Below are 55,853 nucleotides of genomic sequence, written 5' to 3'. Positions count from 1 at the left end.
CACGCCCGACTGTGGCTCGCTCAGGCCGCCGACGGCTCGCGGTACGCGGTCAAGCTGAGCGGTGGCGGCACCCCGGCCGGCCTGGTGGTGACGGCGTACCTGGCCGAGCAGGGGGTGCCGGGCATCGTCGCGCCGCTGCGGGCGGACGACGGGCGGCTGTCGATCGACCACGACGGCCGCCGCCTGTCGGTGGTGCCGTGGGTGTCCGACCAGCGGGCGCTCGACGGTCCGATGACCGGCGCGCACTGGCGCGCGTACGGCGAGGTGCTGGCCGCCGTGCACGAGGTGCCGGTGACCGACGAGCTGAGCCGGCTGCTACCGGCGGGCGGTGCCGCGTACCCCTCGATCGTGACCGCGACCCGCGCGATGGCCGCGCGGCTGCGCGACCCGGACCCGCTCGACCTCGCGGACCCGCTGGTCGTGGAGCTGGCAGGGGTGTGGTCCGCGGTGGACGACCGGCTGGGGGTGCTGACCCGCGAGGTCGAGCGCCGCGCCGTCGACCAGCGCGACCGGCCTGGCGTGAACGTCGTCTGCCACGGCGACCCGCACCTGGGCAATCTGCTGCTCGGCGCGGACGGGCGGGTCTGGTTGATCGACTGGGACGACGCGGTGCTCGCCCCGCCCGAGTGTGACCTCATGTTCGTCCTCGGTGGGGTGCTCGCCTTCGCGCCGATCACTGCCGAGCAGCAGCAGGCCGTGCTCGCCGGCTACGGCAGGACCGACGTCGACAGGGTGCGCCTGGCCTGGTTCCTCGCGGTCCGCGCGCTCGACGACCTCAGCGACTGGACCCGTCAGGCGTTGGACCTCGACGCCGAGGCGGCCGACCGCGGCCGGGCGGCGCGGATCGTGCGAGGGCTGGTGTCACCGGTGGGTCTGGTCACTCTCGCCCACGCGGCGTTGCGCGCCAGTGACCGGCGGCTCTGAGCGGCGACCACGTCGTCTACGCCTGACCAAAAAGTAAGGCAAAGAGCGGATCCGCTCTCTGCCACCTCCAACATATATCGCACCGGGGGCCTTGCGGCAAGACCCGGGTGGTACCGCAGAATCTCCAGCCGACGCCCAAACCTGGGAAAATCGGGGGATTCCATGATCGATGTCATCATTGCTGGCGGCGGACCGACCGGCTTGATGGTGGCCAGTGAGTTGCGGCTGCACGGGCTGCACGCGCTCGTGCTCGAGAAGGAAACCGAGCCGACCAGCTACGTCCGCGCACTCGGCCTGCACGCCCGCAGCATCGAGGTGATGGACCAGCGAGGTCTGCTGGAGCGGTTCCTCGCCCTCGGACAGCAGCACCCGGTCGGGGGCTTCTTCGCCGCGATTCCCAAGCCGTCGCCGGGCGGGCTGGACACCGCACACGCGTACGTCCTCGGCATTCCGCAGACCACCACCGACCGTCTGCTGAGCGAGCACGCCAACGAGGTTGGCGTCGAGATCCGGCGCGGCAGCGAACTCGTCGGGCTGAGCCAGGACGACCACGGGGTGACCGTGCGGTTGGCCGATGGCACGCAGTTGCGTACGCGCTACCTGGTCGGCTGCGACGGCGGTCGCAGCACCGTACGTGGGCTGCTCGGTGTCGGCTTCCCCGGCGAGCCCAGCAGCGTCGAGACGTTGCTGGGCGAGATGGAGGTCGGCGTGCCGCCGGAGACGGTGGCCGACGTGGTGGCCGAGGTCCGCAGGACCCATCTCCGATTCGGTCTCGGGCCCCTCGGAGACGGGGTGTACCGCGTCCTCGTCCCGGCCGAGGGGGTGGTCGAGGACCGCACGGTCCCACCGACCATCGACGACTTCAAACACCAACTGCGGGTGTACGCGGGCACCGACTTCGGTGTCCACTCACCGCGCTGGCTCTCCCGCTTCGGTGACGCCACCCGGCTGGCCGAGCGTTACCGGGTCGGCCGGGTGCTGCTGGCCGGCGACGCGGCGCACATCCACCCGCCGACCGGCGGGCAGGGGCTCAACCTCGGCATCCAGGACGCGTTCAACCTCGGCTGGAAACTGGCCGCCGAGCTCAACGGCTGGGCGCCGGAGGGGCTGCTGGACAGCTACCACAGCGAACGGCATCCGGTGGCCGCGGACGTGCTGAACAACACCCGGGCGCAGATGCTGCTGCTCTCACCCGAGCCGGGGCCGCGGTCTGTGCGCCAACTGTTGTCGGAGCTGTTGGACTTCGAGGACGTCAACCGGTACCTGATCGAGAAGATCACCGCGATCGGGGTCCGCTACGACTTCGGCGCGGGCCACGACATGCTCGGGCGCCACATGCGTGACGTACGGCTGAAGCGGGGGCGCCTCTACGAGCTGATGCACGGCGGCCGCGGCCTGCTGCTCGACCAGACCGGCCGGCTCTCGGTCGCCGGCTGGGCGGAGCGGGTCGACCACGTCGTCGACGTCAGCGAGGAGTTGGACGTGCCCGCCGTGCTGCTACGACCCGACGGTCACGTGGCGTGGGTCGGCGACGATCAGACCGACCTGATCAGCCAACTGCCCAGGTGGTTCGGCGCGCCCGTCACCTGAACGGTCAGCGCTCGCCAAGGAACGCGCTGTCGACCAGTTGGCGGGGCGACCGGGCGCCACCGAGGCTCTTCGCCTGGTACATGGCCGCGTCGGCGCGGCTGAGCGCGTCGGTGAGCTGGGCCGGGCCGGTCACCGGGGCGAGCCCGACGGACGCGGTGACCCGGACGCTGCACCCGCTCAGCCGGATCGGCGCGGCGACCGTTTCGCTGAGCCGGCGGGTCGAGTGCTCGATCCAGCGCCGGTCGACGGTGGGGCTGGAGAGCAGCCCGGCGAACTCGTCGCCGCCGAGGCGCGCCACCAGGTTGTCCCCGGCGAAGCCGGCGAGCCGTTCGGCCACGCTGATCAGCACCTGGTCGCCGGCGGCGTGCCCGTACCGGTCGTTGATCTGCTTGAAGTCGTCCAGGTCGAGCACCACGGCGATCAGCGGCTGGCCGGCGGCGTCGGTGAGCAGGGCGGCTGCCAGGCGGTAGAAGGCGCGCCGATTGGGCAGCCCGGTGAGTGGGTCGTGACTGGCGGCGTGCCGTTCGGCGGCCAGCTCAGCCTGGAGGTGACCGATCTCGGCCTCGGCGCGCACCGCCCGTCGGCGTAGTTGCCAGGAGGAGAGCAGCGCACCCGCAGCGCAGACGCCGGAGGCGACACTCATCGGATCCGGCACGAACCCTCCCATCGCCGCGACCGCCTCCAGCCTTCGGTTGACGCGGCGCGCCGCGTCGGGCCCAGTTTTGCCTGATCGTTGCCCGTGTGGGGGTAACTCAAAGTGAACGGATGGGCACCGATCATGTGCGTTATCATGCTCGCCGTCGGATGCAGATGCAATAGCAGATGCACGTGCAGAACCGTCCAATGTCGATACCGCACCCCCTCGCCGTCACCGCTCCTCCCACGGCCACCGGCGGGCTCGTAACAGAAAGACGCCCCCATGCAGCAGCCACCCAATGGCGTACCGATCCACCAGTTGCCTCCGCTGAGCTGGCAGAAGAGTCGCCGCAGCAACCCCAGCGGCAACTGCGTCGAACTGGCCGAACTGCCCGAGGGAGCGGGCATCGCGGTCCGCAACTCACGACACCCGGAAGGGCCGGCACTGATCTACACGGTCGATGAGATCGCCGCCTTCGTTCTCGGTGCGCGGGACGGAGATTTCGACCACCTGATCAACTGACCGTCCGGGGGTGGGTCGTCCCGATGACGGGACTGATTCACCGGCGCGGAGGAGTTCACCTCACTGTCGGTCCATGGCATGCTTACACGTCGGCCGGGCCGGGGCGCCCGGCCGTCGTGGGTCGGTGTCCGGAGGTCCGCACGTGACGATGGTTCCCGCCGAGGGTGGCCCGACAACCGGGCCGACCGTGCTGCGCATTCTGCTCGGCGCCCAACTGCGCCGTCTGCGGGAGTCCAGCGGGGTGACCCGGGAGGGCGCCGGCTGGGAGATCCGCTCCTCCGAATCCAAGATCAGTCGGATGGAGCTGGGTCGGGTCGGCTTCAAGGAGCGCGACGTCGCCGACCTGTTGACCCTCTACGGCGTCACCGAGGACCACGAACGCGACGCGCTGCTCAAGCTCGCGCGCGACGCGAACAGCCCCGGCTGGTGGCACCGCTACGGCGACGTGTTGCCGTCCTGGTTCCAGTCGTACCTGGGCCTGGAGGCCGCCGCCGCGCTGATCCGCAGCTACGAGGTCCAGTTCGTGCCCGGCCTCCTACAGACCCGGGAGTACGCCCGGGCGGTAGTGCTGCTCGGGCACGGCGCGGCCGGTCCGGGTGAGATCGACAGGCGCGTCTCGCTGCGGATGCAGCGCCAGCAGTTGCTTCAGCGGCAGAACCCGCCGCAGCTCTGGGCCGTGGTGGACGAGGCGGCGCTGCGCCGGCCCATCGGCGGCGCCGAGGTCATGCGCGGTCAGCTCACCGCGCTCATCGAGGCGACCAAGTCGCCCCACATCCGATTGCAGGTCATCCCGTTCGCCGCCGGTGGCCATGCCGCCGCCGGGGGCGCCTTCACCATCCTGCGCTTCGGTGACCAGGAGCTTCCGGACATCGTCTACATCGAACAGCTCACCAGCGCCATCTACCTCGACAAGCGCGACGATCTGGATTACTACGCGGTGGCCATGGAGCGGCTCTGCGTCGAGGCCGAGCCGCCGGAGCGTACGGCGGAGATCCTCGGCGGCCTGCTGGACGACCTCTACCCGGCCTGACTCCCGGCCGCGTCGGCCCTGGCCTGGTCCACGACCGTGGACAGTGGACCGGCGTCAGCGCGCCTGCCCTGACCGCTGAGGCCACGATGGGGGACTCTCAGCCCACGTATTGACCGACGCCGACCGGCCGGGCTAGTCTCTGTATCGATACAGACTGGATCGATACAGAGAGGTGCCGGGTGAAGCCAACACTGCAAGCCGTGGCCGACGCCGTCGGCGTCTCGCGCAGCACCGTGTCCAACGCCTACAGCCGCCCCGACCAGCTCTCCGCCGCCCTGCGCGAGCGGATCCTGGACGCCGCCCGGCAACTCGGGTACCCCGGCCCCAACCCCACCGCGCGCTCCCTGCGCCGAGGTTTCGTCGGGTCGATCGGGGTGCTGTTCACCTCGCAACTGTCGTACGCCTTCACCGACCCGTTCGCGGTCCGCTTCCTCGCCGGTGTCGGCGCGGCGGCCGAGCGGCACGGCACCAGCATGCTGCTGGTGCCGCTGCCTCCGGCGGTGACCGACGCCCGACAGGCGGTGGAGAACGCCGCGGTCGACGGGTTCTGCGTCTACTGCGTCGCCGACGAGGAATGGGCGTTGGACGTGATCCGCCAACGCGGGCTGCCGTTCGTCAGCACGGCCGCCCGCGACGACGCCGGCGCCGACGAACGGTTCGTCGGCATCGACGAGCGGGCTGCCGCACGCAGTGTCGCCGCGCACGTCGCAGGGCTCGGGCACCGTCGGGTGGCGCTGCTCGCCGACTCCGTGCTGCCCGACGCGCCGGCTGGTCCGCTCACAGTGGCCGGGGTCGACCAGGTGCCGCATCCGACCACCCGAGGTCGGCTCAGCGGGTTCGCCGACGCCTTCGCCGAGGTCGGTCTCGACTGGGCCGAGCTGACACTGGTCAACGTCCCCGGCAACAGTCGCCCGGCGGCGGCCGCAGCCATCGCCGGGCTGTTCGACCAGCCCGCACCGCCGACTGCCGTGCTGGCCGGGTCCGACGTCCTCGCGCTCGGTGTGCTGGACGCCCTGGCCGCACGGCCGGCCCATGATCGTCCCAGCGTCTCGGTGACCGGCTTCGACGACGTCCCCGAGGCGGCCGCGGCCGGCCTCACCACCGTCCGGCAACCGGCCGAGGAGAAGGGCCGGATCGCCGCCGAACTGCTGCTTGACCCGCCCGCGGACGCCGCGGCCGGTCACGTGTTGCTGCCCACCGCACTCGTCGTCCGGGGCTCCACCGGACCTGTCCCGAGGAGTTGACCATGGAACTTCCCACCGGATACATCACCGCGCTCGACGCCATGAACCGGCACATCAACTCGGCCCGACCGGACGCTCCGGTCCAGGTCGAACACCCCCGCCGGGCCCTGCTCGCCCCGACCCGGCAGGCCACCGCCCTGGCCCTGCGCCGGCTCGCCGACCGCATCCAGCCGCGACCGCTGCCCGGCACCCCGCGCTGCTCCTGACCCGCACCAATCCCATTCCGGTACGCACGGGACGAACAGTGTGGGTCCGGGCACGCAGAGTGGTCGAGTGCGGTGTTACCAGGCAGACTGGTGAAGCCATGTCACCGCTCACGCCCACTCTCCGCCTCCACGACCGCTACGTACTGCACGAGCGGATCGGTCTCGGTGGCATGTCCGAGGTGTGGCGAGGCGACGACGAGGTGCTCGGCCGGCCGGTCGCGATCAAGGTGCTCGCCGGGCAGTTCGCCACCGACCCACAGCTGCGGGCCACCATCCAACGCGAGGCCCGCGCGGCCGCCCGGCTGACCCACCCGCACGTGACCCAGGTGTACGACTACGCCGAGGCGACCCTTGCCGGCGGCGTAGTGGTCCCGTACCTGGTGATGGAGCTCGTCGACGGTCACAACCTGGCCGACCGACTGCGGACCGGGCCCCTGCCCTGGCCGGAGGCGGTCCGGGTGGCCGGGCAAATCGCCGCCGCGCTGGCCGCCGCGCACCGCATCGGCGTCGTGCACCGCGACGTCAAGCCCGGCAACGTCATGCTCACCGATACCGGCGCCAAGGTGCTCGACTTCGGCATCGCCGCGCTCGGCGGCCTCGACAGCCAGTCCGGCGAACCGCTGATGGGCACCCCCGCCTACTTCGCCCCGGAGCGGCTGACCGCCGGCCCGCCCGACCCGGCGAGCGACGTGTACGCCCTCGGCGCACTGCTCTACCGCACCCTCACCGGGCAGGCGCCACTGCCCGTGCAGAGCTGGGAGGACGCGCTGGAGGTGCACCGGCGGGGCACCCCGGTGCCGCCGCTGCGGGTGCCCGGCCTTCCCGCCGACATCGCCGAGCTGACCGTCGCCTGCCTGGCCGCCAACCCGGCTGACCGGCCGAGCGCCGCGCATCTGGCCCGCCGCTTCGGCGCCGGTCAGCCGGTCGAGCCACCCACCGAACTGCTGCGCGTCCGGCCGGCCGCCCACCCGCCCACCCTGATCGACCGGTCGGTGGTGGCCCGCCCCGTCCCGGCAACCGCCGCGCCGGCCCGACGCCGGTCGCGTCGGCCCCTCGCCGCGCTCGTCGCGGCCGTGCTCGCCATGCTGATCGGCGTCGGCGTCCTGCTCGCGGAGGATCCGTTCGGCAACCCGGGCACACCCGACCCGGCCGAGATCGCCGCCGCGCCGTCGACCTCGGCACCGGCTCCCGCGCCCACGACGCACTCGCCGACGCCGACCGCACCGTCCTCGCCACCCCCCGCCGCCAGCACCGCGCCCTCGACCGTCGGGCAGCAGCTACCGGTCAGCTTCCGGGAGGTGAGCAGCGAGTTCGCCGCCGTCCTCGCCACAGCGGTCGCCCGCGGTGACGTCGAACGGAAGACCGCCGAAGATCTGCGCGACGACCTCGCCGACCTCAACCGCCGGACCAGGGACCGCGCCGAGCGTGTCGCCGACCTACGGGACCACATCGCCGAGCTGGTGCGGCGGCACCGCCTACCAGCGCAGACGGGCGCGAAACTGGACGCTCTGCTCGCCCGGGCCGACAGCTTCTCCACCAGCCGTACGGACGACTGATACCTCTGTCGATACCGCTGGCATGATGTCCCGATGCGGACACGTCTGATCTTCGTGCGACACGGCGAGTCGGTCCACCAGCTCGAAGGAATCGTCGGTGGGCCACGTGGCTGTCGGGGCCTCACCGCCCTCGGCCACGAGCAGGCACACGACCTGGCCAACCGGCTCGCTGGCGAGGTCGCCGCCGACGGGCCGGTGGCGGTCTACTCGTCCGTGCTGCGCAGGGCCGTCGAGACCGCGCAACCGATCGGCGCGGCCTTCGGCGTCCGGCCGGTGGCCGACTGTGGTCTCTGCACCTGGCACACACCCCCGTACGCCGACGGTCTGCCGACCGCCCTCTTCCGCACCGACCACGCGGTGGCGGGTGGCGGCGTGTTCCGACCGTTCGAGGAGGGCAACGAGAGCTGGGCCGAACTGGTGGTCCGCGTCAGCCGCGCGATCATGGAGATCGCCCACCGGCACCGGGGCTCCACAGTGGTCCTGGTCGGCCACAGCGAGACCGTCGAGGGCGCCTTCCACGCGCTCGGCGCGCAGCCGGTCTTCCGGGCGTTCGACCTGGATGTGGCCCCGGCCTCGATCACCGAATGGACCACCGACCACGACCCCGGCGGTTGGCCGCCGGCCCGCTGGACGCTGCGCCGCTTCGCCGACACCGGGGGGTGGGCTAGAGCGTGATCCAGTACCGCCGGGCTGGGCCGAGTTCGGTGTCTCGGATGTCCTCGAGGACGCCGCCGAGGCGTTCGATCGTCTTCGCCGACGCGGTGTTGTCCGCCTCGCAGGCGAGCAGCACCCGATCCAACCCGAGCGCTCGGGCCTCGCCGAGCATCCGGTCCAGTGCCCAGGTCGCCAGCCCGCGGCGGCGGGCGGACGGGCGGATGCCGTATCCGATGTGTCCGCCAACCCGCAACAGGTAGTCGTCGAGTTCGTGTCGCAGCGCGATTCCGCCGAGCACCCGGTCGTCCTCGACGATCCATCGGTACGTGCACCGCACCCGACTATCCTCCAGCGGCCCGTCTGGACCCGACCGGTCGGCCAGCCGGGTAACCCAGGTCGCGAACCCGTCCGGCGAGCGCACCTCGTCGGTCGACTGCAGACCGAAACCGTCCTCGTGGAGGCCGGGACCCCACTCGTCGTGCGCCTCCAGCCAGGCGGCGTGCAGGCGGACGGCGGGCGCGACCAGCTTGGGCATGCGGCGGTGCTAGTCGGCGGCCAGGATCTGCTCGCGCAGGATCTCCGCGTGCCCGCAGTGCTGGGCAAGCTCGCGCAGCACGTGCAGGTAGACCCAGCGCAGCGGCAGCGGGCCGCGCCGGTTGCCGCGAAGCAGGTCGTCGAGGCCCAGGCTGGACGTGGCGCGGCGGGAGGCTTCGCAGGCTTCCCGGTGGGCGCGCTGGACGGTGGCGATCGTGTCGCCGTCGTCGAGGATGAACGACTCGTCCGGCGTGGCCGGGATGCCGATCTCGGCGCGTGACCGGCGCGTGACGGCCTCGTCGAACCAGACCTTCTCCACGAACGCGGCGTGCTTCACCAGACCCAGTAGCGTCGTCCGGGACGGCACCAACGACCGGCGCGCCTGCTCCTCGGTCAGCCCGTCCAGGTAGCCGTTGAGCGCCCTGCGGTGCTCGTCGATGAACGCCTCGAACTGTGCCTGAGCTGACTGGCCGACGACATCATCGGCGAAGGTCGGAGGAAAGGCGGTCATTCCCGAAGCATTTCAAGGTCGTCGCCGCCGCGCAAACACTCATGGGTCGACCGTAACCTGGTCGCCGTCCGCCACCCGCCCGGACCGGACCACGGTGGCGTACGCGCCGACACACGGCTGGGGACCCATTCCTGGTAGGGGTTCGATCCGGTTGAGCCGGGCGGGCACCCGCAGCGCCTCGGTCTCGCGGGGCAGCGGGCCGTGTGCGAGCGTGGGCACCGCGCAGCGCGGCGTCGGGGCGAGCACGGCAAGCACCAGATCCGGGCCGACGCGCAGTTCCCGGCCGACCCAGCCGTTCTCGGCGAAGGCATCCGTGCCCGTGTCGAGCACCAGGTTGGGCCGGTAGCGTTGCACCGTCCCCGCCCCGGGCGGCAGCTGCCCGGCGATCCGGTCCAGGGTCGCGGTGGTGACCAGGTGGATCGGAGCGAAGTCGAAGAAGGTGCCGGGCAGCACCGACCCGAGCCGGCTCTCGTCGGCCGGGACCTCGTCGGTGAGGCCGGCGGCGAGCACCGCCTCCGGATGCGAGCGCAGCAGGGTGGCGCCGGGCGGTACGGCGTCGATGAGGGTCACCGGGCGGCCGACCGCAGCGCTGAGCGCCGTGTCGATGTCGGGGTCCTCGACCGACAGGTGTCTGCCGTGGGGCACTGTGATCCGTACCGGATCGGTCACCCCGCCGGTCGCTCGTAGCGTGAGCAGGTCGCGCCAGCGATGGGGTTGCTTGGCGCTGGCCACCCGTCCACTGGCCCGATCCAGCAGCGCCAGCACGCGGTCACCCGCGACGCCGGTCTCGCCGATGTCGGCGGCCGAGGTCCGCTCTCCGAGCAGTGACTTCACCGGGTACCGCCGCAGCTGCACGACTCGTCCGGAGATCATTCCGTCACCCTAACCGCGCCCGCCGCCGCCCCGGTCGGGCGACGTGAGGCTGGCACTGACCGACTCGCCCGGGTCGGTGCCCGCGCGGGCGTACTCCACGCCGTCCGGCGTCCAGACGCCCGACCACCCCGCCGCCTCGGTGTAACCACCGCCGGTCGACCCGGCGAAGCTCGCCACCGCCACCCAGACCCGGTGCGCGGTGGTGATCCGGTGCACCCGCTGGTCTATCACGGCGGCGTCGCGGGCCGACTCCAGGACGCCCGCCGCGTACACGTCGATCCCGAGCGCGGCCGTCCGGTCCGCGTGCGCGGCCACGCCGGTGTCCTTGCAGATCGCCAGCCCCACCCGCCAACCGTCCACATCGAGCACGACCGGGGCATCGCCCGGCCGGAACCGGCGGGCCTCCGCGTCCCCCAGCCACATCTTCCGGTACGCCACCGTCGCACCGCCACCGGTCACCGCCAGCATCGCTATGTGGTCGCCGGTGACCGGCGCACCGGCCAGGGCCAGCGCACCCGCCTCGGCGCACGCCTCGACCAGCGGCGCCAACCGCGGGTCGTCGACCGACACGACCGGCGCTTCCAACTCGTACCCGGTCAGCGACAGCTCCGGAAAGACCACCAACCGGGCGCGCGCCGCGCGGACCGCGGCGGCGTGCGCCCGCGCGTTTGCCGCGACATCCAGGGGTACGCACGGCGGCTGGACCACCGCGAGCCGCAGCGGGGTGCGGCTTTCCGCACCCCCACCGGTGTGGTCGACCCGCGCGGTCGGGCGGTCGGCCCCATGGTCGACTCTCAGGATGACTTCGTAACGTGGGCGCATGATTCGAACGTCCCACGCCGTGTTCGCCACCGGAACCCCCGCCGCCGCAGCGGAACCACCACAGGACGGGATCGTCGGCTACGTCACTGACCTGGTGGAACGACTCGGCGGGCCGGGTGCCGGTCTGGCAGTGGCGTTGGAGAACCTCTTCCCGCCGATCCCCAGTGAGGTGATCCTGCCGCTGGCCGGGTTCGTCGCCGCGCAGGGACGGATGAGTCTGGTCGGTGCGATCTTCTGGACCACGCTGGGTTCGGTGGTGGGCGCGCTCGCGCTCTACCTGATCGGCGCGGCCCTGGGGCGCGACCGGATGCGCGCCATCGTCTCCCGGCTTCCGCTGGTCAAGCTCAGCGACGTGGACCGGACCGAGGCGTGGTTCCTGCGGCACGGTGTGAAGGCGGTCTTCTTCGGCCGGATGATTCCGATCTTCCGCAGCCTGATCTCCATTCCGGCCGGCGTGGAGCGGATGCCGGTGACCACGTTCCTGCTCTACACCACGCTGGGCAGCCTGATCTGGAACACCACCTTCGTGCTCGCCGGCTACCTGCTGGGCGACAACTGGCACCTCGTCGAGGGCTACGTCGGCACGCTACAGAAAGTGGTGATCGTGGTCTGCGTGGCGGCGGCCGCCTGGTTCGTCGGGTCCCGCGTGCTGAAGGCCCGCCGCGCCGCCCGCAACCCCGAGCCGACCGAACCCGAGCAGAGCGCACTGAACGGGATGCCCGACCCGGGCGGTCGCGGCACCCTCTACCGAAGCGGATCGTGGGCCTCGGACGAACGCTAGCCAGCCCTCTTCTGGTTTCCTTTGCTCTGCTGCCCCCTCATGCGCCACCCGGGGTCGCCTGCGGGCGGGTCAGATGACGCAGAGCAAAAGGAAGCAGACTCGGTGCGGAAGGCGGGCGAGATGGTGGGGGAGCGGCGAACCGGCAGGTGGTGGCTTCGGCTCCGGCTGCCGCTCGGCGTCGCCGTCGGAATCGTGACGGCCGCCGTCGAGTTCGTCTTCCTCGCCGTCGCGACCGTCGCATCCAGCGTGCGCGCGGTAGCGCCTGCGGCCGGCCGTCGCGTTGCTGGCCTGACCGACCGGTACGGGGAGCGGCTGGTGCGGATGGAACATCGCCGCCTCGCCGGGCTGCTCGCCGCGGAGGATCTGCCCGGGCCGAACACCGTGGCGACCCGGCGGCAGCTCGGCTACCTGGCCGCCCGACTGTTACCCGGCACGCTCGGCCTGCTGGCGTACGCCGTGCTCGGCGTTGGCGTGGTGCTGGCCGGGATCGTGCTGCGCGCGGCGGTGCGCGGAGAGCTGACCCTCCTCGACGCCCTGTCCCAGATCGCCGTCGGGGCGGTGCTGTTACTGCTCAACGTTCAGGCCGTTGCCAGCATCGCCGCGCTGGACATCCGGCTGGCGCGACGACTGCTCGGGCCGGGAAGTCGGGCCGAGCTGACGCGGCGCGTCCATGAGCTGACCACCAGTCGGGCCGGGGTCATCGCCGCTGTCGACGCCGAACGGCAGCGCATCGAACGCGATCTGCATGACGGCCTTCAACAGCGGCTGGTCGCCCTCGGCATGCTGCTCGGCCGGGCCCGGCGCGCCCACGACGCCGATCGCACACACGCACTGCTCGCCCAGGCCCACGAGGATGTGCAGCGGGCCATCGAAGAGTTGCGCGAGGTGGCGTGGCGGGTCTACCCGTCAGCGCTGGACGACAGCGATCTGGGCGAGGTCCTGGCCATCGTCGCCCGCGGATCCGAGGTGCCGGTGCGGATCCGCTGCGAGCTGCCGGTCCGCCCCGAGCGGCAGGTCGAGACGGTGCTGTATTTCGTGGCCTGCGAGGCGCTCACCAACGCCGCGAAACACGCCGCCGCTACCCTGGTCACGGTCGATATCGGAGTACGGGATGGGTGGATCCGGATGCGCGTACATGACGACGGCGTCGGCGGGGCGGACCCGACCGGACGCGGGTTGTCCGGGCTCGCGCGACGGGTCGCCGCGCTGGACGGCCGGCTGCTGGTGACCAGCCCGGCCGGCGGTCCGACGACAGTACTGGCGCAGCTGCCGTGCGACTAGTCCTCGCCGAAGACTCGACACTGCTCCGGGAGGGCCTGACGCGGCTGCTCGCCGACGAGGACCACGAGGTGCTCGCGGCGGTCGGGACCGCCGACCAGCTTGTCGAGGCGGTCGAACAATCCCGTCCCGACGTGGTCGTCACCGACGTCCGGATGCCACCCAACCACACCGATGACGGGCTACGGGCCGCCCTGGAGATCCGTCGTCGGTGGCCCGACACCGGCGTCCTCGTGCTCTCCCAGTACGTGGAGCGGCGTTACGCCGGGCGGCTGCTCGCGGACCGTCCCGAGGGAGTCGGCTACCTCCTCAAGGACCGAGTCGCCCAGGTGGACGACTTCCTCGACGCACTCGACCGGGTCGCCGCCGGAGGCACCGCCCTCGACCCGGAGGTGGTCCGTCAGGTGGTGGCCGGCTCGGACCGGCCCGACCCGTTCGGTCGGCTCACGCCCCGGGAACGGGACGTGTTGCACGAGATGGCCCAGGGGCACACGAATCTCGCCATCGCCCAGCGGCTGCATGTATCGCAGAGCGCGGTCGAGAAGCATGTCAACGCCATCTTCGACAAACTCGACCTCGCGCACACAACGGGCTACAGCCGACGAATCCTCGCAATCCTGCGCTACCTGGGCACCTGACCCGCCGAGGGCTCGTAGGCGGGCATACGGGCCGAGCCCGGCATGGGGGATCGGAGAGTCCGTGCACGGGCGTCCCGGGCCCGGGACGCGGGGATCGGAGGCCGGACACGGCGGGCCAGGCCGGGGTGCGGGGATCGGAGGCCGGACACGCGGGCCGGGCCGGGCCCAGCATGATCGACTCGGGTTTCATGAAGTCGGGGTGGTCCGGGCGTCCGGGATGCCCCGACTTCCGTGAACCCGAGTGGATCACGCGGGCGAGAGGCGATTCGACGCCTTGGGCCCGGTGTCATGTGGGTGCTTTGTCCGTTGGTGGGGGTTTGTGGGTGGTGACTGGGCGCACCCGTGGGCTGGAATCATGGCGGGGTCGGGGTCGTTACATACCCTGACGATCGCAGTACCACCGACCCGCCGCCCGACCCCTGAGGGCTGGTCGCGCAGGTTGGAATGCCAGCCTCCACCCGGTCGTTGCAGTCCCCACGAACGACCGCAGGCACCGCCTTGATGAGGGTGCCGACGGGTGGGCCAACCCCGGAATGACCTCGGTCCCCCGGTCGTTACAGTCCCCAGCGAACGACCGCAGGCACCGCCACGATGAGGGTGCCGATGGATGGGCCACCCCGGAATGACCCCGGCCCCCCGGTCGTTACACATGGACCCGGCGCCACGAGCCCCCGCTCGCAGGTTGCCGCCCGGCGCCCGACAGGGCGTCACCCCCAGACTTTCCCCCCTTGTTAGTGCAGCGCCGGACGAGGTGCTCACACCCATCACCGCCGCCCCCTTTGGCGGTGCGGGTGTTCTACCCCCGAAGGAGCTACCCCCATGAACACGATCTTCCGTAAGAGCATGCTGTCTGTTGCTGGTCTTGCGTTCGCCGGTGGTGTGTTCGCCGGCCCGATCGCCGCCCACGCCGCCACCCCGGCCGTGGATGCCAAGCCGGTTGCGGTTGCTGTGCAGTCGGCGGCGCCGAAGCCGCAGGGCGAGCAGTCCCGGATCAGCCTGAACGATGAGCAGACCGCGAACGTGAAGGCGATCATCGCCGCGACGAAGAAGGCCGGTCTGCCGGAGCGGGCCGCGGTGATCTCGATCGCGACGAGCCTGCAGGAGTCGAAGCTGGAGAATCTGGGTCACCTGGGCGACATGAACGACCACGACTCGCTGGGCCTGTTCCAGCAGCGCCCGAGTTCGGGTTGGGGTACGCCGGAGCAGATCACCGACCCGGAGTACTCGACGACCGCGTTCCTCAAGGGTTTGAAGCAGGTTGACGGGTGGCAGGACATGGCGCTGACCGACGCCGCGCAGACGGTGCAGGTGTCGGCGTACCCGGACGCCTACGCCCAGTGGGAGCAGCAGGCCACCGACCTGGTCGCCCAGCACTGGAACAGCTGACCCGCGCCACATCGCAGAACCAGCGCACTAAGCAACACAGCACGACACCGACCGCTGGCCGGCACCCCCAACCCGGGGTGCCGGCCAGCGGCACTTCCGTTTCCGTCCGGCAGGCACCTGGTCGCTGGTCGCTGGTCGCGGACGTCGCGACGCCGGCCGGGAGCGGACGCCGCGGCGCCGGGTGCCGTTTCCGTGGGACAAGCACCTGGTCGCTGATCTCGTGGGTTGCGGCCGAAGCGCGCCGCGATGGTGGGTGTCGTGGTCGCGAGGCGACCGACGTGCAGCCAGCGAGGGGACGGCGGCGGGACGGCCCGGCAGGTGCGGGAACAACGCGGGGTGCGGGCTGGTTGTGGACAGTGTCGGTGTGACTCAGTGTCCCCGGGCCTCACCTAATATCGCCTTCGCGGAATACCGTTCGGCTGGAGCCGCGTCGTGCCACTCGCCGAGAGGCGACCTGCACACCGACACCAGCGCCGCCCCCGGCCCACCGGCCGGGGGCGGCGCTGTCTGTGCTCATCCGTCAGAGCGTCGCGGCACAATGTCCGGGTGACTGACGCACAGCCGTGGTCCGAGCAGTCGGGCGTACTCGTACTCCCCAGTGGGGCGACGGTCCGCGGACGCCGCGTCGCTGCCGCGACCTCGCCCGCCGACTTCGCCGTGCTGCTGGCACCTGGTCCGGAGCCGGCCTGGCCGCACCGGCGGATCCGGTGGCCCGATTTCTGGGTGCCGCTCGACCGTGCCGAAGCCCTCGACGTCCTACGGGAGGCGCTGCGACGGGCCCACGACGGTGAACGTGTCGAGGTGGCCTGTCGGGGTGGGGTGGGTCGTACGGGAACGGCCCTGGCCGCGCTGGCGATCCTCGACGGTCTGCCGGTCGAGAGGGCGGTGCCGTGGGTGCGGGCCGGCTACCACCCGAAGGCGGTGGAGACCCCCTGGCAGCGGCGCTGGCTGCGCCGCGTCACCTGACACCGCCGCCGGAGCGCCGCCGGCCGGACCGCCGGTGCTCGTGCGGGCCACCCGTGACGCCGCGTCAGCCGGCCGCCGCCGTTGGAAACGCCGGACCACAGCCGCTCGTGCCGGCACCTCGCCGCTGTGCTCCGGCAGGTAGCGGGGCAGCGGTGTCAGCCCTGGCCGATCACCGCCGGGTCGTTGACGTACTCCCGGAGGTGCTTGGCGGTGAGGGTGTCGCCGGTGGCGACCAGCTCGGCCGGTGTGCCGGTGAAGACGATGCGGCCACCGTCGTGACCGGCACCGGGGCCGAGGTCGATGAGCCAGTCGGCGTGTGCCATGACCGCCTGGTGGTGCTCGATGACGATCACCGTGTTTCCGGCGTCGACCATCCGGTCGAGCAGGGCCAACAGTTGGTCCACGTCGGCCAGGTGCAGGCCCGTGGTCGGCTCGTCCAGGACGTACGTGGTGGTCTTCTCGGCCAGGTGGATGGCGAGTTTGAGTCGTTGCCGCTCCCCGCCGGACAGGGTGGTCAGTGGCTGGCCGAGGCTGAGGTAGCCCAGCCCGACGTCGACCAACCGGCCGAGGATGAGGTGCGCCGCCCCGCTGGGGAAGAACGCGTACGCCTCGGTGACCGACATGGTCAGCACCTCGTGGATGTTCTTGCCGCGCAGCGTGTACGTGAGCACCTCGTCGGTGAAGCGCCGCCCCTCGCACCGTTCGCAGACGCTCGCCACGCCGGCCATCATGGCCAGGTCGGTGTAGATGAGGCCGATTCCCTTGCAGGTCGGGCAGGCGCCCTCGGAGTTGGCGCTGAACAGCGCGGCCTTGACCCCGTTGGCCTTGGCGAAGGCGGTGCGGATCGGGTCGAGCAGCCCGCTGTAGGTGGCCGGGTTGCTGCGTCGTGAGCCACGGATCGGGGACTGGTCGACGATGACGACCCCGGACCGGCCGCGCAGCGACCCGTGGATCAGTGAACTCTTGCCGGAGCCGGCCACGCCGGTGACCACGGTGAGGACCCCGAGCGGGATGTCCACGTCCACGTCGTGCAGGTTGTGCAGGTCGGCCTGGCGGATGGCGAGTTGCCCGGTGGGTTGGCGTACCGCCTCGCGCACTGTCACCCGGTGGTCGAGGTGCCGCCCGGTGAGGGTGTCGGAGCGGCGCAGGCCGGGGATGTCGCCGGTGAAGCAGATCCGACCACCGTCGGTGCCGGCGCCTGGTCCGAGGTCGACCACGTGGTCGGCGATGGCGATGGTCTCCGGTTTGTGTTCCACCACCAGCACGGTGTTGCCCTTGTCGCGCAGCCGCAGCAGCAGGTCGTTCATCCGGGCGATGTCGTGCGGGTGCAGGCCGACGGTGGGTTCGTCGAAGACGTACGTGACGTCGGAGAGGCTGGAGCCGAGGTGGCGGACCATTTTCACCCGTTGCGCCTCGCCGCCGGAGAGGGTCGCCGACTCACGGTCCAGGCTGAGGTAGCCCAGACCGATCTCGACCAGGGAGTCCAGCAGGTCGCGAAGGTTGGCGACGAGCGGCGCGGCCCCCGGGTCGTCGACGGTGCGGACGAACGCGGCCAGGTCGCTGATCTGCATGGCCGAGCAGTCGGCGATGTTGAGCCCGGCGATCCGTGACGACAGCGCCGCCGCGTTGAGTCGGGTGCCGCCGCAGTCGCCGCAGCTGGTGAAGGTGACCGCCCGGTCGACGAAGGCGCGGATGTGCGGTTGCAGCGACTCGCGGTCCTTGGACAGGAGGAGCCGCTTGACCTTGACGGCCAGACCCTCGTACGTCCAGTTGTTGCTGCCCACCTTGATCTTGGTGGCCGGTTTGTGCAGGAAGTCCTCCCACTGTTGCGGGGTGAAGTCCTGGAGTTTGACGTCCGGGTCGAACAGGCCGGAGCCGACGATGGTCTGCCAGTACCAGGAGTCGACAGCGAAGTTGGGCACGGTGATCGCGCCGTCGTTGAGGGAGCGCTCGACGTCGACCAGCTCGTTGACGTCGAGGTCAGAGACCTCGCCCAGCCCTTCGCAGGTGGGGCACATGCCTTCGGGCAGGTTGAAGCTGAACGCCCCGGCGCCGCCGACGGACGGCTGGCCGAGCCGGCTGAAGAGGATCCGCAGCATGGCGTACGCGTCGGTGGCGGTGCCGACGGTGGAGCGGGAGTTGACCCCCATCCGTTCCTGGTCGACGACGATGGCCGCGCTGAGGTTGCGCAGCGAGTCGACGTCCGGACGGTTGAGGTTCGGCATGAACGACTGGAGGAACGCGCTGTAGGTCTCGTTGATCATGCGCTGGGACTCGGCGGCGATGGTGCCGAAGACCAGCGACGACTTGCCCGACCCGGAGACACCGGTGAAGACGGTCAGCCGGCGTTTGGGGATGTCGACCGAGACGTCGGCGAGATTGTTCTCCCGCGCCCCGCGTACCTCGATCATGTCGTGGCTGTCGGCGGCGGACCATGCTGGCTGCGACATACGAACCCTTCACGGAATCGTGGCGGGACCTCGCCCCGCCGAGCACTGGCGGGTTCCATTGTCTCATTCATCCCCATGTAGAGAGTTTCGCCGAGATCCCAGCGCAGGGCTCAGCAGCACGTCCGGGAAAGTCTCAAATCACGTCGTAAGCGGTACGGTGACTCGCGTGGACGTCGCCTCGAAGGATCGGCTGCGCGCCGTGGACCTGGCGGCCACCGTCGGGATCTCGGTGCAGCAGGTGCGCAACTACGTCGAGTTGGGGGTGCTGCCCCCGGTGCGCCGCACCGCCAGCGGCTACCGCATCTTCACCAGCGAGCACGCCCGGGCGCTGACCGTGGCGCGGCGGTTGGCCGAGGGGCACGGCTGGAGCCGTACCCGGGAGATCATGGCGGCGGTGCACACGGGTGACCTGCCGGCGGCCCTGGCGGCGCTCGACGGCGGCCATGCCGAGCTGGACCGGGAACGCGCCGAGATCCGCCGGGTGCTCGGCGCCTTCGAGACCGTGCTGGCCAGCCCACCGGCGGCCCGACCCGCGCCTCGCCACGGCGCCCGCATCGGAGAGGTCGCCGCCCTGGTCGGGGTCCGGACCTCGCAGCTGAGGCTGTGGGAGGAGCGCGAGCTGCTGCGGCCGGGCCGCACCCCGGGCACCAACTACCGGGTGTACGACGAGGCGGAGCTACGCGCGGCGCAGGTCATCGCGTTGCTGCGCCGGGGCGCGTACCCCTTTGAGATCATCGCCGCGGTGCTGGGCGAGCTGCGGACCACCGGCAGCGCCCAGCGGGTCCGCGCTGAGCTGGCCCGCCGCGAGCAGGAGCTGCACACCCGCAGCCTGCGCCGGCTGCGGGGCAGCGCCGCGCTGCACGACTACCTGCGCGGTCGCGGCGACGCGGGTTGACCGGCATCCCGTCCCGCGGGGCGATCCTCCTGACTAGGGTCGGGCACATGAGAGCTGCGCTGCTGGCGGCCACGACGTGCGCCGTCCTGCTCGCTCCGGTGCCGGTCGGTGCGGCGGGAGCGTCCGCCGCGCCGACGGTGCGCTGCCCCCGGGTCCCGGTGCCGGCGGCGTCCCGCCCACCCCGGCCGTCGCCCCCACCCGCTGTCCCCGAACAACGGATGGTCGGCGGCGCGGCGCTGGACACGGCCGGCCTGGTCATGCCGGCCGGCGTCGCCGCGCCGCCGAGGGTCACCGCCACGTCGTGGCTGGTCGCCGACCTGGACACCGGCCAGGTGCTCGGCGGGTGCGGCCCCCACGAGTACGGCACACCGGCGAGCGTGCAGAAGCTCCTGCTTGCCGCCACGATGCTGCCCAAGCTCGACCCGAAGCAGACGGTCACCGTCACCGACGCGGACATGAACATCGAACCCGGCTCCTCGGCCGTGGGCCTGGTCGCGGGCGGCCGGTACACCATCGAGACCATCTGGCTCGGGTTGCTGCTCAACTCCGGCAACGAGGCCGCCAACGCGCTGGCCCGACTCGGCAGCGGGACGGACAGCGCCGCGGGCGTGCGCGCCATGAACGAGCAGGCGCATCACCTCGGCGCGCTCCAGACGCACGCGGTCACCGCGTCCGGGCTGGACGGCAAGGGGCAGTTCACCAGCGCGTACGACCTGGCGCTGATCGCCCGGGCCTGCTTCGCCGAGCCGACCTTCCGCCGGTACGCGCTGACCGAGCAGACGTCGATTCCGGCGCAGCCGGCGCAACGCACCAAGGGCTTCGAGATCCAGAACGAGAACCAGCTCATCTACCGGTATCCGGGGGCGCTCGGCGGCAAGACCGGCTTCACCGACCTGGCCCGGCACACCTACGTGGGGGCGGCGGAACGCGGCGGACGGCGGTTGGTGGTGACCCTGCTGGGCGCCGAATCGGCACCGGCGCGCGGCTGGCAGCAGGGCGCGGCCCTCCTGGACTGGGGCTTCACGCTGCCCCGGGACGCCGCCGTGGGTCGACTGGTCGAGCCCGGCGAGCTGACCGCCGCCCCGTCGGCGGCGCCGTCCGTGCTGGCGGCACCCGGCGCGCCCCGACCGGCGGCGGCCAGCGGGCCTGCGCGTACCGGCTCGGAGTGGCTCTGGTCGGTGACCGCGGTGAGCGGCGCAACGGTGGTGGCGTTGTTGGGCGGCCTGCTGTGGCGGCGTCGCCGCCGGATGCCCTGACGGATCGACATCGGGCGCTACCCTCCATAGACTCCGGTCTTTCTGGCACCACCAGTCCAGGAGGATCCCTGTGTCGAGTGAACTCGAACCGCGCCCCGCAGTGGCGGCACCCCGCCGGCCGGTGCGCGCCCTGACCCGCCTCGCGGGGGTGACAGCGCTCGCCGGGGCGCTGGTGGTCGGCTCGTCCGCCACCGCGCTCGCCGCCCCGGGCCCGTCGGCCGACACGGTGCGCGTCTCCGCCGCGCCGCCCGCCGCTGCCGACGCCGCCACCCGACCACCGCGCACCACCCACGGTCCGTGCGCGTACACCGAGACCCCGGACGAACCAGCGGCCCGGCCGGTGCCGCTGCCGCCCGACCCGCGGCGCACCCCGGCCCGGGGCAGCGTCCGAGTGACAGTGGCGACCAACCACGGGCCGATCGGGCTGACAGTGGACCGGGCCGCCGCGCCGTGCACTGTGCAGAGCTTCCTGCACCTGGTGAACAAGCGGTTCTACGACCGCACCCCGTGCCACCGGCTCACCGCCTACCCGACGCTGAGCGTGCTGCAGTGCGGTGACCCGTCCGGCACCGGTGAGGGCGGCCCGGGCTACCGGTACCGCGACGAGTTGCCGACCGACCTGCCGCCCGCGCCCACCGACCCGACCGGGGAGCGCCGGGTGTACGCCCGGGGTGTGCTGGCCATGGCCAACGCCGGGCCGGACACCAACGGCAGCCAGTTCTTCCTGGTCTACGCCAACTCCGCGCTGCGCCCCAACTACACGATCTTCGGCGAGGTCGACGGGGCCGGCCTGGCCACGCTGGACCGGATCGCCGCCGGGGGAGTGGCCCCGACCGCCGAGGACCCGGCACCGGTCGACGGCGCGCCCGCGCTGCCGGTGACCATCCGCAAGGCCGTCCGCTGGCACCACCACCACTGACCGTGCGGCGCGGTGGGTGACAGTCGGTCGCTCACCGCGCCCACCGTCGGTGACTCTCGGTCGGGCCCGGCCTCGTCGGAATTTTCGGGAACGGACCGGAACCGGTCCAACCGGTTTCCGACGCAGTTCCGGCCGTCACGCCGAGGCGGGCGACCCGGTCAGCGGGGCGGCGGTGCTGTCCCGAACGACCAATTCGGTGGCGAGTTCCACCCGGGGCGAGTCGATGCCCTCGCCCTGGGCCAGGCGCAGCACGGTCCGGGCGGCCAACCGTCCCATCTCGACCAACGGTTGGCGCACGGTGGTCAGTGGCGGTGAGGCCCAGCGGGCTTCCGGCAGGTCGTCGAACCCCACCACGCTCACGTCGTCCGGCACGCGGAGCCCCCGGCGCCGGATGGCCTCGTAGACGCCGAAGGCCATCTGGTCGCTGGAGGCGAAGATGCCGGTCGGCGGGTCGGCGAGGTCGAGCAGAGCCGTCCCGCCAGAGAACCCGGAGGCGTGGTAGAAGTCGCCCGGGTAGATCAACGCATCGTCCACCGGCACCCCGGCGGCCTCCAGCCCGGCCCGATAACCGTCGAGCCGGGCCCGGCTGCACAGCAGGTGCGTCGGCCCGGCCACGAAACCGATGCGCCGGTGCCCGATCGCGAGCAGGTGTTCGGTCGCGGCGAGCCCGCCGGCCCAGTTGGTGGCGCCGATCGTCGGCACGTCCATGGCCGGCACCCCGGCCGGGTCCACGACCACCACCGGCACGTTGAGGCGACGCAGCTGCGCGTGCAGCGGCGGGCTCAGGTGCGAGGTCACGAAGATGACGCCGTCGGTGGCCCGGGTGCGCAGGTTCTGCAACCACTGCCGGGCCGCGGTGGGCTGCCGGTGGATCGCGGAGACCACAGTGCCGACGCCCGCGCCGTGCCCGACATCCTCCACACCCCGGATGATCTCCACGGCCCACGGGCTGTCCAGGTCGTTGAAGACCAGGTCGACGAGACCGGCACGGCGAACGCTGCGGCTGGTGCGACGCCGGTAGCCGTGGTGGCGCAACAACTCCTCGACCCGCTCCCGGGTGTCCGGGGCCACATCGGAGCGCCCGTTGAGCACCCGTGACACGGTCGGCACCGACACCCCGGCCTCCCGTGCGATCGCGGTGATGGTCACCCTGCGTCCGTCGTCCGCGCCCACCCGCGTCTCCTTCACCGAGCCGGAGGAACGACCGTCAGGCGTCGCCCACCGTGTGTCCCGAAACGGCGTGCCCGTTCCACGCGCCATCTTGCCTCACCGATGGGGGTTGACGACATGCCAGGTCGTTCGAAGGTTCGCTTGAGTTGCGGAAAAGTTCCGGAGTTTTTCCGGTTACTTTCGGTCTGCGGACCACATGGATCCTGGGATGGTTACCCCAACCGGGCTGATAGACAGGACTCGTGCGCTACCGCCTGGCCGTCGTGCTCGCGCTCGCCGCGCTGCTCGGCGGCTGCTCGCGGCCGGAGCCCCGCCCCGCGCCGGCCACGCCGCAGCCGACGTCGGCGAGCCCCACACCCGCGCCGACCCCGTCCACCTCCGTGGCAGCCCCACTGCCGGGGTTCGTGGTGCTGACCGACCTCGACCCGCGCATCCACGCCGACATCCGGTACGCCACCCCGCACAACTTCGTCGGCCGACCGATCACCGGCTACCGCGAGCCGCTGTGCCTGCTCACCCGGCAGGCGGCCGAGGCGTTGCGCCGCGTACAGGACGCCGCGCTGGCCGGTGGGCACAGCCTCAAGGTGTACGACTGCTACCGCCCGCAGCCGTCGGTGGACGACTTCGTCGCCTGGTCGAAGCACCCCGATGAGCAGCAGACCAAGGCCGAATTCTACCCGGACCTGGCCAAGAACCGGCTCTTCGCCGACGGTTACATCGGCGCGCCCACCGCGCACAGCCGCGGCAGCACAGTGGACCTGACACTGGTCGACGAGCCCGCCGCCAGCCAACCTCCGTACCGGGTCGGGCAACCGCTGGTCGCCTGCACCGCGCCGCTCGGGCAACGCTTCCCGGACAACAGCATCGACATGGGTACGGGCTTCGACTGTTTCGACTCGCGGGCGCACACCGCCGACCCCCGCATCACTTGGACGGCGCGGGACAACCGTCGGTTGTTGCAGCGTCTGATGACCGACGCCGGGTTCGTCAACTACGACCGCGAGTGGTGGCACTACAGCCTGCGCGACGAGCCGTACCCGGACACCTTCTTCGCCGCGCCCGTCGCCCGCTCGTCGGTCGGCTGACCGTCAGGTCCAGCCCCGCGGCCCTGAACCGTGTCCCGGCACCGCGGCCGCCCGTGCCATCCGGCATGATCGTTTCAATGACCACTGAACGGATCGGCCCCCCGGTTACCGGCGACGAGCGGGAGACGCTGCGCGCGTTCCTCGACTTTCACCGCGCCACGCTGGCCCTCAAGTGCGCGGGTTTGTCCGACGAGGACCTGCGCCGGCAGTCGATGCCGCCCTCCGCGCTGTCCCTGCTCGGCCTGGTGCGACACCTGGCCGAGGTGGAGCGCGCCTGGTTCCGGCGGGTCATCGACGGCGAGGACATCGGGTTGGTCTGGTCGGAGACCGGTGACTTCCAGCAGGCGTACGACGCCACCTCGGCCACCCGGGCAGAGGCGTTCGACGCCTGGGAGCGTGAGGTCGCGCATGCCCGCCGGATCGAGCGGGCGGCCGCGTCGCTCGACGTGACCGGCCTCAACGCCCGCTCCGGAGAGACCGTGTCACTGCGGCTGGTGATGCTGCACCTGATTCACGAGTACGCCCGGCACAACGGCCACGCCGATCTTCTCCGTGAGGGCGTCGACGGCACCGTCGGCGTCTAGCCCGCGAAAGGGACGCGTCAGGTCCAGTAGAGGATTCGGCAGGCGGGCACGCGGGCGGTGAGTTCGGCGGTGAACCAGTCGCGCAGCTCGGCCATCTGCTCACGCGGGTAGACGTACTTCACCGCGCCGAACTTGCCGTGCTTGCGGGTGCGGGACTCCTCGTCCATCTCCAGCCGGGTGCGCGGGTACCAGCCGAGCAGCACCTCCTTGCTGCCCGGCGTGAACCGGTGGGTGATCAGCTCGGCGGTCAGGTCGAGGTCCGGCACCCCGTCGACCGCCGAGCGGACCTGGTCGAGCAGTTCGCCGTAGCGCTCCCGCCAGTCCGGCAGCGCGATGATCGGCGCGATGGTCAGCCCGACCGGGTAGCCGTCGAGGGCGAGCCGGCGCAGCGCGGCCAGCCGGTCCGGCACCCGGGCGGTGCCACCCTCGAACCGAACGCTTACCGGGGCGCAGTTGACGCTGAAGCGGACCCGGGTCCGGCCGGCGTGCGGCAGCCCCACGAAGGTGTCCACGTCGGCGTACTTGGTGGTCCAGCGCAGTTGCACGGGGGCGTCCCAGTCGGCGAAGTGCTGCACCGCGCGCCGCCAACTGCCGGTCAGGTGCTCCAGGGCGAGCGGGTCGGTGTAACAGGACGCCTCGAAGGTGGTGCCCTCGTCGGCGCGTCGCGCGTTGCGGCTGGTCACCGTGCCGCGCCCGGCGTACGCGGCCAGCCCGGCGAGGATGTCGTCGAGGTCCGCGTACACCCGGGTCACCGGTGGGCCGGACAGGGATCCGGCGAGGTAGCAGTACTGGCAGTGCGCAGGGCAGCCCTCGGCCAGGTCGACCCGCCAGTCCGCGCTGGGTGCGATGGGTTGCAGGACGCGCCGCGAGGGTGGGCTCACCACGATCGCCATTGTCGACTTGGCCCGGGCGTAGGTCTCCCGGTCGGTCTGCCCGCGTACCCCGGTGAGCCGGTTGGCGCGCAGGTGTTCCACCTCGATGCCGAGCGCCCGCACCCGCTCGACGATCCGTTGGCCGTGCGGGTGGTCGAGCGCGGCGGGGGTGGCCACCACCCTGCTCGGGGTCCAGCGGCGCGCCGGCCGGGCCGGCGGCGCGAGGCCGGCCAGGTCGCGGGTCGGCACCCGTTCGCCGCTGGCGTCGTGCGGCGCGGCGGGTACGTCCACGGCGAGCGGCTGGTCGACGTCGACGGCGTCCGGGCTGGTCATCCGGCCGGGGTACCCGTTGCCGTAGGAATCCCACCCGATCCGCCGCCCCACGATTGACGCCGCCCAACCGGAACGCATAACCTCTCATCTATCTGTAAACCTTGTGAACAGATGCACATCGACGCGGCGGCGCGCGTCCCGACCGAAGGGACGATCAGGTGATCGCAGAACTCTCCTCCCGTACCAGACGGATCCTGTCGGCATTCGTCGCCCTGGTCGTCGCGTTGACCGCCGGTCTCGCGGTCAACGCCTCGCGCAGTGCGCAGGCCGCGCCGACATTCAAGGTCCTGGCCTTCTACAACGGCACCTGGGACGCCGCGCACATCGACTTCGTCAAGGACGCCCGGGCCTGGTTCCCGCAGGCCGCCGCCCAGCACGGTTTCTCCTGGGAGGCCACCAACAACTGGGGCCTGCTGAACACCGCCAACCTGGCCCAGTACAAGGTCGTCATGTTCCTGGACGACGCGCCGCCCACCGCGCAGCGGGCCGCGTTCCAGCAGTACATGCAGAACGGCGGGGCGTGGCTGGGCTTCCACGTCAGTGCGTGGACCGACAACCCGTCGAGCTGGAGCTGGTACTACAACACCTTCCTCGGCACCGGCTCGTTCCAGACGAACACCTGGGGACCCACCCGGGTCACGATGCGCGCCGACAACCGCACCCACGCCGCCACCCGGAACCTCCCGGCGACGTTCCCGTCGTCGATCAGCGAGTGGTACTCCTGGAGCAACGACCTGCGGCAGAACCCCAACATCGACATCCTCGCCTCGGTCGACCCGTCCAGCTTCCCGGTCGGCACGGACCCCAACCAGTCCTGGTACGGCGGCTACTACCCGCTGGTCTGGAGCAACCGGCAGTACAAGATGCTCTATGCCAACTTCGGCCACAACGCGATGAACTACAGCACCAACACCGGGCTGTCCTCCACCTTCGACAGCGCGCAACAGAACCAGCTGCTGATCGACGGGCTGCACTGGCTGGCGGGCGTCGGCACCGTCCCACCGACCACGCCCCCGCCGTCCGACGGCATCTCGCCGACCGCCTGGCACACAGTGGTCAACCGGGGCAACGGCAAGTGCGTGGACGCCCGGGCCGCGGCCAGCGCGAACGGCACCGCCATCCAGCAGTACGCGTGCAACAGCAGCACCGCGCAGCAGTACCAGTTCGCGCCGACCAGCGGCGGGTACCTGCGGGTCAACAACCGCAACAACAGCGCCCAGGTGCTCGACGTGACGAACCGGTCGACCGCCGACTCGGCGCCGATTCAGCTCTGGTCCTACAGCGGCGGAAACAACCAGCAGTGGCGGGCCGAGCCCGAGGGCGGCGGCTACTACCGCCTGGTCAACCGATCCAGCGGAAAGTGTCTCGACGTGCCGGGAGCGTCCACGGCGGACAGCGTCCAGCTCGTCCAGTACACCTGCAACGGCACCGCGGCGCAGTCCTTCCGGCTGGTGCCGCAGTCCTAGATCCGTCCCGGTAGCCTCCCGCCATGGCGATTCCCGACCGCGTGCCGATCGCGTACGAGCCCGACTACCACACTCGCAACATCGGCCGGTACGACAAGGGTCAGTTCTTCGGCTCCGTCACCGCCACGCTGGAGGATGGTGCCGGAGCCGAAGACGACTGGTATCGCCACAAGCGCTGGTACGCGGTGCTGCACCGGTTCGACGCCGACGGCGTGCACACCGACTCGGACATCTGGTTCGCCGGCACCAGCGAAGACGAGGAAGCCTCGGTCGATCGGGCCGAGGCTCGCCTCGTCGAATGGCTCGACGCGCTGCCCGGCCGGGTCTTCGGCGACATCTCGATCGGGCTGTTCCACGTCGAGGTCGACGGGCACGTCTTCGGGCTGGTCGACGGTTCAGCGGACTACGACGGCGAGGACCACGCCGAGTTCGTTCCGGACGAACTGGGCTTCGATCCGCCCTGGGACGGCCTCTACGACACCTGAGCGGCGCGAGCGAACCGGGCGGCGACGTCCCGGATGACGGCGCGCAGCTCCGGTGGGTCGAGCACGTCGAAATCGACAGCCAGGGTGCCGAGGAAGGCGGCGAGATTGCCCAGCGACTCGCCGCCCGTGTGCAGGAGGCAGGCCCGCTCGTCGATCGCCTCCAGCAGGCCCGCCGTGGTGGGGATCCGCTGCGCCATGGTCTCGGCCGAGGCGTGCAGGCGTACCCGGGCGGGGTGTGGCCAGGCCGCGGAGCCGACGCCGCGCAGCACGTGCGCGACCGCGTCGCCACCTGGCGGCTCCCGCGGGGCGAAGCGTGGGCCGGTCGGCACCCGGGGTTGGATCCGGTCGGCGCGGAACGTCCGCCAGTCGGCCCGGTCGGTGTCCCACCCCAGCAGGTACCACCGCCGCCCGGTGTAGACCAGACGGTACGGCTCGACGTCGCGCACGCTGACCGCGCCGTCATGGCCGGCGTAGTCGAACCGCAGCCGCTCCCGGCGGTGCGCGGCCGTGGAGACGGCGGTGAGCGTGTCGGCGTCCACTGTCGGGCCACCGCCGGCGGCGGAGACCGTCGCCGAGCGCAGGGCGTCCACCCGGTGCCGCAGCCGTGACGGCAGCGACTGCTCCAGCTTGGCCAGCGCCCGCAGTGAGGTCTCCTCGATGCCGGTCACCGAGCCGCCAGCCGCGGCCCGCAGCCCGACGGCCACCGCCACGGCCTCGTCGTCGTCGAGCAGCAGCGGTGGCAGCGCCGACCCGGCACCGAGCCGGTAGCCGCCGGCGACCCCCGGGTGTGACTCGATCTGGTAGCCCAGCACCCGCAGCCGCTCCACATCCGTGCGTACCGTGCGGGTGGTGACCGCGAGCCGTTCGGCCAGCTCCGCGCCGGACCACTCCCGGCGCACCTGCAGGAGAGTCAGCAACCGCAGCAGCCGCACCGAGGTCTCCACCATCCCGGTAAGTCTGCCAGCGACCACCGACGGGGTGTGGGAGCGCCGGTTATTCGGTTGCCCGACCCGACGACGGCCTGCTGAACTACCCGAAACCGCCACCAACCTCCAGGGAGCAACAATGCGCGCTGCGTCGATGTCCGACCAGAAGGGATCTGTCGCCTACCTGAAGGACCTGACGCTGCGTGAAAACCCTGAACCTCGGCATCCTGGCTCACGTCGATGCCGGTAAGACGAGCCTGACCGAGCGGCTGTTGCACGACGTTGGTGTGACCGACCAGCTCGGCCGGGTCGACGCGGGTAGCACCCAGACCGACACCCTGGCACTGGAACGGCAACGCGGGATCACCATCCGCTCGGCTGTCGTCTCCTTCGTGCTGGACGACGTGACCGTCAACCTGATCGACACGCCCGGTCACCCGGACTTCATCGCCGAGGTCGAGCGGGTGCTCGGTGTGCTCGACGGCGCGGTGCTGGTGGTCTCCGCGGTGGAGGGGGTGCAGCCGCAGACCCGGGTGCTGATGCGGACTCTGCGCCGGCTGCGCATCCCGACGCTGATCTTCATCAACAAGGTCGACCGGGCCGGGGCGGACCCCGAGCGGGTCTTCCAGGCGGTCGCGGAGAAGCTCACGCCGACCGTCGTGGCGATGGGCGCGGTGGCGATGCCGGGGACCCGCGGCGCCCACTGCACGACGTACGGCCCCACCGACCTCGCCTTCACCGACCGGCTGCTCGACCTGCTCACCGGCCAGGACGACGTGCTGCTCGCCGACTGGGTGGCGGACACGTCCTCGCTGCCGTACTCACGGCTACGCGCTACGTTGGCGACGCGGACCGGCCGCGCGCTGGTGCAGCCCGTGTACGCCGGCTCGGCGATCACAGGTGCCGGGGTGGACGCGCTGATCGCCGGGATCACCGAGCTGTTGCCCACCGTCCAGGGTGACGCCGACGCCCCGGTCTCCGGCACCGTGTTCGCCATCGAACGGGGTCCAGCCGGAGAGAAGATCTCCCTGGTCCGGCTCTTCGCCGGCACGATCCGGATTCGCGACCGGGTCGGCGTCGGCGCGGTCGACGCTGAGCTGGTCACTGCCGTACGAGTCGTCGCCCATGGGGCCGACGTGGTGGCGTCGGCGGTCGAAGCCGGCCACATCGCCCGGTTGTGGGGCCTCAAGCACGCTCGGATCGGCGACCCGGTGGGCGTACCACCCAGACGTGCCGGCACTGATCGCCACTTCGCGCCACCCACCCTGGAGACCGTGGTGGTGCCGACGCGCCCCGCCGACCGGGTCGCGCTGCACGCCTCGCTGATCCAGCTCGCTGAGCAGGACCCGCTCATCAACCTGCGGCAGGACGACCGGCGGCACGAGATCACCGTGTCGCTCTACGGCGAGGTGCAGAAGGAGGTCATCCAGGCCACCCTTGCCGACGATTTCGGCGTGGGGGTGACGTTCCGGGAGACCAGCACGGTGCACGTGGAGCGGGTGTGCGGCGTCGGTGAGGCGGTCGAGGTGATCGCGGTGGCGCCCAACCCGTTCCTGGCCACCGTCGGGCTGCGGATCGCGCCGACGCCGACCGGTGCCGGCGTGACCTTTCGACTCGGCGTCGAGCTGGGTTCGATGCCACCCGCCTTCTTCACCGCCGTGGAGGAGACCGTGCGCCGAACCCTGCGCCAGGGCCTTCACGGGTGGGAGGTCCCCGACTGCGAGGTGACGATGACCCACGCCAGTTACTGGGCGCGGCAGAGCCATTCCCACGGCACCTTCGACAAGAGCATGTCCAGCACGGCGGGGGACTTCCGCAATCTCACCCCGTTGGTGCTGATGGCCGCACTCGCCCGTGCCGGCACCCGGGTCCACCAGCCGGTACACCGCTTCCGGCTGGAGGTGCCGGGTGACGTCCTCGGCACGCTGCTGCCCGCGCTCACCCGGCTGGACGCGGTGCCGACCGACACCACCGGGCAGGGCGCGTCCTACCTGGTGCAGGGTGAAATCCCGGCCGGTCTGGTGCACGCGCTGGAGCGTCGCCTGCCTGCGCTGACCCGGGGGGAGGGCGTGCTGGAGACCGAGTTCGACTGCTACCGGCCGGTGCGTGGCCCCGCCCCCGTGCGGACCCGCTGGGACAACAATCCGCTGGATCGCAAGGAGTATCTGCTGGCGGTCGCGCGCCGGGTCGGCGGCCGGTAGCGGCGATATCCATTGCGGACGCGCCGCAGCCCTCCTACTGTCGTCGGTGCACGGTCAACCGAGCAACCCGGAGGGAGTACGCCATGTCGCGACGCGTCCGCACCGACGCCCGCTGGTGCCTGCTCCCTACCAACACCCCTTTGCAGCTCACCGCCAATACCCGTGCCTATTGCCCATCGCGGCGCAACGAGCCGGGGTGGCGCGACTGACGCCGACGCTGACGCGTCCGCCGGCCGCCCATCCCACCGGGATCGGGCGGCCCTTTCGTATCCGCGCACCGCCACTGGCGACCAAAATCTGATCATTACCGGTCACGGCACGACTGAAGGAGTCCACCATGGGATTCACCCCTCTCGCCGGTACCCGGGCACCGGTCCGGGTCTGGACCGACCCGTACGCCATCGAGCCGCAGGCCGCCAAGCAGCTGCGCAACATCGGCGCGCTGCCCTGGGTGCAGGGTGTCGCCGTGATGCCCGACGTGCACTTCGGCAAGGGCGCCACGGTCGGCTCGGTGATCGCGATGCGGCAGGCCGTCTCGCCGGCCGCGGTCGGCGTCGACATCGGCTGCGGGATGTCGGCGGTCCGTACCTCGCTGACCGCCGCCGACCTGCCGGACGACCTGGCCGGGCTGCGCTCCGCGATCGAGGCCACCATCCCGGTCGGCTTCGCCCAGCGCAAGGACTCGGTCGACACGCGTCGGATCCGGGGCCTGGAGCAGGCCGGCTGGGACGACTTCTGGGGCCGGTTCGCCCGCCTGGACCGGCGGGTGGCGCAGCTGGAGACGCGGGCGCAGCGGCAGATCGGCACCCTCGGCGGGGGCAACCACTTCATCGAGGTCTGCCTGGAGCAGGGCGGCGCCGACGAGGGGCGGGTCTGGCTGATGCTGCACTCCGGGTCCCGCAACATCGGCAAGGAGCTGGCCGAGCGGCACATCGGGGTGGCCCGGGGGCTGCCGCACAACGCTGACCTTCCGGACCGGGACCTGGCCGTGTTCCTCGCCGGGACGCCGGAGATGGACGCGTACCGGCGGGATCTCTGGTGGGCGCAGGAGTACGCGCGACGCAACCGGGCGGTCATGCTGGCCCTGCTCTGCGGTGTGGTGCGCGAGCACTTCCCGCAGGTCGGCTACGACGAGCCGATCAGCTGCCACCACAACTACGTCTCCGAGGAGAGCTACGACGGGGTGGACGTGCTGGTGACCCGCAAGGGCGCCATCCGGGCCGGCCGGGGTGACCTGGGCATCATCCCCGGGTCGATGGGCACCGGGTCGTACATCGTGCGGGGGCGGGGAAACACTGACGCGTACTGCTCGGCGTCGCACGGGGCGGGGCGTCGGATGTCTCGGGCGCAGGCCAAGCGGACGTTCAGCACGGAGGACCTGGCCGCGCAGACCGCCGGGGTGGAGTGCCGCAAGGACGCCGGGGTGGTCGACGAGATCCCCGGAGCGTACAAGGACATCACCGAGGTGATGGCCCAGCAGGAGGACCTCGTCGAGGTGGTCGCGCACCTCAAGCAGGTGGTCTGCGTGAAGGGCTGACTGCCGTGCGGGCCGGGGAGACCGGCCCGCACGGCCGCTGGTCAGAAGCCGACGAAGACTCGGCGCAGGTCGTCGAGGGTCACCGAGCCGGTCACCTGCACCCCGTCGGGGGTGTGCTGGGGGCCCAGCCGTCCGGTGGCCAGCCGCAGCCACGCCTCGGCCGGGGCCACCAGCTCCCCGTCGGGGCGCTCCGGCGCGTCGACGATCTCGACCTTCTCGCCCAGCCGCAGCCCGAACGTCCGCTCGGGCGCGTGCAGCCGGACCAGCACTGTGGCCTCCCGGCCGGCCAGCTCCTGGGGTCGGCTGGTCCAGGCCAGCATGCCGCCGATCTGGTCGAGCAGCAGCGCCACCGCACCCGGCGTCACCGCCGCGAACCTGTTGAACGCCACCTCGGCGTCCCACTGGTGCAGGGCGAACTCGCTGAGCCGGAACCGGGCCGCGGTGGCCACGTCGACGGGCTCCGGCAGGAAGCCGAGGTCGATCCGCATCGAGGCCCGGGTCTCGGCGTCCAGCGCCTCGTACGCCTCGACCAGCCGTTCGTTGGTGGCGAGGAACCCGGCGGCGTGCTCGGCCGGGGACATCGCGTCCCAGCGTGCCCACACGCCCCGGTTGAAGTCCCCGTCCGGGCCGGGCGCGCCGGAACGGGCGGCGTCCAACGTCGCCAGGTTGATCTCGGCGCCGCTGCCCAGGTGGCTCAGCACCTGGGAGACCTGCCACTCGCTGGCCCCCGACGGCCGGAGCAGGTCGTCCTCCTTGAGGTCCCGTACGAGCGCGGCGAGCTCCTCGTGGCCCGCGCGCAGAGCTGTGATGATCTGGTCAGCAGGGGTCGACATGGATCTCCTCAAACGAGATTTTCGACGATGATCGGGACGCTACCGGACGTGGCCGCCGGCCGGCCCGCCCCGGGGTAGGGGCGCTCCGGACGGCGGCCACGGTGGTCAGGCTCAACCCATGTGCACGGTGTTGCCGGTCGGGATGTCCTCCTTGCGGACCTTCACCAGGACCAGGGTGGCCAGTCCGGCGAGCACGATCAGCGCCGCGCCCCAGGCGAAGGCCACCCGGTAGCCGTGCACCAGCGCCTCGACCTGGTTGACCGGGTTCGGCGCCCGTCCGACCAGATAGGCGGCGACCGCGCTGGTGTAGAAGGTGTTCAGCAGCGCGGTGCCGAGCGAGCCACCGATCTGCTGGGTGGCGTTGAGCGTCGCGCTGGCCGCGCCGGCGTCGTGCTCCGGCACCCCGACCAGGGCGAGGCTGGACAGCGGGACGAAGGTGAAGCCCAGCCCCAGGCCCAGGACGACCTGCGCGGGCAGCAGGTGGGTGAGGAACGAGGTGTCCACGTCGATCTGGGTGAGCACCAGCATGCCCAGGGCGGCGAGCGCCGAACCGGCGACCATCAGCGGCTTGGCACCCAGCCGAGGCATCAGTTGGCTGGCGCCACCCGCGGCGATCAGCACACCGGCGGTGACCGGCAGGGACGCGAGACCGGCTTCGAGGGGCTTGTACTGCAACACCACCTGGAAGTAGAAGGTCAGGAAGAGGAACGCCCCGAACAGGCCGGCGCCGATCAGCGTCGAGGTGAGGAACGCCCCGCCCCGGTTGCGGTCCAGCAGGATCCGCAGCGGCAGCAGCGGGTGGCTGGAGCGCAGCTCGATCACCACGAAGACGGCGAGCAGCACCACGCCCGCGGCGATGAAACCGAGCGTCGCGGTGGCGTCCCAGCCGTCCTCGGCCGCCTTGGTGAAGCCGTAGACCAGGGAGACCAGGCCGGCGGTCACCACGATCGCACCGGGCACGTCGTAGCGGGTGTTGCCGTGGGCCCGGCTCTCCGGCACCAGCGGCAGCGCGAAGGCGATGGCAATGGCGGCGACCGGGATGTTGACCAGCAGGCACCAGCGCCAGTCGGCGTACTCGGTGAGCACCCCGCCGAGCAGCAGGCCGACCGCCGACCCACCGCCGGCGATCGCGCCGTACACCGCGAAGGCCTTGGCCCGCTCGGTGGCCTCGGTGAACAGGACGGTGAGCAGCGCCAGCGCGGCCGGGGCGAGCAGCGCCCCGAAGGCGCCCTGCAACGCGCGGGCGGCGAAGAGCATCTCACCGGTGGTGGCCAGACCGCCCAGGGCGGAGGCGAGCGCGAAACCGGTCATGCCGACCAGGAAGGTGCGCTTGCGCCCCCAGTAGTCGGCGATGCGACCGCCGAGCAGCAGCAGACCACCGAAGGCCAGCGTGTAGGCGGTGATCACCCACTGCCGGTTCGCGTCGGTGATCCCCAGGTCGGCCTGGGCCTGCGGCAGCGCGATGTTCACGATCGTGGCGTCCAGGACGACCATCAGCTGTGAGATCGCGATGACCGCCAGCGCGATCCAGCGCCGCGGGTGCGGTGCGCCTGTCGACGCCCCGGCGTTGGGCGCGCCGGGCGCGGTCGAGGTGGTTCCGGGCATGGTGAAGCCTTCCGTGTTGCGAATATTCGGTGAATCAGGCCGGCGACGGACGGTCGTGCTGATAGCGGAGTACCGGAATCAGCACCTGGTCGACGACCTGGGTGAGGAACGCGTCATCGGCGGGTAGGCCGTGCGCGACGATGCGGGACATGGTGAGCGCGGGCGCCAGATCATGGAACAGCTCCCGCTCGCCGGCCTCCGGCGGGATCTCCCCGCGGGCGGCGGCCCGGACCAGGATGGCGGTGCTGGCCACCCGCCCGGCCGGCAGCACCTGGTGACGCACCAGCCGTTCCAGCTCGGGGTTGGTCCGCATGGCGAAGGTCAACGCCTGCATGAGGTCGCAGTCGGCCGTGCAGATCGCGGCCGTGGCCCGCAGCAACTCGATCAGGTCGCCGCGGAGGGAGCCGGTGTCCGGCGGGTTGTGCACACCCACCTGCCGGTCGCGCAGGGCGGCGACGACCAGCTCGGCCTTGCCGTCCCAACGTCGGTAGATGGTGGCCTTGCTGACGTGGGCGCGAGCGGCGACGGCGTCGATCGTCATCCGGTCGAAGCCGACCTCGCGCAGGGTGTCGATGACGACGGTGAACAGGTCGCTGTCGGTGCAGCGCGGAGCCCGGGCTGCCGGCACCCCGGCACCCGCGCCCACCTGCTGACCACCCAGCATCCCGACCCCCCCGCGAAACGATGTCGTACTGACCCTAGTTCGCGGTTGGCTGATCGTGCAGGCTTTCGTGAGTTGCCTCGCACCCAACCGACGAAACGATTGCGTTTCCAGCGGGAGTCCGGCGGGTGAACGGGTGGTCAGCCGCCGGGGGAGAGGACCACCGGCACGGCCATCGTGTTGATCCGCGCGCCGTTCTCGGCGGACACCTCGTACACCTCGACCGTGCCCTTCTGCTCGCGGACCGGGCGCCAGCCGACCACGACCCGGTAGCCGCCCCGGCAGCCGCTGCCGCAACTGGCGGTGCCGAAACCGGTGGCCACCTCCCGGCCGGCGGCGTCCAGCACCCGGACACTCACCGTGGCCTCGAACACGGTGGCGGTGCCGGTGACGACGAGCGGGGCGGAGACGCGCTCGCCGGGGATCGGGCCGGTGACCACGATCGGTGGCAGCAGGTCCGCGTAGTCCGCCCGGTCGACCGGGGCCGCGCCGTCGAGGCGGACCTGACGCACGCTGGGAAACTGGGTGAGCGTCCACACCACCTGCGCCTCGCGCAGCCGACGGGTGGCCGGGTCGCCGACGGACGGCACCCGCAGCGTCGCCACGCCGTCGGCGATGCGGGTGACCTCGACGCCGGCCGGAAACAGGGTGGTCATCCCGGTGGCGGCCTCGGCCGGGCTCGGCCCGGTGGCCAGTTCGGTCAGCGCCAGCCGGGACGTCGCGAGCGTGGCCGGCCGGGTGCGCCGGGTCGGCACGAGCAGCCCGGCGCGGACGTACCACAGCTCGATGGTCACCGGCCCTGCCCGGCGCGTGCCGGTGGACGCCGCCGTCGACGGAGCCGGCGGCCGATTCGTGGGTGGTGGCGTCGGTGCCGCAGCCCGGGTCGGGGTGGGTTCCTGGCGGTCGGTGGGTGCGACGCTCGGCGGCGGCGCGGTGGGCGCCGGGCCCAGGTCACCGGAGCGGGGAGTGCCGCAGCCGCCGAGCAGGAGCGCCGCGACCAGCGCCGATGCGCTCAACCCGACCGTGCCGCGGCCGGTCATCCCACACCGCCCGGCGTGCCGGCGGTACGCCCAATCGGACCCGGGCGCGGCAGGTCACCGTGCGGGCCGGCGGGACCGTCAGCGGGCAGCTCCAGTCGGAACCGGGTGCCCTCGCCCGGTTCGCTGCGCACGCTCAGCGCGCCGCCGAGCAGCTCGGCGTGCTCCCGGGCGATGGCCAGCCCGAGCCCACTGCCCGGCGCGGAGCGGGACGGATCGACCTGGTGGAACCGGTCGAACACGCGGGGCAGATGCTCGGCCGGGATGCCCGGCCCCTCGTCGGTGACCTCGAAGACGACCAGGGGACCCGCGCCCGCCACGCTGGCCGTGATCTCGCCACCGCCGTGCTCGACCGCGTTCGCGACCAGGTTGGCCAGGACGCGCTCCAGCCGACGCCTGTCGGTGCGCGCCACGACGGGATCACCGATGACCCGCACCCGCGGCGACCAGCCGCGCGCCGCGACGATGCCGTGCAGCAGCGCCAACGCGTCGACCGGCCCGACGGCCAACTGCTCCCGCCCGGCGTCCAGCCGGGAGATCTCCATCAGATCCTCGACCAACCGGCGCAGCCGGACCACGTCGCCGACCAGCAGCCGGGCCGCCGGCCGGGCGTCGTCGGGCAACTGGTCGAGGTGCTCGCGCAGCAGCGACGCCGCGGCCACCAACGCGGTCACCGGGGTACGAAGCTCGTGCGCGACGTCGGCGGTGAACCGCCGCTCGCGGGCCTGCGCGGCCGACAGCGCCGCGATCTTCGACTCCAGTGCCTCGGCCATCTCGTTGAAGGTCGCCGCCCAGACGCTGAACTCGTCGCGCCCGCGTACCGGCAGGCGGGTGGCGAGCAGTCCCTCGGTGAGTGCCCGGGCGGCCCGGCTGGCCCGGCCCACCGGCTCCAACGTGCGGCGGGCCAACGCGTGACCCACCGCGGCGGCGAGCAACACCACGAGCACCCAGCCGGCCACCAGCGCTGTGCGTAGCTGCCCCAGGTCGGTGGCGACGTCGTCCTCCACGGTGAGGACGTACAGCTCGGCGGTCGAGCCGGGAATGCGCCCACCGATCACCAGCAGCCGAGGACGCTCCTCCGGCGCGGAGCGCTGATAGCCGAGCCGCCCGTCCGCGACGACGGCCCGCAACCGGGTCCCCAGCATCGGGGCGTACGCGGGGTGCGAGGCGTGGGTCGGGCCGTCGACGAGCAGCACGTGCCGACCGCTGGCCTCGAAGCTGGTGAGCAGTTCGGTGCTGCGCTGCTCGGTCAGTGGCAGGAACTGCCCAGCGAGAACGAGTTGGTAGCGGGCGTCGGCGGCGGCCTCGTGCAGCGACGCGTCCAACCAGGACTGCCGCAGCAGCAGCCCGGTCCCGCCGGCGAGCAGCCCGGCCGAGACGCCGGCGACCAGGACGAACGCGATCGTCAGCCGGCGCCGCAGGCGTCCGGGGAACACCGCGCGTCCGGCCATCGCTGCCCCCCCCGTCAGCCCGTCGACAGTTTGTAGCCCGCGCCGCGTACGGTCCGGATCAGCCGTGGCTGCGCCGGGTCGTCCTCGACCTTCGCGCGTAACCGCTGCACCGCCACGTCGACCAGTCGGGAGTCGCCGAGGAAGTCGTGGTTCCAGACCAGGTCCAGCAGCAGCTCCCGGGTGAAGACCTGACCGGGCCGGCGGGCCAACTCCAGTAACAGGCGGAACTCGGTGGCCGTGAGCGCCACCTCTCGGCCGTGCCGGCGGACCACGAAGCCGCCCGGGTCGATCTCCAGGCCGCCGACCTCGATGACGGTCGAGGGGGTTGGCACGCTCACCCGGCGCAGCACCGAGCGAACCCGGGCCACCAGCTCGGGCAGGTCGAAGGGCTTGCGCAGATAGTCGTCCGCGCCGCACTCCAGCCCGACCACCACGTCGATGGTGTCGGTGCGCGCGGTCAGCATCAGGATTGGCACCTGGCTGGTCCGCCGGATCTCCCGGCAGACCTCCAGACCGTCCAGACCCGGCAGCATGATGTCGAGCACGATGAGGTCGACCGGGTGGGCGCGGAACGCGGCCAGGGCCTGCCGTCCGTCGACCGCGGTGTCGACCCGGAAACCGGCGCGACGCAGACCGAGGGCGGTGACCTCCCGGATCGAGAAGTCGTCCTCGACCACCAACACGCGGCCCTCCATCACCCGAGGGTAGACCCGGCGCCACAGTGTGTAGTCCTGGCAAAACGGTCGACATCGGGGGCCGGCTGGCCCCCTCCCGGCACTGTCCGACCGCTACGGTCAGGTGCCTTCGGCACCCCTGAACCAGCTCACACGAAAGGGCACGACGTGAAACGTCATGGCTGCGTGATCCGACTCCGCCCCGAGCAGCGGGAAACCTACCTGCGGTTGCACGCCGCCGTCTGGCCGAGCGTGGAGAAGACGCTGCGCGAGGCGAACTTCCGCAACTACACCATCTTCCTCCACGACGATCTGCTCTTCGGCTACTACGAGTACGTGGGCGACGACTACGAGGCCGACCTGCGGCTGATCGCGGCGGACCCGCAGACACAGGAGTGGTGGAAGCTGACCGACCCGTGTCAGGAGTCGATCGCCGAGCCCGGATCGGGGGACTGGTGGGCCCCGATGCGGGAGGTCTGGCACCTGGCCGACGAGGCTTAGGTTGACGGCGTCGATCATGGAGGTGTGGTGCCCAAAGTGGTGACTGGTGCTCACTTTGTCGCCCACCACAACTCCATGATCGGCGAGGCGGGGCACTCACCCTCAGCTACCGTGCCACTGACGGGTCGTCCGCTCCCGCCCCGCCGCGCAGTCGACTCCTGCTGGCGTTGCTCACCGTCCGTGGTGTGTAGACCGCACTACTATGCGGGTGTCGAGATTGCATCCGAGTGGTCCGGTGTGACAACGGATCACCGAGGCATTGCGGGGGCGACGGTGACCGACGGTGGCAGCGGGGGCGGCGCCGACAAGCGCGAGCGCGGGACGACGCCGCAGCGCACCAGTGCCGGGGTAGCTTTCGCACTAGCGCTGTTGGCGGTCCCGCTACTGCCGATCATGTGCCTGTCGGGCCTGGCACTTGTCATGACCATGGCTCCGTCCGAGCCTTGCCGGCCCCCTTTCGTGCAGGATCCCTCCGATTGCGGACCCGAGCCGTTGGCACTGTTGCCGACCGCGTTGCTGGCCGGCGGCTACGGCACAGCGGCCATCGTCCTGGCCCTCAGAACTGGCCTGCCGCCCTGGGTGCGCATCGGCGCCTTGTGCGCGGCGCCGGTGGTCGCCGTTCCACTTCTCTGGGCGCTGTTCGTCTAACTTCGCTACTGATCGCGCTCGGAGTTGTGGCGGCGGCACCGCACGTCGGCCAGCGTGCCGTCGGATGTCGACCAGCCGAGCTGCCAGAATCGGTGGTCGGGCTCGTCCGCTATGTCCCGAGACCTCGAAGTCAGAACTCGTCGACAAAAATTCTGGGCGTGCTGTCGATCGGGAGCGGTTCAGTTCGTAGCCCTGGTGAGAGCCCGGCATCGCGACGGGCCGCACACCCACTGGAGGGCACGATGACCGCCACTGCGAACACGACCCGCGCCACCGCGTCGACCGTCGGTGCGGTGATCCGGACCGGTGTCGTCGCCACGGCCGCGGCGAGCGCCGCCACCATGACCGTCGCCGCCGCCGGACACCTGGCCGGGATCAGCCTCGAGCTGGGAGGCGCCCCGATCCCCGTGACCGGGTTCGGCGTGCTGACCGCAGTCTTCTCGCTGATCGGCGTGGCCATCGCCGCGTCGCTGGCACGTTTTGCCCGGCGCCCCCGGCGCACGTTCGTCCGCACGACAGTGGTGCTGACGGTGCTGTCCCTGGTGCCGGACGTGATCGCCGACGCCGGGGCGGCCACCAAGGCGCTGCTGATGCTCACCCACCTCGTCGCGGCCGCGATCGTGATCCCCGCCGTCGCGCGCCGCCTGGCCGCCTGACCTGTTCCCATCCCACCGAGCTACCGGAGGACCATCATGAAGCAGTACCTGCTGTCCGTGCACTTCGTCGAGGGCGCACCGACGCCGTCCGACGAGGAGACGCAGACCATGTTCAGGGAGACCGGCCGGATCAACGACGACATGCAGGCCGCGGGCGCCTGGGTCTTCGGCGGGGGACTCACCTCGCCGGACAGCGCCACCGTCGTCCGGGTCGAGAACGGCACCACAGCCATGAGCGACGGGCCGTTCGCCGAGACGAAGGAGCACATCGCCGGGTTCTGGGTCATCAAGTGCGCGGACCTGGACGCGGCGCTGGCCTGGGCCGAGAGGTGCGCGGCGGCCTGCGGCCCGGTCGAGGTGCGCCCCTTCGACGACCTGTCCCAGGCCTGACCCGCAGCCGGTCTCCCCGACATGGACCTGGCGAGCATCTACCGCGCGGAGTACGGCCGCTGCGTCGCCACCCTGGCCCGCCTCCTCGGCGACATCAACCTCGCCGAGGAGGCCGTCCAGGACGCCTTCACCACGGCGCTGCAGAAGTGGCAGACCCTGCCGCCGAACCCGGGGGCCTGGATCGTGACCACCGCACGCAACCGTGCCGTCGACCGCCTTCGCCGGGAGTCGACCCGCGAGGCCCGGCACGCCCAGGCCCTGCTGCTGTATCACCAGGATGAGCCCTCGGAGGTGGGACCGGTGCGGGACGACCAGCTGCGACTCATCTTCACCTGCTGTCACCCGGCACTGGCGCCGGAGGCGCGGACGGCTCTCACCCTGCGCCTGCTGGGCGGCCTCGACGTACCGGAGATCGCACGTGCCTACCTGGTCCAGGAGGCGACAGTCGCCCAGCGGATCGTGCGCGCCAAGAAGAAGATCCGCGACGCCGCCATCCCGTACCGGGTGCCGGCCGAACATGAGCTGCCGGACCGGCTGCCGCCCGTCCTCGCGGTGCTTTACCTGATGTTCAACGAGGGCTACGCGTCCACCGCCGGCCCGTTGATCAGAACGGACCTGTGCGCCGAGGCGATCCGGCTGGCCCGCGAACTCGCCGCGTTGATGCCCGACGAGCCCGAGGTCCTGGGCCTGCTCGCCCTGCTGCTGCTGACCGAGGCGCGCCGCCCGGCCCGGCTCGGCCCGACCGGCGACCTGGTGCTGCTGGCCGACCAGGACCGATCACTGTGGAACCGGCCGCTCATCGCCGAGGGCCACGACCTGGTCCGCCGATGCCTGCGCCGCAACCGGCCCGGCCCGTACCAGATCCAGGCCGCGATCAGCGCTGTGCACACCGACGGCGCCGCCACCGACTGGCCGCAGGTCCTGGCGCTGTACGACCAACTCCTCGCTCTCGCGCCGACCCCGGTCGTGGCGCTCAACCGTGCGGTCGCCGTCGCCGAGGTGCACGGGCCGGCGGTGGCCCTCGCCGCGCTGGAGGGCATCGACCTCCCGAGCTATCACCGGCTTCCCGCCACCCGGGCCGAACTGCTAGCGCGGCTCGGACGGAACGACGAGGCCATGGCCGCCTACGACCAGGCCGCGGCACTGGCCACCAACGAGACCGAGCGCGCCTACCTGCAGACCCGTCGTACCGAACTCACCCGTGAACGGAGAACATCATGACCGCTACCTACACCATCGACGTCTTTTCCAGCCTCGACGGCTTCGGAACCACCAGCGGCAACTGGGGCGGCTACTGGGGTAAGCAGGGCCCCGAACTGCTCGCGCACCGCCTGTCCGTGTACAGCGCGGAGCAGCGCATGGTCTTCGGGGCCAACACGTACCGGGTGTTCGCGCAGATGCTGGCCGCGAGCACCGAGGAGTCCGATGTCCGCGACGCCTGGGTGACCCAGATGAGGAACCTCCCGGCGACCGTGGTTTCGAACACGCTGGAAGGCCCCCTCGACTGGCCGGACGCGACAGTCGTGCGCGGTGACGCGGTCGACGTCGTCGCCCGGCTCAAGGAGGAGTCCGCCGTGCCCCTGCGATCGCACGGCAGTCTGTCGTTGAACCGGGCGCTGATGGCCGCCGGGCTGGTCGACCTCGTCCAGGTGACGCTCTTCCCGGTGATCACCGGACAGACCGGCACCGAGCCGATCTTCCAGGGAGCGGCCGACTTCGACCTGGAGTTGATCGAGAGCCGGACCCTGGACGGTCGCACCCAGGAGCTCGTCTATCGGCCCACCCTGCACGTCTGAGTCACTGTTCGTCAGCGACCTGGATGATCGTCTTGCCCGGTGCGCGCTGGTGACGGGCGAACGCCGAGGCCGTTTCGTGCAGCGGCCGGACGCCGCCGACGATGGGTTTGAGCCGTCCGCTGCGCAGACGCTGGGCGAGGTCGATCAGCCGGACGCGATCAGGCTCGACGACGAAGAAGACGGCTCGCCCGTCCTTCGGCTGAACGGTGGGCGGCGCGGCGATGGTGACGACGGTGCCGCCCGGGCGTACCAGGTCGGTCGATCGCTGGAGGATCTCGCCGCCGATGACGTCGAGCACCACGTCCACCTCGCCGACCTGGTGCAGGTCGTCGGCGTCCAGGTCGACGAAGGTCTGCGCGCCGAGAGCGAGCGCGAGATCACGGTCGTCGGCCCGGCCGGTGCCGATCACGTGGGCGCCCACCTCCCGGGCGAGTTGAACGGCGATCGAGCCGACGCCGCCCGCGGCACCGTGAATCAGGACGGTCTGGCCTGGCGCGAGGTGGGCGTGGTCGAACAGTGCCTGCCATGCGGTCAGTCCGGAGATGGGCAGCGCCGCGGCCACGGCGTGGTCGATGTCGGCCGCGAGCGGAGCGAGGTTGCGAGCCTCCACCGCCGTGTACTCGGCCAGGGATCCGTTGCGCGCCCAGTCGGTCAGCCCGAACACCCGCTGGCCCACGGTGAGCCCGGTGGTTCCATAACCGAGTTCGACAACGACTCCGGACAGCTCGTGCCCGGGGATGCTGGGTGTCCGGTCGTGGCCGGCGCGATCGGTCCACGTCGCCGGCCAGGTGAGTTCGCCCGGGGTGAAACCGGCGGCGTGGACGCGCACGATGACGTCGTTCTCCGCGGCATGGGGGTACGGCATGTCGGTCAGGCTGAGCCCGCCGACACCCGCGTCACGGTCGCTTACGGTGATCGCTCGCATGGGCGTCCAATCAACTCGGCCAGGGCGAACCGACGATGCGTTCGACAGTCGTCACGCGCTGGAAGCCGGGAATGAAGTGTTCGAGGATGTCGGAGTTCACGGTGCCGTTCGTGGTCTCCGGGCGGTTCTTCAGCCCGTCGACGTGGGCGCGCAGGAACTCGTTCTTGAAGTCCCCTCGTGGGTGGGCGGCGAGGATGTCGCCCAGTTGATCGTGTTCCAGCCCGTCCAGACCGAGGCCGAGCACGTCGGTCAGGACGCCGAGGTACGTGGTGGCGATCTCCGGACCCATCCGGTCGGGAATACCCGGCGAGGTGTGCAGCGCGATCGCCGTCCACACGGTCTCGGCGGCGGCGGTCGAGAAACCCCGGCCCAGAAGGAACGCGCGCGCGTGGTCGGCGCCGTCGATCTCGAAGCGCTGCTGGACGTCGGAGAACGGGGTCAGGAGGCCGGTGTCGTGGAACATGGCCGCCAGGTAGAGCAGCTCCGGGTCCGGTGTCACGCCAAGCCTGCGAGCGTGAATCAGACCGAAGAGGAAAACCCGCCGGGAGTGGTGGTAAATGACCGGTCTGGTGGTTTCCTGGATGTGCCTGGTCGCTGCGGCTACCGCCGCCGTCTCAGGAATCTCCAACCCCCCGATGACCTCTGACATGTCCTCCGACCTTTCGGCAGTGTGCGGACGTTCTGACGTCCTCCATGCTGCCCACCGATCGTCGTACGCCGCCGCCCTCGTCCGGCCAGGAATCCCTCATATCCGGACACGGTTCACGGTCGGTAACGTCGTGCTACGAATGAGCGGTGCTGAACACCGGCCCGCATCGCGTCGCGATCTTCGTCTACGACGGGGTGACGTTGTTGGATGTCGCCGGTCCGGCGGAGGTGTTCAAGGAGGCGAACCGCTTCGGCGCCGACTACCGGATCGTGCTGTTGTCGCCGACCGGCGCGGATGTCACATCAAGTCTCGGGGTCCGGATGGCGGTTGACGGTGCCGTTGCTGCCGAGCCCGCCTTCGACACGCTCCTGGTGGCCGGGTCCGACCACTTTCCGCGCGCCCAGGTGCCTGCCGACCTCGCCGACGCCGTACGCCTACCGGCGGCGGTGGCGGGGAGGGTCGCCTCGATCTGCACCGGGGCGTTCGTGCTCGCCGCCGCTGGTGTCCTCGACGGGAAGCGTGCGACCACGCACTGGCAGGTCACGCACGAGCTCGCCGCCCGCTATCCAGCGTGCCGCGTCGAGCCGGACGCGATCTACGTTCGCGACGGCACCACGTACACCTCGGCAGGGGTGACGGCCGGCATCGACCTCGCGCTCGCGATGGTCGAGGAGGACCATGGGCCCGACCTGGCGCGCGACGTCGCACGCGCCCTGGTGGTGTACATGCAGCGTGCGGGCGGCCAGTCCCAGTTCTCCGCGCCGCTGCAGGGACCGCCGCCCCGCTCGGCGGCGCTGCGGACGATCACCGACGTGGTGACGGCGAACCCGCGTGGCGAGCACTCGCTCACCGAACTCGCCAGACACCTCAACGTGAGCACCCGGCAGCTCACCCGACTCTTCCACGACGAGTTGTCCACCACGCCGGCCCGCTACGTGGAGAACATCCGCTTCGACATGGCGAGGGCGTTGCTCGATCAGGGCCACAGCGCGACGCAGGCCGCGACCCTCGCCGGTTTCCCCAGCTACGAGAGCATGCGGCGGGTCTTCGCCCGGAAGCTGTCGATCAGCCCGGCCGCCTACCAACGCCGGTTCGCTACGGCGCGCCGCGCCCAGCCGGGTTAGTGCCTCGCTTGGCCGTCCGCCTCACCTCGACGGACGGCCAAGCGGATCGGCCGGTTCCGGTCACCACTGGTGGGCGACGTCGAGCACCACCCGGCTGTGGGCGCCGGGACCGGCGAGCACGAGCACCCGGAACGGCAACCGCGCCCGTACGCCGACGGCGAAGGTGCTGTAGCCCTCGAAGCTGCCGCCGAACACCACGTCACGCAGCGTGGGGTAGCGCAGCAGGTTCCCCACGTGCTCGCCGACCGCGTAGGGCACGGTGCCCAGGTGGTCGTCGTCGTACGCCGGGGCCCGCAGCGAGACCCGCAGCAGCGCCCCGCCGGCGGTGTACGGCGACAACGCCAACCCTTCGCCCTCGGTCCACGTCTCGCCGTAGCCGATCGCGTAACCGTCGACCGGGCCGTTGAACTCGAACACCACCCGGTCGTAGCAGTCGTGCCGGCCGGTCCGTACGTCGACCAGCGGGGCGCCGCTCAGCGCGCCGGCCGCCTTCTCCGCGCTGCCCCAGGTGATCCCGCAGTACGCCGCTCCGGTCGTGGTGCCCGCGGCGGTGCTGCTGCCGGCGCTGGCGACCAGCCCGGCGAGGACTACCGCCAACGCGGTCAGTGCGCTCCTGATCCTCATTGTGGTTTCTCCGTTCGGTACCGGGGTCACGTCGCGGCGGCGCTGCCGGTGACCCTCTGCCGCCACCGTCGTCCGGCCCCGGCACGGGAGCTTCGCCGCGGCGTAACCGCTGGGTAACAGCGTCCACGTCGCCGGTATGACGCTTCCGCTATGCCGAACATCGACCGCCGTCACATTAATATCTACGTGCATCGATGAACCGGTGGCCGACGGCCGCCGGACGACCGCAGGGGAGTACCCGATGTTCCGAGGACAACTGAGACGCGCGGCGCTGGCCATGCTGGCGGCGATCCTGGCGGCGGCCGGGATGCAGTTCGCCACCGGTACGCCGGCCGCCGCCGTCCGGACCGTCTACTACGACGCGAGCCGGACCGGCGAGTTCCGCACCAACTTCGACCAGGCGGCGCAGATCTGGAACAGCCGGGTCAGCAACGTCCGACTCCTGGCCGGCACCCCGGCCAGCATCACCATCTACGTCGACGACGGCTGGCCCCGCGCGCAGCCGACCGGTCTCGGCTCGGGCCGGATCTGGATGGGCCGCACGGCCGTCAACCAGGGTTACGACCGCACCCGCATCGCCACCCACGAAGTCGGGCACATCCTGGGCCTGCCGGACCGGCGCACCGGCCTCTGCTCCGACCTGATGTCCGGCAGCAGCGCACCGGTCTCCTGCCGCAACGCGAACCCCAGCGCCGCCGAGGCGAGCCGGGTGAACTCGCTGTTCGCCGGCACCCTGGCCGCGCCAGCCAGCACGACGTACACCTGGAACGGCGCCTCGGACATCAGTCCGCTGGTGGTCGGCGGCCGACCGGCCACGGAGAACTACCCCTTCATGGTGTACGTCTCAGGCTGCACCGGCACGCTGATCAAGGGCAACTGGGCGGTCACCGCCAAGCACTGTTCGACGCCGTCCTCGGTGTGGGTGGGCAGCATCAACCGTTCCAGCGGCGGGACCGTGGTGCGGGTGACCCGGGCGGTGAACCACCCGAGCGTCGACGTCAAGTTGCTGCAACTGGGCAGCTCGGTCACGTACGCGCCGGCCCCGATCCCGAGCACCTCCGGCGCGGTCGGTACCGCCACCCGGATCATCGGCTGGGGCCAGACCTGCGCCCCGCGGGGCTGCGGTTCGGCCCCGGCGGTGGCCAATGAACTCGACACGTCCATTGTGGCCGACAGCCGGTGCTCCGGCATCAACGGTCCGTACGAGATCTGCACCAACAACACCAACGGCAACTCCGGCGCCTGCTACGGCGACTCGGGTGGACCGCAGGTGCGCCGGGTCAACGGAGTGTGGAACCTGATCGGCGCCACGAGCCGGGCCGGCAACAACAACTCCACCTGCGCCACCGGCCCGTCCATCTACGTCGACCTGCCGTCGATCCGATCGTGGATCTCCACTCAGGTGGGTGGCCTGCCGGTCTGACCATCAGCGACATTCGCGGGCGGGGGCGAGCGCCAGAAGCGTCCCCGCCCCGGTGCGCCGGTGTCACCCACGCGATCCCACGATGCGGTACGGTGCGTGGCATATCGGCACATCGGAGGTGGCGTCATGCCTACCGTCGTCGTTCTCGCGCTGACCCTCGCCCTCGCACCCGCGCCGTCCCCGTCGGCCACCACCAATCCGCTCGGTGACATAGTCGGCGGCGTCGGCCGGATCGTCGACGACCTGCTCGGTGGCGACACGCCGAGTGCCGCTCCGACGCCGAGTGACACCCCCACCGGGGCGGCCACGCCGAGTCGGCCACCGGTCGCCGGTCAGCCCAGCCCTGCGGAACCCATCACGATCCCCAAGCCCGCCCGGTCGGCGGGCGGTGGTGTCCCCGCACCCGCGGCACCCGATCGCCGCACCGCCGGGGAGGGCACCGGCACCCGTGAGGCCGCCGTGCCGCCGCGTGACGGCGACACCCCCGCGCCGACCGTCCCGCCGGCGCTCGCCAACCCCACCCGCAATGCCTGGCCGCCCACGTCGTACCTGCTGGTCGTGGCGGTCCTCGCGGTGCTGGCGCTGCTGCTCCTGCGCCGCCGGGCCCCGGTTCCTGCCGTCGCCGCGCCCCGGCCGGACCCCGGACCCGTACCGGATTCCGGCCCGGAGCCGGATTCCGGCCCGGTGCCCGACAACGTCAGCCGATTGCCGACCAGTCTCAACGCCATCTACGAGATGGGCCGGCAGGACGAGCGACTCGAACAGGAGCGCCGCCGGCAAACCTGAGGGCACGCCGTCCTCACGACGCCGAGTACGCGCCCTCACGCCGGGGGATCGCGTCGTCGTACGCCCCGACCGGCCCGCTGTAGCGGGCCTTGCCCTTCGGGTACGGCCAGGCGTTCGCGGTGCAGCCGTGCAGGCCCAGCGTCTGCTGCTGCATCACCGGCGCCGGCCGGCCCCGCCCGGGGCACCGCTCGTGGCCGTACCCGAGTTTGTGCCCCACCTCGTGGTTGACCATGTACTGACGGTAGGTCTCCAGCGTCGCGCCGTAACCCGGTACCCCCTTGACCCAGCGCGCCACGTTGAGCACCACCCGGCCACCGTTGCGACAGGAGGTGTAGGCGTCCGGCACGTCCTGGCAGAGAATGTCGCGGGTGCCGGGGGTCGCCAGGTAGATGGTGAAGTCGGTCGGTTCGCCGGCACCGACCCGGCGCAACCGCCACGCCCCGCCCGCCGTCCACCCGCGTGGGTCGTTCAACGTCGTGGTGATCGCCGTGGCGATGTCCTTCGCCGGCAGGCCCCGGATGTCGCGCTCCACGGCGACCCGGTAGCGCAGCAACCGGCCGGCCGTCGCGCGCCCGGGGGTCGTCTCGCCGGGTGCCACCGACCAGCGGTTACCGCCGGTGGCGGGGTAGCTGACCGGAATGACGGGCGCGGAACTGGGTCGGACCTCGGCGGCCCCGGTCGGCCGACCGACAGGTGTCGCCGGTCCATCGGGCAGCGGCCCGGCGGCGACCGGGTCGGTGGCGGGTTGCCCGGCGGCGGGCAGGCCGCACCCGGTGAGCAGCGCCACCACCAGCAGCGACGCCATCGAGGCGCGACCCCAGCGGCGGGTAGCCTTCGTCGACATGTCTCTCCCCTCGCGCGTCGCTCGGCGGCGGCGCGGAGGAGAAGACGGGTGACAGTGGCGAAAAGTTGATGTGACCCAGGGCTCAACCTTTTGCCGACCTCGCCCGTCTCTAGCTCTGTGGCACGGGGAGGGTTCGCGGTGGCGCGGGGTGACGCGGATTTCGTCGAGTTCGCGCGGGCGGCGTCCGCGCGACTGGTGCACGCCGCGTTCCTGATGACCGGTGACCACCATCAGGCCGAGGACGCCGCGCAGACCGCACTGGTGCGCACCTACGCGTCGTGGTCGCGGATCCACGACGACGACGCCTACGGGTACGCCCGCCGCACGCTGGTCAACCATCTGGTCGACGGGTGGCGACGGCCGATGCGGGAGTACCCGACCGACGAGGTGCCGGAGCAACGGCGTGGCGATGTGGCCGACGACGTGGCCACCCGGCGCTGGTTGATCACCATCCTCGGTGCGCTCAGTCCCCGGGAGCGCGCCATCGTCGTCCTGCGCTACTACTTCGACCTGCCGGAGGCGCAGGTGGCCCGGGAACTCTCCGTATCCGTCGGCACGGTCAAGAGCACCAGCTCACGAGCGCTGGAGAAGTTGCGCACCGCCGCCCCCCGCACGGCCGATGAGGAGGCGCGCCGATGAGCGAGCTGGACCGGCTCCGCCACGCCATGCGAGCGACCGAGCGCCCCGACGCCGTGCTCGACCTGACCACCGTGATGCGCGAGGGACGTCGGCTGCGTACCCGTCGGCGCGTCGCCGGAGCCGGGGCGGCGACGCTCGCGACCGGCCTGGCCGCCGTGGTCGTGGTGGTGGCGGTCGGCGCGTCCGGGCCCGGCGCTCCGGCGCCGACCGAGCACCCACCGCCGGTCGCCGTCGCTCCACCGTCGGTCGGTGTCTCGCCGTGGGCGGAGAAGTCGCTGGGCTCCACGCCACCGCCGACGGTGGGCCGCGACGAGCCGCCACCGAAGCCCCTGGGCCAGATCGTGGACAGCGGGGTGCGGCACGGCGCCGAGCGTCGGGTCTACTACTTCGTCCCGGTGTCCGTGCCCGGCGAACCCAAGGTGTCCATCGGACTGGCCGCCGGTCGCCAAGCTCCGGACGGCTCGTTGAGCACCGACATCCTGGTCAACGACGTGGAGGGTAGCGACCGCAGCGCCGGGTTCCATCAGATCGGCTACGACGAGCGCTTCGCCGCGCCGGTGCCCACCTTCGGTTACTTCGTCGGCCCCGCCAAGCGGATCATCGGCACCCTTGACGGTCGGCAGGTCGACGCCCGAGTGGCGCCATGGAGTGGCGACAAGCAGGTGCTGATCTTCTGGTTCGACCCGGCGCGGCTCACTCCGGGAGAGCGGCTGGACGGCATCATCGCCCGCGACGCCAGCGGCCGCCGACTCTGACGCGCCGCCGGCGCTCAGGCCAGTCGACGCTCGATGGTCACAGTCGTCCCCTCGGCGGTGGAGACCAGCCGCACGTCGCCGTAGGCGTTCATCAGCAGCGCGCCGCGCCCCCGGTCCATCGCCGGCCGGCGGTCCCGCCAGGTGCCGAAATCTCGTACGGAGATCCGGACCAGACCGCCACCCATCTGGACGCGCACCCGCACCTCCGGGCGGCTGGGCCGCTGCGCGTGCTCGACGGCGTTGTTCATGGCCTCCGAGGCGGCGAGTAGGAGATCTTCCAGCACGTCCGGGTCGACGTCCAGCTCGCCCAGTGCGCCCCGGACGTCCCGACGCATCGCGGCGGCGGAGGTGGGTGCAGACGGGTACGTCCACCCGACGTCCAGGAGGTCGCCCAGCCCGTCCGGGTCGGCCGGCCCCTCCACGGCCTCGGACGCGTCGCGGACGGGTTCGACCACCGGGGTCGGCGGAACGGGGCCGACCGGGGCGGGTCGGGCCGACGGCGCAGGGACAGCGACCGTCGTCGGGTCGCCGCCGATCACGGCGGCGGGGGAACGGTCGCGGGCTCGGCGGATGCTGGCCCGGATCCGGGCGATCAACTCGGCCGCCGCGAACGGTTTGACCAGGTAGTCGTCGGCGCCCAGGCTCAGGCCCTCCACGCTGGCCTCCCCACCGGCGCGGGCGGAGAGCACCAGCACCGGCAGCGTCCGGGTCGTCGGGTCGGCGCGTAGTCGGCGCACCAGGTCGAAGCCGTCCAGCACCGGCATCATCACGTCGGTCAGGACCAGGTCTGGTGGATCACTGTGGATCTCGTCGAGGGCCTGCCGGCCGTCGGTGACGGCCCGCACCCGCCAGCCCTGCCCGGTGAGCAGCCGGGTGAGGTACGCCCGCATGTCGGCGTTGTCGTCGGCGAGCAGGATCCGGGCGCCGGACAGCTCGTCCGTGGCGGGCCCGGACGCGGGATCGGGCTCGGTCAGCACGTCGTCCGCTTCGGTGAGCCAGCCCATCGCCTCCTCGACGGCTGCGCGGGCCGCGTCACCCCGTCCGTCCACCGCCGGCCCGGTGACCGCTGTGCGGTGCGCCGCCGACCAGGGCAGCGTCACGGTGAACCTGCTGCCGACGCCCACCTGGCTGATCACGCGCACGTCGCCGCCCTCCAGCCGGGCCAACTCGTGCACCAGGGCCAGGCCGATGCCTGTGCCCTCGTGACTGCGCGAGCGCGCGCCCCGCACCCGGTGGAAGCGTTCGAAGAGTTTTGGCAGGTCCCGTTCCGCGATGCCGATGCCGGTGTCCGCGACGGTGAGGCGCACCTCCTCGTCGTCGGCGTCGAGGGTGACCCGGATGCGGCCGATGAACGTGTACTTCAGCGCGTTGGAGAGCAGGTTCGTGACGATGCGTTCCCAGTTGACCGGGTCGACAGCGACCGGCCGGGGCAGCGGTGGGCAGCTCACCTCGAGAGTCAGCCCGGCCCGCTCGACGGCGGCCCGGAACACCCCGGCGAGCTCGGCGGTCAGCGCGGCCAGGTCGACCACCCGGGCGTCGCTGCGCGCGCGCCCGACCTCCAGGCTGGAGAAGGTGAGCAGGCTGTTGACCAGCGTCAACAGTCGGGTGGCGTTACGCCAGCCGGTCTCCACCCGCTCCCGCTGCACCGTTGGCAACGGGGCGGTGGCGTCGGTGAGGGCGTCGGTCAGCGGCCCGAGGATGAGGGTCAACGGGGTGCGGAACTCGTGGCTGACGTTGGCGAAGAAGTCGGTTTTGACCCGGTCCAGTTCCGCCATCGCCTCGATCCGGCGCCGCTCCTCCTCGTACTCCTGGGCGTTGCGCAACGCCACGGAGATCTGCTGGGCGAGCAGTTGGTGGAAGGAGCGGTACCCCTCGTCGAGCCCTCGGCTGGGGCTGACTCCGGCGAGCAGGACGCCGAGCGGCTGATCCTCGTCGGCGGAGGGCAGCGGCAGCGCCAGCGCGGTGCGGACCGGGTCGTTCCACGGGCCGGCGGGCAGCGGCAGCAGGTCGGCGACGTCGGTCACCTGGGTCGCCCGGCCCTCGGCGGCGTCCGCCAGCCCCCAGGCGTACGCGGGCGGGCCCGGGTCGGTCAGCTCGACGGCGTCCGGCAGGGCCCGGGCGTGCCCCTGGTCGCCGCCGGTGCAGGCGACCCGGCGCAGCGCCGTGCCGTCGCGCAGGTAGATGGCGGCGAACGGCACGTCCAGGGGGTGGCCGTCGATCACGTCGATCAGCCGAGCGCCGGTGGCGTCCACGTCGACGGTGCGTCCGTCGCCGAGCACTGACAGGTCGCGCAGGAGACGGAGCCGACGTTCGCCGACCACCTGCTGGGTGACCTCGCTGCACACGGTCAGTACGCCGACGGTGCTGCCGTCGTCGTCGCGGGCCGGGGCGTGCGAGACGCTGAAGTACGCCTCCTCGCGGTAGCCGGCCCGCTCCAGCAGCAGTTGCAGCGCGGGGACCCAGCTGGCCATGCCGGTCGCCATGGCCTCCTCGATCAGCGGGGCGAGCACGTGCCAGCCCTCGGCCAGCGTCACCCTGACGTCGTCGCCGAGCGCGGCGGGGTGCTTGTCGCCGATCAGCGCCGAGTACGCGTCGTTGTAGAGCTGGGAGTAGCTCTCGCCCCAGAGCAGCAGCATGGGATACCGGGAGGAGAGCACCATCCGGACGGCGGCGCGCAGGCTCTGCGGCCATCCGCCGACCGGGCCCAGCGGGGTGCCGGCCCAGTCCAGCTGTGCCATCAACCGCCCGGTGTCGCCGCCGCCGACGAACAGGTCAATGCTGGGTCGCGTCACGCTCGATCCGACCCCATCGCAAGCCCCCGTTCCGGGCCCGACGACCCCTGCCGCGTTACCTACCCATCTTGACACCTCTACTCACCTGTGCCGACGCCGGTACCCATCGTCGAACCGGCGGCGGTTCGGGACGAACGACCGATGCTCAAGAAATAGATATCTGTCAGTGTCTCGGGTATCTCTCTCCAACCCCGAGGAGCCCCCATGAGAGGCAGAACGCTGAGCGCGGGAATCGCGCTCGCCGTGTTCGCCGGAATGACGGTGCCGCTGGCCGCCCAACCGGCGACCGCGTCACCTCCGACCGCCACGACGGTGACCCGGCCGATCGCCGCGTCCGCCGCCGCGTTGGCCGCGCCGGACATCTCCATCACCAACGTCCAGGCGCACCTGACCCAGTTCAACGCCATCGCCACCAGCAACGGTGGCAACCGACGGGCCGGCTCGGCCGGCTACACCGCCTCGCTCAACTACGTCAAGACCAGGCTCCAGTCGGCCGGCTACACCGTCAGCGAGCAGTACTGCTCCAGCTGCCGGTACCCCTCGAACAACCTCATCGCCGAGTGGCCCGGCGGCCCGGCCGACCAGGTGGTCATGTTCGGCGCGCACCTGGACGGCGTCGCGGCCGGTCCGGGCATCAACGACAACGCCACCGGCTCGTCGACACTGCTGGAGAACGCGCTGGTCCTGGCCGCGCAGAACCCGACAGTGACCAAACGGGTGCGGTTCGCCTGGTGGACCGACGAGGAGCAGGGGCTCAACGGCTCCCGGTTCTACGTCAACTCGCTCAGCGCCACCCAGCGCGGCTACATCAAGGGTTACTACAACTTCGACATGGTCGGCTCGACCAACGGTGGCTACTTCATCAACCGGGTCACCTCGACCACGGCGGCGCCGCTGAAGGCGTACTGGGACTCGTTGGGCCTGCAACCGGAGGAGAACGTCGAGGGCCAGGGCCGCTCCGACGACTACTACTTCCAGCAGGCCGGCATCCCCACCTCGGGCTACGCCGCCGGCGCCAGCGCCCGCAAGACCAGCGCCCAGGCCGCCAAGTGGGGCGGCACCGCCAACTCCGCGTACGACCCCTGCTACCACCGGTCCTGCGACACCACCGCCAACGTCAGCGCCACAGTACTGAACCGGGCGGCCGACGGTGTCGCGTACGCGCTGTGGCAGCTCGCCGTGGGCGGCGGCACCCCGACCTGCACCGGCGGCCAGGTGGTCGCAAACGGTGGCTTCGAGAGCGGCAGCACGCCGTGGACCGCGTCCTCCGGCGTGATCACCAACGCCAGCGGTCAGCCGGCCCGGAGCGGTTCGTACAAGGCGTGGCTCAACGGGTTCGGCAGCACCCGCACCGAGAACCTGTCGCAGTCGGTGACACTGCCGGCCGGCTGCGCCACGTACACGCTGTCGTTCTGGCTGCACATCGACACTGCCGAGACCACCAGCTCCACGGCGTACGACCGGCTCACCGTGCAGGCGGGCTCGACCACGCTGGCGACGTACTCGAATCTCAACGCCGCGACCGGTTACGTGCAGCGCAGCCTCAACGTGGCCGCGTTCGCCGGGCAGACTGTGACGCTGCGGTTCACCGGCACCGAGGACTCCTCGTTGCAGACCACCTTCGTGATCGACGACGTGACGTTGCAGGCGAGCTGACCGCGTACCCAAGAAAGGGCCGCCACCGGTTGTCTCCGGTGGCGGCCCGTCGCGTCGTGGGTCAGGGGAGCTGCGGGTAGAGCGCGGCGACGCCGCCAGCCAGCCCGGCCTGCACCTGGCGGCTGAGGTCGTCGGCGAGGATCTCGTACGCGTCGGCCTCGACGCCGTCGACGCCGATGCGGGCGATCGCCGCCGGGTCGGACTTCGGGCCGGTGATGTCCGCGGCCATGTCGGTGTCCAGGTATCCGACGTGCAGGCCGGCGACCCGGACGCCCCGGTCGGCCAGTTGGACGCGCAGCACGTTGGTCATCGCCCACTCGGCGGACTTGGCGGCGCTGTAGGCGGCGTGGGTCGGGGAGCCGAACCAGGACAGGACGGAGAGCACGTTGAGGATCGTTCCGCCGCCGTTGCCGGCGATGACCGGCGCGAACGCCCGGATGGTCGACAGGGTGCCGATGTAGTGGGTCTCCAGCTCCAGCCGGACGAGGTCCAGGTCGCCGTCGAGCAGGTCGGTCCGGGTGTCGATGCCCGCGTTGTTGATCAGCAGGTTCACGCCGCCGGCCAGCTCGGCGGCGGCGGCCACCGAGGCGGGGTCGGTGATGTCGAGACGGACCGGCGTCACGCCGGGCAGGTCGACGCTGTCGGGGTTGCGGGCGCCGGCGTAGACGGTGGCGCCCCGGGCGAGGAGTTCGGCGGCCAGGTGCCGGCCGAGGCCACGGTTGGCGCCGGTGACGAGGGCGGTGCTTCCAGCGATCTTCATGGCCGTCACGCTATCCGACCTGACTTCTGTCAAGCAAAGTCAGCTAGATCACGGGGGCGGTCGACCGGATCGGGAATACGACCCGGACGCGCCCACACCCCGACCGGTGACGACTCGTATCCTTTCCGCGAACCTTCGTACGAGCCGAGATGGGAGACGGTGTGAGCAACCAGGCCGAAACGTTGGAATTCCAGGCCGAGGCGCGTCAGCTCCTCCAGTTGGTGGTCCACTCGATCTATTCGAACAAGGACGTCTTCCTGCGGGAACTCATCTCGAACGCGTCCGACGCACTG

56 protein-coding genes and 1 pseudogene (2 of these 57 running past the window's edge) are annotated in these 55,853 nt (G+C 71.5%); 36 read left to right on the top strand and 21 right to left on the bottom strand.

What is annotated here, in order from left to right; translation table 11 throughout:
* Both FB453_RS14730 and rox read left to right on the top strand, forming a co-directional pair.
* Positions 1–924, top strand: the 3' portion of a protein-coding gene (locus FB453_RS14730) for an aminoglycoside phosphotransferase family protein (protein ID WP_145790646.1). It extends 99 nt beyond the left edge of the window; 924 of the gene's 1,023 nt are visible here — the last part of the coding sequence; its start codon lies beyond the left edge, outside the window; it ends in the stop codon at positions 922–924.
* Between the two features lie 162 nt (positions 925–1,086).
* Positions 1,087–2,514, top strand: a complete 1,428-nt coding sequence (gene rox, locus FB453_RS14725; RefSeq protein WP_145790644.1) for a rifampin monooxygenase — start codon at positions 1,087–1,089, stop codon at positions 2,512–2,514.
* A 4-nt stretch (positions 2,515–2,518) separates the two neighbouring features.
* Here rox and FB453_RS14720 read toward each other — a convergent pair whose 3' ends face one another.
* The gene (locus FB453_RS14720; RefSeq protein WP_091407349.1) at positions 2,519–3,169 is read right to left on the bottom strand and encodes a GGDEF domain-containing protein; all 651 of its coding nucleotides are present in this window, start codon (positions 3,167–3,169) and stop codon (positions 2,519–2,521) included.
* A gap of 264 nt (positions 3,170–3,433) precedes the next feature.
* Here FB453_RS14720 and FB453_RS14715 point away from each other — a divergent pair, with 264 nt between their 5' ends.
* From FB453_RS14715 to FB453_RS14690, 6 genes are all read left to right on the top strand, one after another.
* Positions 3,434–3,673, top strand: coding sequence for a DUF397 domain-containing protein (locus FB453_RS14715; protein ID WP_091406718.1), 240 nt, complete (start codon positions 3,434–3,436; stop codon positions 3,671–3,673).
* Positions 3,674–3,821: 148 nt separating this feature from the next.
* Complete coding sequence (locus tag FB453_RS14710) at positions 3,822–4,703, top strand: helix-turn-helix domain-containing protein (protein ID WP_373861112.1); 882 nt, start codon at positions 3,822–3,824, stop codon at positions 4,701–4,703.
* Positions 4,704–4,882: 179 nt separating this feature from the next.
* Positions 4,883–5,947 (top strand): LacI family DNA-binding transcriptional regulator, encoded by a 1,065-nt coding sequence (locus tag FB453_RS14705; RefSeq protein WP_145790641.1) that lies wholly within the window; start codon positions 4,883–4,885, stop codon positions 5,945–5,947.
* 2 nt (positions 5,948–5,949) lie between these two features.
* A complete protein-coding gene (locus tag FB453_RS14700) occupies positions 5,950–6,153 on the top strand; it encodes a hypothetical protein (protein ID WP_486480270.1) in 204 nt (67 codons plus the stop codon).
* Positions 6,154–6,251: 98 nt separating this feature from the next.
* On the top strand, positions 6,252–7,709 hold the full coding sequence (locus tag FB453_RS14695) for a serine/threonine-protein kinase (protein ID WP_145790637.1): 1,458 nt from the start codon (positions 6,252–6,254) through the stop codon (positions 7,707–7,709).
* 33 nt (positions 7,710–7,742) lie between these two features.
* A complete protein-coding gene (locus tag FB453_RS14690; RefSeq protein WP_145790635.1) occupies positions 7,743–8,384 on the top strand; it encodes a histidine phosphatase family protein in 642 nt (213 codons plus the stop codon).
* Here the strand turns inward: FB453_RS14690 and FB453_RS14685 are convergent.
* From FB453_RS14685 to FB453_RS14670, 4 genes are read right to left on the bottom strand one after another with little or no spacing between them, the layout of a single operon-like run.
* On the bottom strand, positions 8,374–8,898 hold the full coding sequence (locus FB453_RS14685; RefSeq protein WP_112589674.1) for a GNAT family N-acetyltransferase: 525 nt from the start codon (positions 8,896–8,898) through the stop codon (positions 8,374–8,376). The two genes, FB453_RS14690 and FB453_RS14685, sit on opposite strands and share 11 nt — an antisense overlap.
* A gap of 9 nt (positions 8,899–8,907) precedes the next feature.
* Positions 8,908–9,408 carry a DinB family protein gene (locus FB453_RS14680; RefSeq protein WP_145790633.1) on the bottom strand — a complete coding sequence of 167 codons (501 nt, stop codon included), beginning with the start codon at positions 9,406–9,408 and terminating at the stop codon, positions 8,908–8,910.
* Between the two features lie 39 nt (positions 9,409–9,447).
* A complete protein-coding gene (locus FB453_RS14675; protein WP_145790631.1) occupies positions 9,448–10,281 on the bottom strand; it encodes an MOSC domain-containing protein in 834 nt (277 codons plus the stop codon).
* A gap of 9 nt (positions 10,282–10,290) precedes the next feature.
* Positions 10,291–11,103 carry a nitrilase-related carbon-nitrogen hydrolase gene (locus FB453_RS14670; protein WP_145790629.1) on the bottom strand — a complete coding sequence of 271 codons (813 nt, stop codon included), beginning with the start codon at positions 11,101–11,103 and terminating at the stop codon, positions 10,291–10,293.
* Here FB453_RS14670 and FB453_RS14665 point away from each other — a divergent pair.
* The 5 genes from FB453_RS14665 (at position 11,102) to FB453_RS14645 (ending at position 16,152) form a co-directional block, all read left to right on the top strand.
* The gene (locus FB453_RS14665) at positions 11,102–11,884 is read left to right on the top strand and encodes a DedA family protein (protein ID WP_091406700.1); all 783 of its coding nucleotides are present in this window, start codon (positions 11,102–11,104) and stop codon (positions 11,882–11,884) included. The genes FB453_RS14670 and FB453_RS14665 overlap by 2 nt on opposite strands.
* 102 nt (positions 11,885–11,986) lie before the next feature.
* Positions 11,987–13,165, top strand: coding sequence for a sensor histidine kinase (locus FB453_RS14660; RefSeq protein ID WP_486480269.1), 1,179 nt, complete (start codon positions 11,987–11,989; stop codon positions 13,163–13,165).
* Positions 13,156–13,800 carry a response regulator gene (locus FB453_RS14655; protein WP_112602516.1) on the top strand — a complete coding sequence of 215 codons (645 nt, stop codon included), beginning with the start codon at positions 13,156–13,158 and terminating at the stop codon, positions 13,798–13,800. Before FB453_RS14660 ends, FB453_RS14655 begins: the two co-directional genes overlap by 10 nt.
* Before the next feature lie 819 nt (positions 13,801–14,619).
* Positions 14,620–15,186: a hypothetical protein gene (locus tag FB453_RS14650; protein WP_145790627.1), complete on the top strand. Its 567-nt coding sequence runs from the start codon at positions 14,620–14,622 to the stop codon at positions 15,184–15,186.
* Positions 15,187–15,732: 546 nt separating this feature from the next.
* The gene (locus FB453_RS14645) at positions 15,733–16,152 is read left to right on the top strand and encodes a protein-tyrosine phosphatase family protein (RefSeq protein ID WP_091406692.1); all 420 of its coding nucleotides are present in this window, start codon (positions 15,733–15,735) and stop codon (positions 16,150–16,152) included.
* A gap of 155 nt (positions 16,153–16,307) precedes the next feature.
* Here the strand turns inward: FB453_RS14645 and FB453_RS14640 are convergent, their stop codons facing one another.
* Positions 16,308–18,602 (bottom strand): excinuclease ABC subunit UvrA, encoded by a 2,295-nt coding sequence (locus tag FB453_RS14640; protein WP_145790625.1) that lies wholly within the window; start codon positions 18,600–18,602, stop codon positions 16,308–16,310.
* 166 nt (positions 18,603–18,768) lie between these two features.
* Here FB453_RS14640 and FB453_RS14635 point away from each other — a divergent pair, with 166 nt between their 5' ends.
* The 3 genes from FB453_RS14635 to FB453_RS14625 all read left to right on the top strand — a co-directional run bounded on the left by FB453_RS14635 (position 18,769) and on the right by FB453_RS14625 (position 21,672).
* On the top strand, positions 18,769–19,497 hold the full coding sequence (locus tag FB453_RS14635; RefSeq protein ID WP_222431351.1) for a MerR family transcriptional regulator: 729 nt from the start codon (positions 18,769–18,771) through the stop codon (positions 19,495–19,497).
* A 47-nt stretch (positions 19,498–19,544) separates the two neighbouring features.
* The gene (locus FB453_RS14630) at positions 19,545–20,753 is read left to right on the top strand and encodes a D-alanyl-D-alanine carboxypeptidase family protein (protein ID WP_145790620.1); all 1,209 of its coding nucleotides are present in this window, start codon (positions 19,545–19,547) and stop codon (positions 20,751–20,753) included.
* A gap of 70 nt (positions 20,754–20,823) precedes the next feature.
* Complete coding sequence (locus FB453_RS14625; protein ID WP_486480268.1) at positions 20,824–21,672, top strand: peptidylprolyl isomerase; 849 nt, start codon at positions 20,824–20,826, stop codon at positions 21,670–21,672.
* A gap of 135 nt (positions 21,673–21,807) precedes the next feature.
* On the opposite strand, the gene FB453_RS14620 is transcribed toward FB453_RS14625, so the two are convergent.
* Positions 21,808–22,845, bottom strand: a complete 1,038-nt coding sequence (locus FB453_RS14620) for a LacI family DNA-binding transcriptional regulator (protein WP_112587802.1) — start codon at positions 22,843–22,845, stop codon at positions 21,808–21,810.
* A 239-nt stretch (positions 22,846–23,084) separates the two neighbouring features.
* On the opposite strand from FB453_RS14620, the gene FB453_RS14615 reads away from it, so the two are divergent.
* A complete protein-coding gene (locus FB453_RS14615; RefSeq protein WP_486480267.1) occupies positions 23,085–23,927 on the top strand; it encodes a M15 family metallopeptidase in 843 nt (280 codons plus the stop codon).
* Positions 23,928–24,004: 77 nt separating this feature from the next.
* The gene (locus FB453_RS14610) at positions 24,005–24,511 is read left to right on the top strand and encodes a DinB family protein (protein ID WP_112587800.1); all 507 of its coding nucleotides are present in this window, start codon (positions 24,005–24,007) and stop codon (positions 24,509–24,511) included.
* A 17-nt stretch (positions 24,512–24,528) separates the two neighbouring features.
* On the opposite strand, the gene FB453_RS14605 is transcribed toward FB453_RS14610, so the two are convergent.
* Positions 24,529–25,716 carry a spore photoproduct lyase family protein gene (locus tag FB453_RS14605; protein ID WP_186718278.1) on the bottom strand — a complete coding sequence of 396 codons (1,188 nt, stop codon included), beginning with the start codon at positions 25,714–25,716 and terminating at the stop codon, positions 24,529–24,531.
* A 158-nt stretch (positions 25,717–25,874) separates the two neighbouring features.
* Here FB453_RS14605 and FB453_RS14600 point away from each other — a divergent pair, with 158 nt between their 5' ends.
* Both FB453_RS14600 and FB453_RS14595 read left to right on the top strand, forming a co-directional pair.
* Positions 25,875–27,182 (top strand): RICIN domain-containing protein, encoded by a 1,308-nt coding sequence (locus tag FB453_RS14600; RefSeq protein WP_258397781.1) that lies wholly within the window; start codon positions 25,875–25,877, stop codon positions 27,180–27,182.
* Positions 27,183–27,205: 23 nt separating this feature from the next.
* Positions 27,206–27,667, top strand: coding sequence for a hypothetical protein (locus tag FB453_RS14595; protein ID WP_112587798.1), 462 nt, complete (start codon positions 27,206–27,208; stop codon positions 27,665–27,667).
* Here FB453_RS14595 and FB453_RS14590 read toward each other — a convergent pair.
* Positions 27,655–28,614 (bottom strand): helix-turn-helix transcriptional regulator, encoded by a 960-nt coding sequence (locus tag FB453_RS14590; RefSeq protein ID WP_145790618.1) that lies wholly within the window; start codon positions 28,612–28,614, stop codon positions 27,655–27,657. The genes FB453_RS14595 and FB453_RS14590 overlap by 13 nt on opposite strands.
* A 182-nt stretch (positions 28,615–28,796) precedes the next feature.
* Here FB453_RS14590 and FB453_RS14585 point away from each other — a divergent pair, with 182 nt between their 5' ends.
* Positions 28,797–30,794 carry an elongation factor G gene (locus FB453_RS14585; RefSeq protein ID WP_145790616.1) on the top strand — a complete coding sequence of 666 codons (1,998 nt, stop codon included), beginning with the start codon at positions 28,797–28,799 and terminating at the stop codon, positions 30,792–30,794.
* Between the two features lie 337 nt (positions 30,795–31,131).
* On the top strand, positions 31,132–32,331 hold the full coding sequence (locus FB453_RS14580) for an RtcB family protein (protein WP_145790614.1): 1,200 nt from the start codon (positions 31,132–31,134) through the stop codon (positions 32,329–32,331).
* Positions 32,332–32,372: 41 nt separating this feature from the next.
* Here the strand turns inward: FB453_RS14580 and FB453_RS14575 are convergent, their stop codons facing one another.
* From FB453_RS14575 to FB453_RS14550, 6 genes are all read right to left on the bottom strand, one after another.
* On the bottom strand, positions 32,373–33,164 hold the full coding sequence (locus FB453_RS14575; protein WP_145790612.1) for a maleylpyruvate isomerase N-terminal domain-containing protein: 792 nt from the start codon (positions 33,162–33,164) through the stop codon (positions 32,373–32,375).
* A 111-nt stretch (positions 33,165–33,275) separates the two neighbouring features.
* On the bottom strand, positions 33,276–34,769 hold the full coding sequence (locus FB453_RS14570) for an MFS transporter (RefSeq protein ID WP_112587788.1): 1,494 nt from the start codon (positions 34,767–34,769) through the stop codon (positions 33,276–33,278).
* Positions 34,770–34,803: 34 nt separating this feature from the next.
* Positions 34,804–35,433 carry a TetR/AcrR family transcriptional regulator gene (locus tag FB453_RS14565; RefSeq protein WP_112587786.1) on the bottom strand — a complete coding sequence of 210 codons (630 nt, stop codon included), beginning with the start codon at positions 35,431–35,433 and terminating at the stop codon, positions 34,804–34,806.
* A gap of 137 nt (positions 35,434–35,570) precedes the next feature.
* Entirely contained in the window at positions 35,571–36,470 is a 900-nt protein-coding gene (locus FB453_RS14560; protein WP_145790609.1) for a Gmad2 immunoglobulin-like domain-containing protein, read from the bottom strand.
* Complete coding sequence (locus FB453_RS14555) at positions 36,467–37,918, bottom strand: sensor histidine kinase (RefSeq protein WP_145790606.1); 1,452 nt, start codon at positions 37,916–37,918, stop codon at positions 36,467–36,469. The genes FB453_RS14560 and FB453_RS14555 overlap by 4 nt, the downstream gene beginning before the upstream one ends.
* 14 nt (positions 37,919–37,932) lie before the next feature.
* A complete protein-coding gene (locus FB453_RS14550) occupies positions 37,933–38,613 on the bottom strand; it encodes a response regulator transcription factor (protein ID WP_112587780.1) in 681 nt (226 codons plus the stop codon).
* A gap of 165 nt (positions 38,614–38,778) precedes the next feature.
* On the opposite strand from FB453_RS14550, the gene FB453_RS14545 reads away from it, so the two are divergent.
* From FB453_RS14545 to FB453_RS14520, 6 genes are all read left to right on the top strand, one after another.
* A complete protein-coding gene (locus FB453_RS14545) occupies positions 38,779–39,093 on the top strand; it encodes an L-rhamnose mutarotase (RefSeq protein WP_225855080.1) in 315 nt (104 codons plus the stop codon).
* 273 nt (positions 39,094–39,366) lie between these two features.
* A complete protein-coding gene (locus FB453_RS14540) occupies positions 39,367–39,741 on the top strand; it encodes a hypothetical protein (RefSeq protein WP_145790604.1) in 375 nt (124 codons plus the stop codon).
* Between the two features lie 242 nt (positions 39,742–39,983).
* Entirely contained in the window at positions 39,984–40,397 is a 414-nt protein-coding gene (locus FB453_RS14535; protein ID WP_145790601.1) for a DUF6069 family protein, read from the top strand.
* 36 nt (positions 40,398–40,433) lie between these two features.
* Positions 40,434–40,787: a YciI family protein gene (locus FB453_RS14530; protein ID WP_145790599.1), complete on the top strand. Its 354-nt coding sequence runs from the start codon at positions 40,434–40,436 to the stop codon at positions 40,785–40,787.
* Positions 40,788–40,808: 21 nt separating this feature from the next.
* Positions 40,809–42,008, top strand: a complete 1,200-nt coding sequence (locus FB453_RS14525; RefSeq protein WP_145790596.1) for a sigma-70 family RNA polymerase sigma factor — start codon at positions 40,809–40,811, stop codon at positions 42,006–42,008.
* Positions 42,005–42,583 (top strand): dihydrofolate reductase family protein, encoded by a 579-nt coding sequence (locus FB453_RS14520; RefSeq protein ID WP_145790594.1) that lies wholly within the window; start codon positions 42,005–42,007, stop codon positions 42,581–42,583. The genes FB453_RS14525 and FB453_RS14520 overlap by 4 nt, the downstream gene beginning before the upstream one ends.
* A 1-nt stretch (position 42,584) precedes the next feature.
* Here the strand turns inward: FB453_RS14520 and FB453_RS14515 are convergent, their stop codons facing one another.
* Positions 42,585–43,448: an NADP-dependent oxidoreductase gene (locus tag FB453_RS14515; RefSeq protein ID WP_225855081.1), complete on the bottom strand. Its 864-nt coding sequence runs from the start codon at positions 43,446–43,448 to the stop codon at positions 42,585–42,587.
* Positions 43,449–43,518: 70 nt separating this feature from the next.
* Complete coding sequence (locus FB453_RS14510) at positions 43,519–44,157, bottom strand: HD domain-containing protein (protein WP_145790589.1); 639 nt, start codon at positions 44,155–44,157, stop codon at positions 43,519–43,521.
* A 146-nt stretch (positions 44,158–44,303) separates the two neighbouring features.
* Here FB453_RS14510 and FB453_RS14505 point away from each other — a divergent pair, with 146 nt between their 5' ends.
* Positions 44,304–45,281, top strand: coding sequence for a GlxA family transcriptional regulator (locus FB453_RS14505; RefSeq protein ID WP_211326658.1), 978 nt, complete (start codon positions 44,304–44,306; stop codon positions 45,279–45,281).
* A gap of 60 nt (positions 45,282–45,341) precedes the next feature.
* Here the strand turns inward: FB453_RS14505 and FB453_RS14500 are convergent, their stop codons facing one another.
* Positions 45,342–45,905 carry an AMIN-like domain-containing (lipo)protein gene (locus FB453_RS14500; RefSeq protein WP_145790587.1) on the bottom strand — a complete coding sequence of 188 codons (564 nt, stop codon included), beginning with the start codon at positions 45,903–45,905 and terminating at the stop codon, positions 45,342–45,344.
* A 136-nt stretch (positions 45,906–46,041) separates the two neighbouring features.
* On the opposite strand from FB453_RS14500, the pseudogene FB453_RS34870 reads away from it, so the two are divergent.
* From FB453_RS34870 to FB453_RS14490, 3 genes and pseudogenes are all read left to right on the top strand, one after another.
* Positions 46,042–46,620, top strand: a pseudogene (locus FB453_RS34870) (snapalysin family zinc-dependent metalloprotease); the annotation flags it as partial.
* 3 nt (positions 46,621–46,623) lie between these two features.
* Positions 46,624–47,328 (top strand): S1 family peptidase, encoded by a 705-nt coding sequence (locus FB453_RS34865; RefSeq protein WP_486480291.1) that lies wholly within the window; start codon positions 46,624–46,626, stop codon positions 47,326–47,328.
* A gap of 126 nt (positions 47,329–47,454) precedes the next feature.
* Positions 47,455–48,114: a hypothetical protein gene (locus tag FB453_RS14490; protein WP_145790583.1), complete on the top strand. Its 660-nt coding sequence runs from the start codon at positions 47,455–47,457 to the stop codon at positions 48,112–48,114.
* A 13-nt stretch (positions 48,115–48,127) separates the two neighbouring features.
* Here the strand turns inward: FB453_RS14490 and FB453_RS14485 are convergent, their stop codons facing one another.
* The gene (locus tag FB453_RS14485) at positions 48,128–48,958 is read right to left on the bottom strand and encodes a DUF3152 domain-containing protein (protein ID WP_145790580.1); all 831 of its coding nucleotides are present in this window, start codon (positions 48,956–48,958) and stop codon (positions 48,128–48,130) included.
* A 138-nt stretch (positions 48,959–49,096) separates the two neighbouring features.
* On the opposite strand from FB453_RS14485, the gene FB453_RS14480 reads away from it, so the two are divergent.
* Positions 49,097–49,597: a SigE family RNA polymerase sigma factor gene (locus tag FB453_RS14480; RefSeq protein ID WP_112602767.1), complete on the top strand. Its 501-nt coding sequence runs from the start codon at positions 49,097–49,099 to the stop codon at positions 49,595–49,597.
* Positions 49,594–50,352, top strand: coding sequence for a hypothetical protein (locus FB453_RS14475; protein ID WP_145790578.1), 759 nt, complete (start codon positions 49,594–49,596; stop codon positions 50,350–50,352). Before FB453_RS14480 ends, FB453_RS14475 begins: the two co-directional genes overlap by 4 nt.
* 14 nt (positions 50,353–50,366) lie before the next feature.
* Here the strand turns inward: FB453_RS14475 and FB453_RS14470 are convergent, their stop codons facing one another.
* On the bottom strand, positions 50,367–53,144 hold the full coding sequence (locus FB453_RS14470) for an ATP-binding protein (protein WP_145790575.1): 2,778 nt from the start codon (positions 53,142–53,144) through the stop codon (positions 50,367–50,369).
* A 204-nt stretch (positions 53,145–53,348) separates the two neighbouring features.
* Between FB453_RS14470 and FB453_RS14465 the strand changes: the two genes are divergently transcribed.
* The gene (locus tag FB453_RS14465) at positions 53,349–54,800 is read left to right on the top strand and encodes a M28 family peptidase (RefSeq protein ID WP_145790573.1); all 1,452 of its coding nucleotides are present in this window, start codon (positions 53,349–53,351) and stop codon (positions 54,798–54,800) included.
* Positions 54,801–54,861: 61 nt separating this feature from the next.
* Here FB453_RS14465 and FB453_RS14460 read toward each other — a convergent pair whose 3' ends face one another.
* Positions 54,862–55,560 (bottom strand): SDR family oxidoreductase, encoded by a 699-nt coding sequence (locus tag FB453_RS14460; protein ID WP_112587750.1) that lies wholly within the window; start codon positions 55,558–55,560, stop codon positions 54,862–54,864.
* Between the two features lie 149 nt (positions 55,561–55,709).
* On the opposite strand from FB453_RS14460, the gene htpG reads away from it, so the two are divergent.
* Positions 55,710–55,853 carry the beginning of a molecular chaperone HtpG gene (htpG, locus tag FB453_RS14455; RefSeq protein ID WP_145790571.1) on the top strand. 1,785 nt of this gene lie beyond the right edge of the window, so 144 of the gene's 1,929 nt are visible here — the first part of the coding sequence; its start codon is at positions 55,710–55,712; the stop codon falls past the right edge of the window.

It is taken from the genome of Micromonospora sp. CNZ322 (assembly GCF_007827755.1).
This window is presented reverse-complemented; position numbering and strand designations above follow the sequence as displayed.

What these genes read in the sequence shown, in the direction of transcription:
- rox (WP_145790644.1), top strand. Translation starts at nt 1,087, where the DNA reads ATGATCGATGTCATCATTGCTGGCGGCGGACCGACCGGCTTGATGGTG.
- FB453_RS14700 (WP_486480270.1), top strand. Translation starts at nt 5,950, where the DNA reads ATGGAACTTCCCACCGGATACATCACCGCGCTCGACGCCATGAACCGG.
- FB453_RS14490 (WP_145790583.1), top strand. Translation starts at nt 47,455, where the DNA reads ATGCCTACCGTCGTCGTTCTCGCGCTGACCCTCGCCCTCGCACCCGCG.
- FB453_RS14595 (WP_112587798.1), top strand. Translation starts at nt 27,206, where the DNA reads ATGGCGATTCCCGACCGCGTGCCGATCGCGTACGAGCCCGACTACCAC.
- FB453_RS14485 (WP_145790580.1), bottom strand. Translation starts at nt 48,958, where the DNA reads ATGTCGACGAAGGCTACCCGCCGCTGGGGTCGCGCCTCGATGGCGTCG.
- FB453_RS14535 (WP_145790601.1), top strand. Translation starts at nt 39,984, where the DNA reads ATGACCGCCACTGCGAACACGACCCGCGCCACCGCGTCGACCGTCGGT.
- FB453_RS14510 (WP_145790589.1), bottom strand. Translation starts at nt 44,157, where the DNA reads ATGTCAGAGGTCATCGGGGGGTTGGAGATTCCTGAGACGGCGGCGGTA.
- FB453_RS14550 (WP_112587780.1), bottom strand. Translation starts at nt 38,613, where the DNA reads ATGGAGGGCCGCGTGTTGGTGGTCGAGGACGACTTCTCGATCCGGGAG.
- FB453_RS14525 (WP_145790596.1), top strand. Translation starts at nt 40,809, where the DNA reads ATGGACCTGGCGAGCATCTACCGCGCGGAGTACGGCCGCTGCGTCGCC.
- FB453_RS14565 (WP_112587786.1), bottom strand. Translation starts at nt 35,433, where the DNA reads ATGCTGGGTGGTCAGCAGGTGGGCGCGGGTGCCGGGGTGCCGGCAGCC.
- FB453_RS14575 (WP_145790612.1), bottom strand. Translation starts at nt 33,164, where the DNA reads ATGTCGACCCCTGCTGACCAGATCATCACAGCTCTGCGCGCGGGCCAC.
- FB453_RS14475 (WP_145790578.1), top strand. Translation starts at nt 49,594, where the DNA reads ATGAGCGAGCTGGACCGGCTCCGCCACGCCATGCGAGCGACCGAGCGC.
- FB453_RS14560 (WP_145790609.1), bottom strand. Translation starts at nt 36,470, where the DNA reads ATGACCGGCCGCGGCACGGTCGGGTTGAGCGCATCGGCGCTGGTCGCG.
- FB453_RS14670 (WP_145790629.1), bottom strand. Translation starts at nt 11,103, where the DNA reads ATGCGCCCACGTTACGAAGTCATCCTGAGAGTCGACCATGGGGCCGAC.
- FB453_RS14695 (WP_145790637.1), top strand. Translation starts at nt 6,252, where the DNA reads ATGTCACCGCTCACGCCCACTCTCCGCCTCCACGACCGCTACGTACTG.
- FB453_RS14515 (WP_225855081.1), bottom strand. Translation starts at nt 43,448, where the DNA reads ATGCCGTACCCCCATGCCGCGGAGAACGACGTCATCGTGCGCGTCCAC.
- FB453_RS14685 (WP_112589674.1), bottom strand. Translation starts at nt 8,898, where the DNA reads ATGCCCAAGCTGGTCGCGCCCGCCGTCCGCCTGCACGCCGCCTGGCTG.
- FB453_RS14640 (WP_145790625.1), bottom strand. Translation starts at nt 18,602, where the DNA reads ATGTCGCAGCCAGCATGGTCCGCCGCCGACAGCCACGACATGATCGAG.
- FB453_RS14570 (WP_112587788.1), bottom strand. Translation starts at nt 34,769, where the DNA reads ATGCCCGGAACCACCTCGACCGCGCCCGGCGCGCCCAACGCCGGGGCG.
- FB453_RS14500 (WP_145790587.1), bottom strand. Translation starts at nt 45,905, where the DNA reads ATGAGGATCAGGAGCGCACTGACCGCGTTGGCGGTAGTCCTCGCCGGG.
- FB453_RS14520 (WP_145790594.1), top strand. Translation starts at nt 42,005, where the DNA reads ATGACCGCTACCTACACCATCGACGTCTTTTCCAGCCTCGACGGCTTC.
- FB453_RS14555 (WP_145790606.1), bottom strand. Translation starts at nt 37,918, where the DNA reads ATGGCCGGACGCGCGGTGTTCCCCGGACGCCTGCGGCGCCGGCTGACG.
- FB453_RS14715 (WP_091406718.1), top strand. Translation starts at nt 3,434, where the DNA reads ATGCAGCAGCCACCCAATGGCGTACCGATCCACCAGTTGCCTCCGCTG.
- FB453_RS14710 (WP_373861112.1), top strand. Translation starts at nt 3,822, where the DNA reads ATGGTTCCCGCCGAGGGTGGCCCGACAACCGGGCCGACCGTGCTGCGC.
- FB453_RS14605 (WP_186718278.1), bottom strand. Translation starts at nt 25,716, where the DNA reads ATGACCAGCCCGGACGCCGTCGACGTCGACCAGCCGCTCGCCGTGGAC.
- FB453_RS14690 (WP_145790635.1), top strand. Translation starts at nt 7,743, where the DNA reads ATGCGGACACGTCTGATCTTCGTGCGACACGGCGAGTCGGTCCACCAG.
- FB453_RS14580 (WP_145790614.1), top strand. Translation starts at nt 31,132, where the DNA reads ATGGGATTCACCCCTCTCGCCGGTACCCGGGCACCGGTCCGGGTCTGG.
- FB453_RS14465 (WP_145790573.1), top strand. Translation starts at nt 53,349, where the DNA reads ATGAGAGGCAGAACGCTGAGCGCGGGAATCGCGCTCGCCGTGTTCGCC.
- FB453_RS14680 (WP_145790633.1), bottom strand. Translation starts at nt 9,408, where the DNA reads ATGACCGCCTTTCCTCCGACCTTCGCCGATGATGTCGTCGGCCAGTCA.
- FB453_RS14460 (WP_112587750.1), bottom strand. Translation starts at nt 55,560, where the DNA reads ATGAAGATCGCTGGAAGCACCGCCCTCGTCACCGGCGCCAACCGTGGC.
- FB453_RS14610 (WP_112587800.1), top strand. Translation starts at nt 24,005, where the DNA reads ATGACCACTGAACGGATCGGCCCCCCGGTTACCGGCGACGAGCGGGAG.
- FB453_RS14665 (WP_091406700.1), top strand. Translation starts at nt 11,102, where the DNA reads ATGATTCGAACGTCCCACGCCGTGTTCGCCACCGGAACCCCCGCCGCC.
- FB453_RS14650 (WP_145790627.1), top strand. Translation starts at nt 14,620, where the DNA reads ATGAACACGATCTTCCGTAAGAGCATGCTGTCTGTTGCTGGTCTTGCG.
- FB453_RS14530 (WP_145790599.1), top strand. Translation starts at nt 40,434, where the DNA reads ATGAAGCAGTACCTGCTGTCCGTGCACTTCGTCGAGGGCGCACCGACG.
- FB453_RS14590 (WP_145790618.1), bottom strand. Translation starts at nt 28,614, where the DNA reads ATGGTGGAGACCTCGGTGCGGCTGCTGCGGTTGCTGACTCTCCTGCAG.
- FB453_RS14630 (WP_145790620.1), top strand. Translation starts at nt 19,545, where the DNA reads ATGAGAGCTGCGCTGCTGGCGGCCACGACGTGCGCCGTCCTGCTCGCT.
- FB453_RS14675 (WP_145790631.1), bottom strand. Translation starts at nt 10,281, where the DNA reads ATGATCTCCGGACGAGTCGTGCAGCTGCGGCGGTACCCGGTGAAGTCA.